We start from the raw sequence: 54102 nt of genomic DNA, 5'->3' as shown, positions 1-54102 counted from the left end.
GGCCCCGGCGATGCGTTTCTCGGTCATATAGGCCACGGCGCTGGCGAGGGTCGCGCCGGCACCGGGCAATACGCCCATGAAGAAACCCAGCACGCCGCAGCGCAGATTCACAGCGAACACCGAAGCCGCTTCCTTGAAGTTGAACATCATCCGCCCGGTGGCCTTCACCGCCTCCTGGCCGTGGTGAGTTTTTTCCAGGAGCAACAGGATCTCGCTGACCGAAAACAGGCCCAGCACCAGCACGACAAACTGGATGCCGTCGGCCAGATGGACGTTGTCGCCGGTGAAGCGATACACGCCGCTGTTGGCATCGATCCCCACGGCGGACAGAAACAGCCCGATCAGCGCCGCAATGAATGTCTTGAGCGGTCGATCACCGGCCATGCCGCCGAGGCAGACAATGGCGAAAACCATCAGCCCGAAATACTCTGCCGGTCCGAAGGCCACCGCCCATTTCGCCAGGATCGGAGCGAACAACACCATGCCGCAAGTGGCGATGAACGCACCGATGAAGGAACTCCATGCCGACAGCGAAAGGGCCACGCCGGCCAGGCCTTGACGGGCCATTGGGTAGCCATCGAGCGCGGTCATTACAGTAGAAGCTTCGCCAGGAATGTTGAGCAGGATCGAGCTGATGCGCCCGCCATACTCGCAACCCAGGTACACGGCAGCCAACAGGATCAGTGCCGATTCCGGTGGCAGGCCCAAGGCAAAGGCAATCGGGATCAGCAGTGCTACGCCGTTGATCGGGCCCAGGCCCGGCAACAGGCCGACCACAGTGCCGATCAGGGTGCCGCACAGCGCGGTGAACAAGTTGTAGGGGGTCAGTGCAACGCCAAATCCCTGGCTGAGATAACTGAGGGTATCCATATCAATTCTCCAGGATATCGAGCAGGCCAAGGGGCAGTGGCACGTCCATTACTTTGTCGAACAGCACGTAAAGCGCGATGGCCATCAGTGTGCTGATCAGAATGCTGGGTACCCAGCGCCCGCCATACAGGCGCGCCATCGGTACGCCGATCAAGGTGCTGGCCAGGATGAAGCCCAGGGGTTCGAAGGTCCCGGCAAATATCAGCAGAAGCCCCACGCACATGGCGATTTTTTGCAACGTCTCTCGGTCCAGTCGAGGTTCATCGTCGCTGTGCACGATAGGAGTGGGGCGAAACAGCATGTACAGCAGCGCCACGCCCATGAGCGCGAGGATCAGCAAGGGGAAGGCTCGCGGGCCGACCGGTTCGTAGGAAAAGGCGGCCTGATACGGCCAAGCCATCAGCGCCAGGCCGATACAGACCAGCAGCAGCACCGCGGCAAAAATACGTTGGATGGTGAGCATGACTAACTCCTGGGCGGCGCCGGCAGTGCCAACGCCGCCGCGAGAACAGAGACGGTTACTGGATCAGGCCGAACTCTTTGGCCAGCACCTTGTAATCAGCCACTTGCTTCTTCACGTAGGTGTCCAGTTCCGGCCCGGTCATGGCGAACGGGAACAGCTCGCGCTGGTCACGCAGCTTGGCGAACTCTTCGGAAGCCAGCAGTTTGTCGAAGGCATCTTTCCACCAGGCGTAGTCTTCATCGCTGACCTTCGGCCCGAGGTAGAAGCCGCGAACCACCGGCCAGACGATGTCGTAGCCTTGTTCCTTGGCGGTCGGAATGTCTTTCATTTCCGGCTCGTCGATGCGTTTCTCGGCAAACACGGCGAGCAGGCGCATGTCGCCGCTCTGGATGTGCGGCATGGAGTCGGAAATATCCGTACTGCCGACCTGGATGTGCCCACCGAGCAATGCGGTGGCGATTTCGCCGCCGCCTTCGAGGGCCACGTAGCGCAGGTCGCGGGGGTTGATACCGGCGGCCTTGGCGATGAGGGCGGTCTGCATCCAGTCCTGGCTACCCACGGTGCCGCCGGAGCCGATCACCACCGAGCCTGGATCTTTCTTCAGGGCCTGTACCAGGTCGTCGAGGTTCTTGTAGGGCGAGTCGCTCTTCACCGCAATGGCACCATAGCTGGTGCCAACGGCAGCCAGCCAGCGCACGGCGCTTTCATCGAAACGACCGAACTTGCCCTGGGCCAGGTTCAATAGCGAACCGCTGGACCAGGCCACCAGGGTGCCGGCGTCGGCCGGGCGCTGGGCGACCACTGCGTTGTAGGCCACCGCGCCGACACCGCCGGGCATGTAGGTGACGCGCATCGGCTTGGTCAGCAGCTTCTGGTTGACCAGCGCGCTTTGCGCCAGCTTGCACGTCAGGTCGAAACCGCCGCCCGGGGACGCCGGGGCGATGCATTCGGGGCGCTTGGGTTCTTTGGATGGATCAGCGGCGAGCAACTGCCCGGCGAACATCAGGCATCCGGCGGCCAAGGCTACTTTACGCAGTGATAGGTTCATTATTGTCTCCACAGGAGTTGTTGTTGTGTGTGGTGTAAATTCGGTATTGCTGGCCCCCGGCCCTCGCATCGCGGATGGTGGGCGCAGGTTGTTGTCGAACGTATCGGGATTGAAGGCGCGGGAGAACACCAGACCGAGGCGTGATGGCGCTGGCCAGGGTGGTCTGATTGAAGCGGGAAAGGCGGGCGGGCACTGGGGCCTGGAGCTGTAGAGACAGCATGTGGGTACTCCGCTTTTATTGTTTTTATTCGGCGAAAACGCTTCGAGGCGTTTTTCGTTCGCGATGTGCGTCGCGACGGGCAGCCGAAACCGTCCGTGGGAGGACTCTAACGGCCCAACCTTTCGCTCACCTTTCAAAAGCTTTCAACGTGTTTTTTGGCTTCACAGTGGCGGGTGCGGCTGTAAACTCCGCGCCAAAGAATGGCGTCGACCATCCCTGAATCGAGGAATAACCCATGCGTGTTCTGCTCGTCGAAGACCATCTGCAGCTCGCCGAAAGCGTTGCCCAAGCGCTCAAGAGCACCGGTTTGACCGTGGACGTGCTGCACGACGGCGTTGCGGCCGACCTGGCCTTGAGCAGCGAGGAATACGCTGTGGCGGTGCTCGATGTCGGGCTGCCGCGCATGGACGGTTTCGAGGTGCTGGCGCGTTTGCGGGCCCGGGGCAAGACGTTGCCAGTGCTGATGTTGACCGCCCGCAGCGACGTCAAGGACCGCGTCCATGGCCTCAACCTCGGTGCGGACGATTACCTGGCCAAGCCATTCGAACTCACTGAACTGGAGGCCCGGGTCAAGGCCCTGTTGCGCCGCAGCGTACTGGGCGGCGAACGCCAGCAGCGTTGTGGCGGGCTGGTCTATGACCTGGACACCCGTCGCTTTACCCTCGACGACGAATTGCTGACCCTGACCTCCCGCGAGCAAGCCGTGCTGGAAGCCTTGATTGCCCGGCCGGGGCGGGTGATGAGCAAGGAGCAACTGGCGGCCCAGGTGTTTGGCCTGGACGAAGAGGCCAGCCCCGACGCCATCGAAATCTACGTTCATCGTCTGCGCAAGAAGCTCGACGGCCATGCGGTCGCGATCGTGACGTTCCGCGGCTTGGGCTACCTGCTGGAAAACCGCAATGCATAAGCCCGACAGCCTGCGCTGGCGGCTGCTCTGGAACCTGGCGTTGCTGCTGGTGGTGCTGATGCTCGCCAGCGGCCTGAGCGCCTACTGGAATGGTCGCGAAGCCGCCGATACCGCCTATGACCGGACGCTGCTGGCCTCGGCCCGGACCATCGCCGCCGGTCTTTCGCAGCGAGACGGTACGCTCAGCGCGGACGTGCCTTACGTGGCCTTGGACACCTTCGCCTATGACAGCGCCGGACGTATCTACTACCAGGTCAACGACATCCACCAACAGCTGATTTCCGGTTACGAAAATCTCCCGGGTCCGCCGCCCGGCACGCCGCGCACTGACGATTATCCGGCATTGGCACGTTTCTACAACGCGCGTTACCAGGGCCAGGACGTGCGCGTGGTCAGCCTGCTGAAGGCCGTGAGCGAGCCGGAAATGAACGGCATGGCGGAGATCCGCGTGGCGGAAACCGAAGAAGCGCGGATCAGCATGGCCCGGGGCCTGATGGCCGACACGCTATTGCGGTTGGGCATGCTGGCCGTCGGTGCATTATTGCTGGTGTGGTTCGCGGTCAGCGCCGCTTTGCGTCCGCTGGAGCGCCTGCGTACGGCGGTGGAAGAGCGTCAGCCAGACGATTTGCGGCCGCTGCCATTGGTGGAGGTCCAGCATGAGTTGTGGCCCCTTGTCCGGGCGCTCAACCATTTCACCGAGCGCCTGCGTGGCCAATTCGAACGGCAGGCGCAATTCATCGCCGATGCCGCCCATGAACTGCGCACGCCACTGGCCGCCCTCAAGGCACGCCTGGAGCTGGGCTTGCGTGCCAGCGAACCGGCGACTTGGCGTGAAACCCTGGAAACCGCGGCCCAGGGCACCGACCGCTTGACCCATCTGGCGAACCAGTTGCTGTCACTGGCGCGAGTGGAAAACGGCGCCCGGGCGATTGCCGAGGGCGGTGCGCAATTGCTCGACCTGAGCCAATTGGCCCGTGAGCTGGGCATGGCCATGGCCCCGCTGGCACATGCCCGTGGTGTCGCGTTGGCCCTGGAGGCCGACGAGCCGGTCTGGTTGCGGGGCGAGCCGACCTTATTGAACGAGCTGTTGAGCAATCTGGTGGATAACGCGCTGGCCCATACACCGTCGGGTGGCAACGTCATCCTGCGGGTCGTCGCGCCGGCGGTGCTGGAAGTCGAGGATGACGGTCCCGGTATTCCTGAGACTGAACGGGAACGAGTGTTCCAGCGCTTCTACCGGCGAAACCAGCAAGTGGCCGGCTCGGGCCTCGGGCTGGCGATCGTCGGGGAAATCTGCCGTGCGCATCTGGCGCAGATCAGCCTTCACGACGGTCAGGACGGTGGGCTGAAGGTACGGGTGAGTTTCATCCCTGGCTCAGAATAAGCCCGCGCTGAATGCTGTCGTGGCGGGATACTGATTTGTGGCGAGGGGATTTAGCGAAACGTCGCACCGCCCCGCTGGGCGCGAAGCGCCCCTTACGAGGTTCAGGTTCGATGTCCGGGCTGTTCAGTAAAACATCGTCCGTGCTTCTTCAATGTCCGCGCACCGATCCTTATCGTCGAGGTCGATGCCCAGCTTCTTGATTGCCGGCACTCCAACCGCGTCGATCCGGCTCAGCGGGTGGTCGGTGTCCTTGTAGCAATACAGCGCGGCGACTTGCACCAGGTCGACATAATCGAGTTGTTTGGAGTCTCGGGTGAAATCCAGGTACAACCCCGGCAGCTTCACCAACCTTTCCGGAAATTCCCAGACACTGAGCAGCTTGTCGCCCAGCACCGGGTGAATCGTCTCGATGACGTGGTTGAGGCTGATGGGGTCCGACAGCAATTCATTATTGTCTTCGGCATACGTCAGGATCGGCAGGACGCCGATCTGATGGACCAATCCGCCCAAGGCCGCCTGATCAGGCTTGAGGTGCGTGTAGCTGCGGCAGAGGGCGTAGCTGACACCCGCTATTTCCAGGCTCTTGCGCCAGACTTCGCGCATTTTCTGTTCCACGACCTCGGAGCGGGCATGGAAAATCTGCTCCATGACCAGGCCAATCGCCAGGTTGCTGCTGTAGTTGACGCCCAGCCGAGTGATTGCCGTGTGCAGGTCCGTCACTTCCTGCGTGGCGCGCAGCAACGGGCTGTTGACGACTTTTATCAGGCGCGCCGAGAGGGCGGTGTCACGGCCAATCACTTTGCTCAGGTTGCTGACGCTGATTTCCGGGTCTTCGGCGGCCCGGCGAATCTGCATGGCCACTTCCGGTAATGTTGGCAAGACCAGGTCATCATTATCGATGGCCGCCACCAAATCCCGCTGGACCTTATCCGCCAAATCGCTCATTTCGGTTCTCTAGGGTGTTGCGACAAAATGTTGCGATCAACGCTGGATTTCGCGGTCGCGGTCCAGTTCGTAAGGCAAGTCCAGCAATTGTAGCGCGGGTCCTTCCAAAGCACCGAGGTGCAAATTGCCATCTTCTGCCGCTTCGGCCTGCAATACTGCCAGCAGTTCAATGTTTCGCTCGGCACAGGCGGCAATGACGACCTCGCCGATCGAGCTGCCATGCATAGGGGAAAACAGCGGGGTGCCAGGCTCCGGCAATTCAGCGGCGTCCAGTTCCAGGCGATACAGGCGACGCTTGAGTTTGCCGAGGTACTGCATGCGCGCGACGATTTCCTGGCCGGTGTAGCAACCTTTCTTGAAGCTCACGCCGCCAACGGCTTGCAGGTTGAGCATCTGCGGAATGAACAACTCGCGCGTGGCCGCCATGACCTGGCCGATTCCCGCGCGGACCTGACCCAGCAGCCAGCGGTTCAAGTCGCCTTCGGGCAGTTGCTCGCGCAGCTGCGTCAGCAGCGTATCGGCCTGTTCGGCGCGAACCCAGAGTTCAGCGCGGCCGGGGGAGACGCGAATAGCGATCAGCGATGGCTGGCGAACCACACTGTCGGTTTCGGCCGGCAGGTCGAGGCCCAGCCCGCTCAGCACGGTGTCCGCGTTTTCCAATCCGAAGCGAACCCATGCCGGGCTTTCATCGGTGAGTTTGGATTTGGAGAACACCGCGTATTTCTTCAGGTCCGCCAGTTGCGGCTCCAGAAGCTCCGTGGCCATGGCCATCAGTATGCCGTCGCCTTCGAGGACGATACGAAAGCTCGATTGCATCCGGCCTTTCTGGGTGCAACGGGCGCCCAGGCTGGCCTGGCTGTCGCTGAGGTAGTTGAGGTTGCAGGTCAATTGGCCTTGCAGGAATTTGCCGGCATCCACGCCGCGGACCGCGAGTACGCCTTCGTGGGACAGGGTGCAGAAAAATGCGGAATCAGCCATGGGTCATCGCAGGGTAAAAAGTCTGGTAGACATCATAAGGGGGCGCCCATGAAATGGGTAGTTCACAAAGGATTGACGGCGCCCGACCAAAGCCGTCTGTCACGCCACGGCGGGGCCTGTATACTTGCGCTCTATTTGAGGAGCGCTCCATGGTCGAAGATGTTGAACTGAATCGCCTCTACTGGCATAGCCGCCGCGGCATGCTTGAGCTTGACGTGCTGCTGGTGCCGTTCGTGAAAGAGGTCTACCCCCACCTTAACGAGGTCGATCGTGCCTGCTACGTCCGTCTGCTCGAGTGCGAGGATCAGGACATGTTCGGCTGGTTCATGGAGCGCAGTGAATCCGAAGACCCGGAACTGCAACGCATGGTCCGGATGATTCTGGATCGTGTCCAACCCAAGTAATCGCTTCGAATGCCGCTGGCAGGCCTCCGGGCAATTGCTGGCGGCGTACCTCGTGGCCCAGGCGTTCGCCCTGGGCTCGTTGCTGCTCCTGGCTGTCCCGTCCGGCTTCGCAGCCGTTGGCGTCATGCTGTGCCTGGGCCATGGCGCCTGGGTGTTGCCGCGACATTTGCTGCTGACCCATCGACAGGCCTTCCGTGGCTTGCGTCGCGATGCCGATGGTTGGCAGCTCTGGCGCGTCGATGGCGGCTGGCAGCCGGTGCAGTTGCGACCTGACAGCCTCGCATTACCGATGATCGTGGTGCTGCGCTTCCGCCTTAAGGGCGAGTGGCGGATCCGCTCGTTGTGCGTGCTCCGCGACGCGCTGGCGCCGGATGTCCACCGGCGCCTGCGGGTACGGCTGCGGTTCAGCCGGCGTAGGTGGGCGGCACCAGGATAGTATCCAGCGCCTCGGGCAGCAGGTTCGGATAATCAAGCGTGTAATGCAGGCCTCGGCTTTCCTTGCGCTCCATGGCCGAGCGAATCATCAGTTCGGCCACCTGCGCCAGGTTGCGCAGTTCAATCAGGTCGCGGCTGACTTTATAGTTGCTGTAGAACTCATCGATCTCGTCGAGCAGCAGGCGCACCCGGTGCTGCGCCCGTTGCAGGCGCTTGTTGGTGCGTACGATGCCGACGTAGTCCCACATGAAGCGCCGCAGTTCGTCCCAGTTGTGCGCGATGATCACGTCTTCGTCCGAGTCGGTGACCTGGCTGGCGTCCCACGAGGGCAGGGCGACCGGGATGGCGATCTGGGGTAATTGCTCGAGAATGTCAGCCGCCGCCGAGCGGGCATAGACGAAACATTCCAGTAGCGAGTTGCTGGCCATGCGGTTGGCGCCGTGCAGTCCGGTGAAGCTGGTTTCGCCGATGGCATACAGGCCAGGCACGTCCGTGCGGCCATGCTGGTCAACCATCACCCCGCCACAGGTATAGTGCGCTGCCGGTACCACCGGGATCGGCTGCTTGGTGATGTCGATGGAGAATTCCAGGCAGCGCTCGTAGACCGTCGGGAAATGGCTCTTGATGAACGCCTCGGGTTTATGGCTGATGTCCAGATAGACACAGTCGATGCCCAGGCGCTTCATTTCATGGTCGATGGCCCGCGCGACGATGTCCCGGGGTGCCAATTCGGCGCGAGGATCGAAGCGCTGCATGAAGCGCTCCCCGTTGGGGAGCTTCAGATGAGCACCTTCGCCACGCAGGGCTTCGGTCACCAGGAAGCTCTTGGCCTGCGGGTGATACAGGCAGGTAGGGTGGAATTGGTTGAATTCCAGGTTCGCCACCCGGCAGCCCGAGCGCCAGGCCATGGCAATGCCGTCACCACAGGCTCCGTCGGGGTTGCTGGTATAGAGATAGACTTTTGCCGCGCCACCGGAGGCCAGGATAACGAAGCGCGCACCGTAGGTGTCCACTTCTCCCGTGCCGCGGTTGAGCACATAGGCGCCCAGGCAGCGATCCCCCTCCAGGCCCAGGCGCTTCTCGGTAATCAGGTCGATCGCGACCCGTTGCTCCAGCAATTCGATGTTGGAGCGCTGCCGGGCCTGGGCCAACAGCGTCTTGAAAATGGCCGCGCCGGTTGCATCGGCGGCATGGATGATTCGCCGATGGCTGTGCCCGCCCTCGCGGGTCAGGTGGAACTCGAAGCCGCCATCTTCGGTGCCGGACTGTTCATCGCGAGTGAATGGCACGCCTTGGTCGATGAGCCACTGGATGGCTTCCTTGCTGTGCTCGACGGTGAAGCGCACCGCTTCCTGATTGCACAGCCCGCCGCCCGCGTTAAGTGTGTCATCGACGTGGGATTGGACGGTATCGGCGTCATCCAGCACGGCCGCCACGCCGCCCTGGGCCCAGAACGTCGAACCGTTGGCCAGGTCTCCCTTGCTCAGCACGGCGATGCGCAAATGTGCAGGCAGGGTCAAGGCCAGGCTCAACCCGGCGGCGCCGCTGCCGATTACCAGAACATCATGTTGGAACTGTTGGCTCATTCGAATGGTTTCCGCTTGAAGCGACCCGGGTCGGGGTTAGCGCCAGACACCGCTTCGACGGGTCAGGCAGCCACGCAGCCCACTAGTATATAGAGGGGGGGATCGGCACAATAGCCGGGCGTTCATGGCAATGTGAAACCAGGGTGACAGGAAAGCGATGCGCTTCGTCGGGTCAAGGTTTCGATGAATGTGCGACAACGCGGCCTTTTCGAGGACAGAACGCTGTTTATCTCGTCATGGTCGCCAAATCTTCGCGTTGAAGAGCGATAAATAGTGGGAACTTTTGCCAAGCGCATACGTTCAATAGACGGTTGTCTGCAGAAGGGAACAGCGTCGGGTTGGTGCAGGGATTCATCTGAATCCTCGTCCGACAGGCCCGGCGACAGATTATTCGCGCGGCCGGGGAATCTCGTGCTGCGTTTTTCGTGCGTGCCGGATCAGAGCGCGCCGGAAACTTGCTTTGAAGGGGGAGAACTTTTGCGAAAAGCCCGAGTCTATGTTTGCAAGCCCGGTCAATTGGTAATGCAAGCCTCCTTCGAGCTCATCGAGGAGTGTTCATGCTAACCCAGGAAGAGGATCAGCAGCTGGTCGAACGCGTTCAGCGCGGCGACAAGCGAGCTTTCGATCTGCTAGTGCTGAAATACCAGCACAAAATTCTCGGGTTGATCGTGCGTTTCGTGCACGACACCCATGAAGCCCAGGATGTTGCCCAGGAAGCCTTCATCAAGGCCTACCGCGCACTTGGAAATTTTCGCGGGGATAGCGCGTTTTACACGTGGCTTTACCGCATCGCCATTAACACGGCGAAAAACTATCTGGTTTCACGCGGCCGCCGGCCGCCGGATAGCGATGTGAGTTCCGAGGATGCCGAGTTCTACGATGGCGATCATGGCCTCAAGGACCTCGAGTCACCTGAACGTGCATTGCTGCGGGATGAGATTGAAGGCACCGTCCATCGAACCATCCAGCAACTGCCTGAAGATTTGCGTACGGCTTTAACTTTACGTGAATTCGACGGTCTGAGTTACGAGGACATTGCGAGCGTCATGCAGTGTCCGGTGGGTACCGTGCGCTCCCGGATCTTCCGCGCTCGGGAGGCCATCGATAAAGCCCTGCAACCGTTGTTGCAGGAAAACTGAGACAGCGGCGACAGCCAAGAGAGGAACGCCATGAGTCGTGAAGCCCTGCAGGAATCGCTGTCCGCAGTGATGGATAACGAAGCGGACGAATTGGAATTGCGTCGGGTATTGAATGCCTTTGACGATGTTGAAACCCGTGAGACCTGGGCTCGTTACCAGATCGCCCGGGCTGTCATGCACAAGGATCTGCTGCTTCCGCGTCTGGACATCGCTGCGGCGGTTTCTGCTGCACTGGCGGATGAAGCCGTACCGGCGAAAGCCTCCCGCGGACCATGGCGCAGCCTGGGCCGACTGGCTGTTGCCGCTTCGGTCACCGTTGCTGTGCTGGCGGGTGTGCGTCTGTACAACCAGGATGAGATCGCTGGCGTGCAAATGGCGCAGCAGTCCAACCAGCCAAGCCTGGCGACGCCACAGGTCAAAGGTCCTGCGGTTCTGGCCGGCTACAGCGAAAGTTCTGAAGCCGCAGGTCCCATGACTAACGGGGTTCTGCAAGGACAGCCAGGTTGGCACGATCAGCGTCTGCCCAACTATCTGCGCCAGCATGCTCAGCAAGCTGCGTTGAAAGGTACTGAAAGCGCTCTGCCATATGCTCGTGCGGCCAGTCTGGAAAACCGTTAAGGAGGACCATGCGCGCCATACCTCTCGTTTCGCTTCTGCTCGGTGGCTGGTGTGTGGCTCCAGCCTATGCCGGTGAAGCTCAGGACTGGCTCAATCGTCTGAGTCAGGCCGAGCAACAGCAGAGCTTCCAGGGCACTTTCGTTTACGAGCGTAACGGTAGTTTTTCTACCCATAACATCTGGCATCGCGTCCAGGATGGCAAAGTCCGCGAGCGGTTGCTCCAGCTCGACGGTTCGGCACAGGAGGTCATGCGCATTGATGGACATACTCAATGCGTCAGCGGCACCTTGATCGCCGGGCTGGGAAACACGCCTGATGGCACTGCACGTGCGCTCGATCCGCAAAAACTCAAGAATTGGTACGACCTTGCCGTCATTGGCAAGTCGCGCGTGGCCGGGCGTCAGGCTGTCATTGTCGCCCTGACCCCTAAAGACCAGCATCGCTATGGCTTCGAGCTGCATCTGGACAAAGAGACCGGTTTACCGCTCAAGTCCCTGTTGCTCAATGACAAGGGCCAATTGCTGGAGCGCTTTCAGTTCACTCGACTGAACACCTCCGAACCTTCGGAAGGTGACCTGCAGGCCAGTGCCGAGTGCAAGGCTGTCGTTCAGGATTCGAATAAAGCTACCGCCGTGAAGACTACCTGGCATTCAGACTGGCTTCCGCCTGGCTTTGAACTGACCAGCAGCGTGGCACGCAATGATCCGGACACCAAGATCCAGGTCAATAGTCTCATGTACGACGACGGGCTCGCTCGTTTCTCGGTATTCCTGGAACCGCTGAATGGCGCCACCGCAACCGACACTCGTACCCAGCTGGGTCCGACGGCTGCTGTTTCTCGTCGGCTCACCACGCCCCAAGGCGAGATGATGGTCACGGTGGTAGGTGAGATTCCCATTGGCACGGCGGAACGGATCGCGCTGTCCATGCGCTCCGATGTCGCGGCAGCCCAATAGCACAGTGCTCAGGTGGCTCGATTGCGCAAGAGGCCGATGACGCCAAGGCTTGATCGAAATGCCGAAACTTCCTGTCAGCATTTTCATTTGCAAAAAAACCAATTTTTTTCTATTAGGTCAGAGCCGCTCGGCTCTGGCCTTGTCTGTTTGCGGAACAATAATACCGGCGTATCGTTCTCCGGTAGTCCTTGCTCCATATCGCTTAACCATGCTCGTCGTAACGGGAGCCGTATGTCGATACCACGCTTGAAAACCTATCTTTCCATATTTGCCACCGTGCTGGTCCTCGGTCAGGCCGTTCCTGCCGTGGCAGTGGAATTACCGGACTTCACACAACTGGTCGAACAGGCTTCGCCCGCTGTCGTGAACATCAGTACCACACAGAAGTTGCCGGATCGCCGTGTCTCGGACCAGCAGATGCCAGACCTGGAAGGCCTGCCGCCGATGCTGCGCGAGTTCTTCGAGCGTGGGATGCCGCAGCAACCGCGTTCGCCGGGCGGCGGTCGCCAGCGTGAAGCCCAGTCCCTTGGATCGGGCTTCATCATTTCGCCTGACGGCTACATCCTGACCAACAACCATGTGATCGCCGATGCCGATGAGATCCTGGTGCGCCTGGCCGATCGCAGCGAGCTGAAGGCCAAGCTGATCGGCACCGACCCGCGCTCCGATGTGGCGCTTCTGAAAATCGACGGCAAGGACCTGCCGGTGCTCAAGCTGGGCAAATCCCAGGATCTGAAGGCTGGCCAGTGGGTCGTCGCCATCGGTTCGCCGTTCGGTTTCGACCACACTGTGACCCAAGGGATTGTCAGTGCTATCGGGCGTAGCCTGCCGAACGAAAACTATGTGCCTTTCATCCAGACCGACGTGCCGATCAACCCAGGCAATTCCGGTGGCCCGTTGTTCAACCTCAACGGTGAAGTGGTGGGCATCAACTCTCAGATCTATACCCGTTCGGGCGGTTTCATGGGCGTTTCGTTCGCCATTCCGATCGATGTCGCGATGGATGTATCCAACCAACTGAAAAGCGAGGGCAAGGTCAGCCGGGGTTGGTTGGGCGTGGTCATCCAGGAAGTGAACAAGGATCTGGCTGAGTCGTTCGGGCTGGAGAAACCCGCCGGTGCGTTGGTTGCGCAAATTCAAGAAGGTGGCCCGGCCGCCAAGGGTGGCTTGCAGGTGGGTGACGTGATCCTCAGCCTCAATGGCCAGCCAATCATCATGTCCGCCGACTTGCCACATCTGGTGGGCGCGCTCAAGGCTGGCGCCAAGGCCAACCTGGAAGTGATCCGCGAAGGCAAGCGCAAGAATGTCGAGCTGACTGTCGGCGCGATCCCGGAAGAGGGTAAAGAACTCGAATCGCAGCCCAAGTCCGGCGTCGAGCGCAGCAGCAATCGCCTCGGTGTTGCGGTGGTCGAGCTGACTGAAGAGCAGAAGCGCACCCTGGAGTTGCAAGGTGGTGTGGTGATCAAGGAAGTGCAGGACGGTCCTGCTGCCCTGATTGGCCTGCAACCAGGCGACATCATTACGCACCTGAACAACCAGGCCATCGGCTCCGCCAAGGAGTTCACCGACATCGCCAAGGCGCTGCCGAAGAACCGCTCGGTGTCGATGCGTGTCCTGCGTCAGGGGCGTGCAAGCTTCATCACCTTCAAGCTGGCCGAATAAGCCGAGCTGAAAAAAAACCGCCTCGAATCGAGGCGGTTTTTTTATGCCTGATGGATATTCAACCCATCATGTCCTTGACCATCCGCTCTTGTTCCATGAGCTCTCGCTGCCGGGCATCGATGCGCGATGACAACGGGAAATTGCTCCCCGCGCGTCGTTTGGCGAAGTCCAGTTGTTGGATGGCCTGACGATAGTCTCCGACCAGCGCGAAGTACTCGGCGCGGGCCTGGTGCAAACCGATGATATTGCCCGACAAGCCACGCGTCTCCGCCACCATGTACCAGACGTCCGGATCGTCCGGACGACTCTTGAGCAGGGTCTCCAGCGCTTTTTCCGCATCGGCGGGACGATTCTGCTTGAGCAGCAGGTCGACACGGACCTGGTTGAGCGGGTAATTGCCCGGGTACTGGGCCAGCAGCCGGTCGACGCGAGATTGAGCGTCTGGCAGCTTGTTGCTGGTGATGTCCAGATCGACCTGGGCCAGGTTATAGATGATCTCGTTGGGTGATTTGGCCAGCAGCGGCTTGAGGTTTTCACGGGCCTCATTCAACTGGCCGCCCTTGACCTGGGCAATTGCCAGGCCATAGCGAGCCACGTCGTTCTTCGGGTTTTCGTCGAGCAGCGCGCGGAAGCGCTTGGCGGCCAGTCCCGGGGTTTCTTCATACGTCAACTGGACCCGCGCGCGGATCAGTTGATAGCGCATGCTGTCCTCGATGCCCCCCGGCTTGGCCTGTTCGGCACGGTTGCGGGTGTCGGCGATACGCGACTCGGTAACCGGGTGAGTCAGCAGGAACTCCGGGGGACGGGCGTCAAACCGGTACTGGCGCATCAGCCGTTCGAACATGGTCGGCATCGACCGTGGATCATAGCCGGCCTTTTCCAGATTCTGGATGCCGATGCGGTCGGCCTCCTGCTCGTTCTGGCGCGAGAAGCGCCGTTGTTCCTGGATGGCGGCGGCCTGGGTCCCGGCGATGGCGGCAATCCCGGCATCGCCCCCGCCAGCGGCGGCGACCACGATGCCAGCCAGCAGCGCCGCCATCATTGGCACTTGCATACGCTGTTGGGCTTCCACGCCACGGGCGAAGTGGCGTTGCGACAAGTGCGCCAGTTCGTGGGCCATGACCGAGGCGTATTCGCCTTCGGTTTGCGCGTTGAGGAACAAGCCGCCGTTGACCCCGACGATCCCGCCGGGTGCGGCGAAGGCGTTGAGCTGTGGGCTGTTGATCAGAATGAATTCGAGGCGCCGGTCATTGACCTGGCTGGTTTCCACCAGCTTGTAGACGCTGGTTTCGACGTAATCCTTGAGCTGCGGGTCGTTGAGTTGCGAGACCTGGCTACGCAGCAGGGCCAGCCAGGCGCGACCCAATTGGTGTTCCTGTTCCGGCGAGACGATGGCAGAACTGGCATCGCCAAGTGACGGCAGGTCGTCGGCGAAGCCCGGTGAGGCGAGCAGGCAAGCGAGCGTCAGCAGGGTGGGGCGCAGAAATGTCATGCACGGGGCCTTAGTCGACAAAGACCTTACTGTAGCCGGACAGCGTGTCCGGGACCAGATATTCTAGGCGGCTCGACGACCTGTTGCGGAGTGAAGCAATGACCGATGATGTAGCCCACGATGCCGAACTGGACGCCAGCGGCCTGAATTGCCCGTTGCCGTTGCTCAAGGCCAAGTTGGAACTCAATCGCCTAGCCAGCGGCGCCGTGCTCAAGGTAACCGCCACGGACGCGGGCTCCCAACGTGATTTCCGCACCTTTGCCCGATTGGCCGGTCATACGCTGCTGCGCGAAGAGGACGAGAACGGCGTCTACCGTTACTGGTTGCAAAAGGCCTGAAAGCCGACAGCCCTCCCATAAGGATTTTTAATGTTCAAAGTGTTACGCGACTGGATCCAGCGCTACTTCTCGGATGAAGAAGCCGTGGTGTTGGCGGTGCTGCTGTTCCTCGGATTCACCGCGGTCCTGACACTGGGCGGCATGCTCGCACCCGTGTTGGCGGGGATGGTGCTGGCGTACCTGATGCAAGGCCTGGTCACCACGCTGGAGCGTATGCGGCTGCCGGGTTCCTTGGCGGTGGGGCTGGTGTTCGCCTTGTTCATGGGGCTGCTGGTGGTGTTCCTGGTGGTGATCGTGCCCTTGCTCTGGCATCAGTTGGTGACGCTGTTCAACGAACTCCCAGGAATGCTCGCCAAGTGGCAATCGCTGCTGCTGTTACTGCCTGAACGCTATCCCCACCTGGTTTCGGATGAACAGGTGCTGCAGACGATCGAAGTGGTGCGCGGTGAGATCGGCAAGTTCGGCCAGTGGGCGCTGACGTTTTCCCTGTCCAGCTTGCCGCTGCTGGTAAACATCATGATCTACCTCGTGCTGGTGCCGATCCTGGTGTTTTTCTTTCTCAAGGACCGGGAAATGATCGGGCGCTGGGTCCGCGGTTATCTGCCGCGCGAACGAGCGCTGATCACTCGGGTTGCCCAGGAAATGAACCGGCAGATCGCCAATTACATCCGCGGCAAGGTCATCGAGATTTTCATCTGTGGCGGCGTGACCTACATCGGCTTCGTTGCCCTGGGCCTCAACTACGCAGCGTTGCTGGCCTTGCTGGTGGGTATTTCCGTGGTGGTGCCTTACGTCGGCACCGTGGTCGTGACGGTGCCGGTGGCGCTGATTGCACTGTTCCAGTGGGGCTGGAGCGATCAGTTCATCTACCTGATGGCGGTCTACGGAATCATCCAGACGCTGGACGGCAACGTGCTGGTACCGCTGCTGTTTTCCGAGGCGGTGAACCTGCATCCGGTGGCGATCATCTGTGCGGTGCTGTTGTTTGGCGGCTTGTGGGGGTTCTGGGGGGTGTTCTTCGCGATTCCCCTGGCGACGCTGTTCAAGGCGGTGCTGGATGCGTGGCCGAGCAAGGAACCGGTGGTGGCGCCGTTGTTGTGACTTGAATATGAAGTAATGCTTAAGGCCTCATCGCGAGCAAGCTCGCTCCCACAGGGATTTGATTTAACGACACAAATCCAGTGTGGGAGCGAGCTTGCTCGCGATAGCGCCAGTACAGGCAACGAGATTTCAGGCCTTGTTAAGCACCTGAGCCGCCGCCAACACCGCATCCACATGCCCCGGTACCTTCACGCCGCGCCATTCCTGGCGCAGCACACCATCCTTGTCGATCAGGAATGTGCTGCGGTCAACGCCCAGGTATTCCTTGCCGTATAGCTTCTTCAACTTGATCACGTCGAACAACTGGCAAACCGCTTCGTCCTTGTCGCTGATCAGCTCGAAGGGGAATTCCTGCTTGCACTTGAAGTTTTCGTGGGACTTGAGGCTGTCCCGGGAGACGCCGAACACTTCGGTGTTGGCGGCCTGGAATTGCGCGTACTGATCGCGGAACCCTTGGCCTTCGGTGGTGCAACCCGGGGTGCTGTCTTTCGGGTAGAAGTAAATGACCACCTGCTTGCCTTTCAGGGCCGCGAGGCTGACGGTCTGCCCGCTGGTGGCGGGCGCTTGGAAATCGGTAACCGGCTGGTCGACGGCAACGGCCATGAACGCTTCCTTACATTGGGTTTTGTGGGCGCCACGGTTCGATCAGGGCATCCAGGTTCATCGCGTCGGCGAAATCCAGGAACTGATCGCGCAGCCAACTGATCTGGGTGCCGGCCGGCAGTGTCACGGTGAACGTAGCGTTGAGCATGGTGCCGCCGGTCTGCGGAGCCTGGTAGGTGTCGCAGGTCAGGTTCTCCAGCTCGACGTGATGGTCCATGAAGAACTGGCACAGCTCGTTGATGATGTCCGGGCGATAGGCCGAACTCACGTAGGCCACATAGGGCAGGGCCTGGGGACGATTCTCCAACGCTGCGCTGCGGACCACGTTGACGGTGAACGCATGCTTCTTGGCCAGCAAGGGCAGGCTGCCCTCCAGGCGGGCCAGGGCGTCCCAGCTGCCGGAGATTTCCAGCACGAGCGCGCTGCATTCGCCATGGCGAGTCAGGCGTGACGTCACGACGGCACAGCGATTCTCATGGCTGGCGCGGCACAGGACGTTAGTCAGCTCCATGGGGTTGGCGCCAAGGGCACTGATGACAAGGAATTGTTCGCGGACTGTGGGGGTGGACATGCAGCATTCCTAAAGCGATGAGCGGTCGATACGTTTCAGCTCGGCGCGGTGACAGCCCTGGGAAACCGAACGGTTCAAGCCCTGTGCCTGGAGGGGACAATGCGTTGCAGGGCAACACAAATACCCCCGGGACAAACGCAGGATCGGGGCTTGGAGCGACGGAAACGGAAGCTGGAAACCGGCGTATGAGCTTATCAGTACCGATCAAAGCCTGAAGGGTAGCGAAAACCATCGCCAAGGGGAATGGGAGTTCGCTTGTACAAGCATCTTGGCGCCAGTACCATTACCGCTCTCTTTTTCCGGCAGGAGCGGTTTCATGATTGCGGGCAGTATGGTGGCACTGGTCACTCCCATGGATGCACAAGGGCGTCTTGACTGGGACAGCCTCAGCAAACTCGTGGACTTCCACCTCAAGAACGGCACCCATGCCATCGTCGCAGTCGGTACTACCGGCGAGTCGGCAACCCTTGATGTTGAAGAACACATCGCCGTGATCAAAGCCGTGGTCAAACAGGTTGCCGGGCGCATTCCGGTCATCGCCGGCACGGGCGCCAACTCGACCCGCGAAGCCGTCGAGCTGACCCGCAACGCCAAGGAAGCCGGGGCCGATGCCTGCCTGCTGGTCGTTCCGTACTACAACAAGCCGACCCAGGAAGGCTTGTACCAGCACTTCAAGCACATTGCCGACGCCGTCGACATCCCGCAGATCCTCTATAACGTTCCCGGCCGCACCTCCTGCGACATGCAGGCCGAGACTGTGATCCGCCTGTCCACCGTGCCGAACATCATCGGCATCAAGGAAGCCACCGGCGACCTGAAGCGCGCCAAGGCCATCCTCGATGGCGTGGACAAGGATTTCCTCGTGCTGTCCGGTGATGATCCGACCGCCGTCGAGCTGATCCTGATGGGTGGCAAGGGCAACATTTCCGTCACCGCCAACGTTGCCCCGCGCGAAATGGCCGACCTCTGCGAGGCTGCGCTGAACGGCGACGCCGAGACCGCTCGGGCACTGAACGAAAAACTGATGCCGCTGCACAGGGACCTGTTCATCGAAGCCAACCCGATCCCGGTGAAGTTTGCCCTGGTCGAAATGGGCCTGATGCATGAAGGCATCCGCCTGCCACTGACCTGGCTGAGCACCCCTTGTCACGAAACGCTGCGGCAGGCCATGCGCCAGTCCGGCGTCCTGGTTTAATTGAGGAAGTACAACGCATGAAGCGAATGGCCGGACTTTCCGCACTTGCCTTGATTATCTCCAGCACCAGTGGCTGCGGATGGATCTGGGGGCCGGAAGGTTACTTCCGCGACCGTGGTAGCGATTACCTGCAAGCGCAACAGACTGCACCGATGCAACTGCCGCCGGACGTCAGCGTCGCCAAGCGCCTGGATCCGCTGCTGCCGATCCCGCGCAACGTCGCCGACGACAGCGTCAAGGGCGAATACGTTGTCCCGCGTCCACAGCCGCTGTCGGCCGTGGCCGATGCCAGCGACTACACCCTGCAGAAGAGCGGTGATTCCAGCTGGGTCATGGGCCAGCATCCACCGGCCGAAGTCTGGCCCGTGGCAATCCAGTTCTTCCAGGACAACGGTTTCCGCCTGGACGAACAGCGCCCACAGACAGGCGAATTCACCACCACCTGGCAGCGTTCCGATGAGCTGTCCGCCGCCATGGCCAAGCGCCTGAGTGCCGCCGGTGTTGCAGCCGACAGCGAAACCCGCGTGCGTGTGCGGATCGAGCCAGGCGTGCAGCGCAACACCAGTGAAATCTACGTGGTCAGCGCCGAGCGTCCCGCCGGCAGCACTGCCGACGTGGCCTTCACCAACCGTTCGGTCAACACCGGCCTCGACGCAGCGCTGGTGGACGACATGCTCGCGAGCATGAGCCGTACCGCTGAGCAGGGCGGCTCGGTGTCGATGCTCGCCACCCGCGACTACGACACGCCAAGTCGCGTCAGCCTGAGCGAAGACGGCAGCGGCAACCCGGTGCTCAATGTCGGCTCCGACCTCGACCGTGCCTGGTCGAGCGTGGGTCGTGCGCTGGAACAGGGTGAATGGCGCGTTGAAGACATCAACCGCAGCCTGGGCCTGTACTACATCAACCTCGCCGAAAAAGCCGAGAAGAAAGACGAGAAACCTGGCTTCTTCAGTGGCCTGTTCGGCAGCAAGCCGGACAAGGAAGAAATCGAAGCCCGTGCCGAGCGTTACCAGGTTCGCCTGAGCAAGGTCGGCGACAACGTCCAGGTCACCGTCGAAAAGAACATCAACACCGTGGCGCCGGCCGACGTGGCTCGCAAGGTGTTGGGCGTGATTCAGGACAACCTGGGCTGATCCGATGCGTTTTGCCGTTCTCGGCAGCGGTAGCCAGGGGAACGGCACGCTGATAGCCAGTGCTGGTACGTACGTGCTGGTCGATTGTGGTTTCTCCCTGCGGGAAACCGAGAAGCGCCTGTTGCGCCTGGGCGTGCACCCAGCGCAACTGAGCGCGATATTGGTGACCCACGAGCATGCCGACCACGTGCATGGCGTGGGTTTGCTGTCTCGGCGCTACAATCTGCCGGTGTACTTGAGTCGTGGCACGCTGGAAGGCCTGCGCAAGCCCATCGAGCCAGCCGGTTTCGTGGCTGGTGGCGAGCAACTGCGTATCGGCGGGCTGGATATCAATGTGGTCAGCGTGGCCCACGATGCCCGGGAGCCGACGCAGTATGTCTTCAGCGATGGCGAGCGACGCTTCGGATTGCTCACCGACCTGGGGTCGTATTGCGACAGGGTGATGGACAGTTACCGTGACCTCGATGCATTGATGATCGAGTCCAACCACTGCCGGGACATGCTGGCGCGTGGGTTCTACCCCTACTTTCTCAAGCAGCGGGTAGGCGGGGAACACGGACATTTGAACAACCACCAGGCGGCGTACCTGGTGGCCGAGTTGGGCTGGCAAGGCCTGCAACACCTGGTCCTGGCCCATCTGAGCAGCAAGAACAACCTGCCGCAGCTGGCCCGGCAATGTTTTGTCGACACCCTCGGGTGCGACCCGGACTGGCTGCAACTGGCCGATCAAGATTCAGGGCTCGACTGGCGACATATCGCCTAGCCCATCTACTTAGCAAGCGGAGCCCATCATGGAAAAACGTGAAGAACTCTACCGCGGCAAAGCCAAGTCGGTTTACAAGACCGACGACGCTGACCGCTTGATCCTGCTGTTTCGCAACGACACCTCGGCGTTCGACGGCAAGCGCATCGAACAGCTGGACCGCAAGGGCATGGTGAACAACAAGTTCAACGCCTTCATCATGCAAAAGCTCGAAGCCGCCGGCGTACCGACCCAGTTCGACAAGCTGCTGGGCGACAACGAATGCCTGGTCAAGAAGCTGGACATGATCCCGGTCGAGTGCGTCGTGCGTAACTACGCCGCCGGCAGCTTGGTCAAGCGCCTGGGCGTGGAAGAGGGCATGAAACTCAACCCCTACACCTTCGAGCTGTTCCTGAAGGACGACGCCAAGGGCGATCCGTTCATCAACGAGTCCCACGTCGTGGCGTTCGGTTGGGGCACCGCCGAGCAACTGGCGCGCATGAAGGAACTGTCCCTCAAGGTCAACGACGTGCTGACCAAGCTGTTCGACGACGCCGGCCTGCTGCTGGTGGACTTCAAGCTTGAGTTCGGTGTGTTCAGCGACGGCTCCATCGTCCTGGGCGACGAGTTCAGCCCGGACGGCTGCCGCCTCTGGGACAAGGCCACCAAGAAGAAGATGGACAAGGACCGCTTCCGCCAAGGCCTCGGTGACGTCATCGAAGCCTACGAAGAAGTCGCCCAACGCCTGGGTGTACCGCTGTAATCGACGCAAGCATCTGATAGCACGGAAAAAATTTCGCTCGGGGGTTCGCTTCCGGCGAATGTGCTGGTATGATGCGCGCCACTGGAGAGATGCCGGAGTGGCCGAACGGGACGGATTCGAAATCCGTTGTACTGGCGACAGTACCTAGGGTTCAAATCCCTATCTCTCCGCCATATTTAAAGGCCCCGAGCGCTTAATCGCCTCGGGGTTTTTTGTATTTGGGGGAATGAGGGTGGATGTCATTCCCAACCATGCTGGAATCTTCCTCGACTCCGCCCAGACACCGCCTTGGTCTTTTCTGTTGCACAGGTGGTATAGCCGCCCGTCAGAAAACAAGTGTATTCGATGGGCCACGGCTTGATCGTGCGAGACTTGTCTTGCGGCACAGAGGCACGCAAGTCGACGTCTGATATGACATTTTCGCCTTGTCTGGTCATTCGAACGGGCTTCGCCATCTGTTACATCATCAGGCTTCCTTTATTCGGCTTTGATGGTGTTAAATGCACTCCTCGTGAACCATAGTGATCTACAGTGATCCTACAGAGGGCACGGAAATGCCCCGTTAGGCCATGCTCGCCATGAAGCGTTCAGGCCATGTCCTGTTGAAAGTGCAGGAAAATTTGCAATGGAGAGAGGTCATGTCTAAAGGCAATGTCGTCTCGTTTACCGACAGAAAGGCGGAGATTCAAGCAGGTATCGAGTTCCTTGATCTGCTTGACAGGGATATCAAGGAAAATCCTGAAGGTATCCAGCCTATCCCTCGCGGCCTGCTGCAGCGAATTCAAGCAATTCGCAATCAGGCGGACGATAATCGTCGTCGCGAGCTTCAAGAAGGCTAAGCGTGACTGAAAGCACGATTCATATCGAAAACGGGTGGGCACTTTATGCTCACCCGTTATTTATTGCGCGCCTCGAAGAAATCACTGCCGCTGTTGAGAGGGCGATGGCTAAGGACCCGGAAGGCTTTCACCATCTTCCGGTCTACAAGCTTTTCGATGCGGTGAGCGCGAATATCCTAATCAATGTTCCGTCCGATCCGACCCACCCCTGCTATCGTCAGGGGAATACGCTAGGGCGTGACTTTAAGCATTGGTTTCGAGTGAAGAAGCAAGGGATACCTCCACGGTATCGCCTGTTTTTTCAGTTCAGATCCGAGGCGCCGATGACCATCATCTATGCGTGGCTCAATGATGAGAGAACGTTGAGGAAGGATGGTGATAAAAATGATGTGTATGCAGTTTTTACCGCAATGCTCCTAAACGGAAAAATGCCTAATTCCTACACCGACCTCATCGCGGCTTGCGACGTCTTGGAATATGGAAATTCTACGACAGGAACGGAGGAAAAATAAAATCATCCGTTCCCCATAAAAGCCCGGCGTATCCGCTGGGCTTTTTCGTTTCTGGGGTTTTGTGGCGTACGGGAGCGTAGCGTTATGGATTACGCGATAGTACCGCGAGCGTGAGTTTCGGGGCAGGGATTGTCTGACCTATGATGCGCCGTGGGGGATAGATCACGATTTTGTTGTCAAAGATGACCGGTATCTCGCCGTACACTTCGTAGTTATAAAGGTGTGCGGCAAAATTTACGGCTCTCGCTTCTTCAAAAGGGGCGCGAATTTAACGGTTGGCATCCAGAACTACTTTTTAGTAGCAAGCTTGCTAGTGATCACAAATTTATCGAACACGTTCTGACCATCACGCGCAGCTTGTCGAACGTCAAGAAAAGTCAGCTCTTCGTGAGTGACTTTCCTGCGCGTTTTCTTGACTTTTTTGGTAGCCATCGAAGCCTCCGGGGTGTGTGTATTCATGCTGATCAGCTCGTGTGATTAATCAAGTCCGGGCAAAGCGGAGGGTTCCGGTTCATCGAGCCATGCTCGTTTCGACGAGATGGGCCCCGTGAGAGTAATGCCAGTCAGTTAAGCGATATAAAGCCGGGTAATCATCCTGTGGCGAGGAGCTTGCTCCCGCTGGGCTGCGTAGCAGCGCCAAAAACAGGGCCGCTTCGCGCCCAGCGGGAGCAAGCTCCCTCGCCACGGTTTGTGTGTTTCCTCGTGGCATCCACTTTCTAATTGGTGTTACCCGTGAGAGCCCTTTGAACTAGCAGGCTCTGCATCCAAGCGTCGGGCAATGACATCGAGCACGTCGCAACCATCCCTCAAGGAGATGCAGCACAGCTGTGCAAAGTCCTGGAGGACCACTGAGTCGCTCGGAATGTCCCCTCGCATTGCGAGGTTCTCTAAAAGCTGGGTGACAGCGCGGATTCTATAGCCCGCCGTGTCGAGCAAGATGTGCAACGGTGCGGAGGTATCGACTAAAAGGGGTTGATCGTCGGCGTTACTAAGTAAGAGCCATGTATCTGCTCATTTCAAACTCCGTTTGATTGAAGGCCTTCTTACCATTTGTAATCGAGTCGCCAAACCCAAGCCGCTCTTACGAACGACGCCTCGGACTATAAAGGCTTACCGTTAAAATCATCAATCAGACGATGCGTAAGAACATTCCTAGAATTATGTGGGCGGAAAATGTCAGAAAATTTCCCCAAAACACTGATGTCCCTCCGATCATTTTCACCCGGTCCAATCCCTCCGCGACCTGCCTAACCACAGTCTTCCCCATACCCAAAGCTTTGTAACAATTGGACTAATGGTCTATAGCTCAAGACAAGGCTGCCGATAGGCAGGTAATCCCCCTGTGTAAGGAATGACACCATGCTGCGGTTCTTCGCCGACTTGGGCTTTCGCTGGAAAATCACCCTCCCGATGGTGTTCCTGGCTGTATTGCTGGTGCTGATGGGGGGCGCGGGCATGCGTGGGATCGGCCAGGTGACGGAGTCCAGCACGCAGTTGACCAAGCGTTATCTGCCGGCCATCAGCCTGTTGCTCAATGCGGATCGCGACCTGTACCAGGCGTTCGTTGCCGAACGGAGCTTGCTGGGCGACGGGGCGGGGACTCATGTCGAGGCGCTGCGGGCCAGCCACAGGGACAATCTGAAGCAAGCATACGACCGCGTGCAAAAATACGCGGCGATGCAGCCGGGTGCCGAGGCGCAGGAGCTGGTCGGTCAGTTCAATGACCGCTTTGCCCAGTGGTCGCAAATTTCGCGGCAGATCGTTGAGCAAGCCGCGAGCAATCCGCAGGCGGCCAGTGCGCTGAGTTTTGGTGATGGCGAGAGCAAGTTCAACACCATGCGCGATGCCATCGACAAACTCGGTGAGCTGGAAGATGAGGCATCGCAACGGGAAGGCCAGGCGGCGATCGATCACGGACAAGCCGTGGGCCTGCAGCAGGGAGGGATTCTGTTGGTCGGTCTGCTCGGTTGCGTCCTGCTGATCGTGACTTTGCCGATGGTGGTGTTGCGTCCGATGCGTCGCTTGCTGCACCGGGTCGAACAGATCGCCGAGGGCGGCGGCGATCTGAAAGGCCGTCTCGAAGTCCGTTCGGCTGATGAGTTGGGCCAGCTCGGCAGTGCGTTCAACCGTTTTCTCGACAAGCTGCAACCGCTGATTGCCGAAGTGGGCCGAGTGACCGGGGAGGTCGATGCCGCTGCGCGCGCCATGGCCGATATGGCTGCGACGAATGATCGGCTGATCAGCAGCGAACACGCGGCACTGGATCAAGTCAGTACCGCTGCCACCCAGATGAGCGCCGCCGTGCATGAGGTTGCGCATAATGCAGTAAGCGCCTCGGACGCCGCGCAACAGGCGAGCAGTCAGTCTCGCGACGGCACCGCAGTCGTCAGCAGCACCATCGATTCGATCCGCCAGTTGGCCCAGGAAGTCGAAAGCGCCTCGGGCACGATCGAGGCGTTGGCCCAGGAAACTTCCAGCATCGGTGCTGTGCTCGAAGTGATTCGTGGCATTGCCGAGCAGACCAACCTGTTGGCACTGAACGCTGCAATCGAAGCCGCACGGGCCGGTGAGCAGGGCCGTGGGTTTGCCGTTGTGGCCGATGAGGTGAGGGCGCTCGCGGCTCGTACCCAGGACTCGACCAAGGACATCCAGGTTCGCATCGAGCGGTTGCAGAGCGGTGTCGCCAAGGCTGTGCAAGCGATGCAGGTCGGCAGTAGCAAGGCTCGCGACAGTGTTGAGCGCGCCGCGGGTGTCGACCAGGTCCTCAGCGGCACAGGTGGTTCGATCCAGCGAATCAACGACATGGCCGCGCAAATCGCCAACGCCTGTGAAGAGCAAAGCAGCGTCACCGAGGAAATAGCCCGCAATATTTCCGACATCCGTGATCTGTCCAACGAAGCGGCGGCCAATTCCGCCCAGAGCATGCACGCCAGCCAGCAGCTTTCCAGCCTGTCGAGAAACCTCGCAGAGCTGACCGGCCGCTTCCGCACCTGAAGCAGGTGGTGTCGTGTCGACTGACGACCTCCTGCGAGCCCTGCATCAGGACGGTTTTGTCCTGATGCCCGGCGTGTTGGATGCCGCGCAAGTCGCTGACGTGCGTCGTACTATCGACCAGCTGAAACCCCAACATTGGGATTACAGCGGCGTCATCGATCATTACAAATGCGTGTTCAATCGGGATCCGTTCTGGTTGCCGTATTTGGAAGTGAGCGGGGTGATCGAACTCGCCGAAGCGGCTTTGGGCGACGATTGCCACATCATCGGCCAGACGGCCTGGCGCTGCCATCCCGGTTTTGTCGGCGCGCCATTGCATCTGGATTACCTGCCGATGGAGCTGCCGCCGGCCCTGTTGGCTGATCCCGGTTTTGAACTGCCGATGCAGGTGTTCACCGCGCAGTTTTACCTCGATGACATCGACGCTGACCTGAGCCCGACACAGGTGATTCCCGGCAGCCACAAGGCGGGCCGTGCACCAGCGGCGGGTGAGACGCAGTGGCATGGGCGTCCGGCGCAGCCAGTGTTGTGTCGGGCGGGCGATGTTCTGGTACTGCGCAGCGAGTTATGGCACGCCGGCAGCGACAACCGGACCGTCGACCGCACACGGTACATGCTCCAGGTGCATTACGGTCGACGGATGGTCGCGCAAAAGTTCTCGCCCTATCTGCACTGGCAGTTCAATCCCGTCGTGCTCGCCGCCGCGACGCCTCGCCAGCGGCGGCTGCTCGGTGATCATCAGGAGGCGGAGTACGACTGAGCCAGGCCCGGTCAGATCCAGACGTCATTGACCGCCGTTCGCTCGTTGGTTTCTTCACCGGTATTGATGACGCCGCGAGGCTCGATCAACAAGAGTTTCACTTCCCGCTCGGCACTCGGTTTGTGCTCGACGCCTTTCTTGACGACATACATCTCGCCCGGGCCAATCATGACGGCGCCGTCGCGAAAATCGATACGCAGCTCACCGTCCAGCACGATGAAGGTTTCATCGGTATCGGCGTGGGTGTGCCAGATGAAATCGCCTTCGAGCCGGGCGATCTTGAACTGGTAGTCGTTCATTTCGGCGATGACTTTGGGCGCCCATTGCTCGGCGAACAGCGCGTATTTCTGAGCGAAGTTAATGGGGGAGTACTGATTCATCGGGGCATGCTCCTCAACTGGAAAAGATGAGCACTACGTTACGGCCTGGGGCAGGGCGGGTATTGGATGATCGTGCAGCTTTTGCAGGGTGACCCAGGGGCTTCAGCGCAGCATTTTCAGCCAGCGCGCCGGTGAAATGCCAAAGGCCTGGGTGTGCAGCCGGGTCATGTGGCTTTGGTCGAAAAAACCGCAGGCAAGGGCTGCTTCGCTCAATGGCAGGCCCTGCAATACCAGGCGCCGGGCTTCGTTCAAGCGACGTTGGGTGATGTAGCGATAGGGGCTGGTGCCGTACAGGGCGCGGAAATCCCGTGACAGGCTCCACCGATCCCGACCGCTGGCCTCGACCAGATCGTCCAGGGTGATGGGTTGGCCAAGGGCGTCATGGATAAACAGGCGCGCACGCTCCGCGGCGGGGTAGTCCAGCAACCGGCGTCCGCGTCGACGACCCGCCGCGACAGCGAGCGCCTGGGCCACATCATAGATGGCGTCGTCTTCTTCCAGCGGATCGAGACGATGCTCCAGCGTATTCAGCAATCTGCGGGTCGCGATGTTGAGCCGGGGATCGTTCGACAGCCCGCCCTCGATAAAGGGCAATGGCCTGCCGCCGAGCACTTGTTGGATCAGGGACGGTTCGATGTAGGACATCCGGTAATGAAAGCCGTCGCTGGTGCCTGCTTCGCCGTCATGAACCTCATCGGGGTGCAGCACGATGGTTCCACCAGGCTGGCTATGACGTTTACTGTGCCGGTAGTTGAAGCTCTGGACGCCGGACAGGGTGAAGCCGATGGCGTAGGTGTCATGCCGGTGGGCGCTGTAGCCGTGACCACTGAAATAGGCCTCGATGCGCTCCAGTTTCCCCGATTCAGGCGCACGCACCAGCCAGTCGCTACGGTTATTCGATTGAGCCATGGGCGCGACCTCTCGCTGTTCGCTGCATACGATACTTCAGGATGGTCGGCCCGTGGACGGCTTCAGATTTCTTTTACAGGTGTCTCGCCGTGCGCGCTCTTGATCAACCCGATGACGTGCAGGCAGTCAGCCTTGTTCACGTAGGATTCACCGCTGGCGAGGGTTTCATGATTGCCGGCCCTCAAGCGCCAGCGCCACTGGCCTTGTCCGGTGCTTGGGGTTCCTCGGGTCTGTCGATAGATTTCAAAATACATCGGTTCGCTCCATGCGATTTATTCGTTCAGGACATGTTCTGTACATGTCGTCGCAAGCCTAGCCAAGCTGATAATTTTCGCTAATGGGAATACGTTTCCAATGATTGTGAGATATTTCAGAAAATTGCAGCGCCTGCCTCACCGACTGGAACCAGGAGCAATGGATGAACCGCAACGAATTGCGCAAGGCCGACATCAACCTAATGGTGGTTTTTGAAACGCTGATGCTCGAGCGTAACGTGACGCGGGCTGCGGAAAAACTGTTCCTTGGCCAACCGACCATCAGCTCGGCCCTCAATCGCCTCAGGGCGATGTTCAACGACCCGTTGTTCATCCGCGTCGGGCACCGCATGGAGCCGACGGCGCGGGCCGAGGAAATCATCCAGCACCTGTCGCCGGCTCTGGACTCACTGTCGGTGGCGCTGAGTCTGTCCCATGATTTCGACCCCGCCAACAGCACCATGACATTCCGCATCGGCCTGTCGGACGACGTGGAATTCGGCCTGCTACCGCCGCTGTTGCGCAGCCTGCGCCAGGAAGCACCCAACGTCGTGTTCGTGGTGCAGCACGTCGATTACTGGCGCATTCCCGACTTGCTTGCCTCAGGCGACATCACCGTCGGCATCAGCCAGACTCGGGGGCTGCCGGCCAATGCCAAACGCAAGCTGCTGCGGCACATCCGGGCCCGCGTGCTGCGGGCCGATGCCTCGGATACACCGCTGACCCTGGATGAATACTGCGCGCGGCCCCAGGTGCTGGTTTCCCATACGGCCAACATTGCCGGCCTGGCTGACGAATGGCTGGCCGAAATCGGCCGCAAGCGCCACGTGGTGCTGTCGGTGCCACAGTACAGCGCCTTGCCGGCGTTGCTGGCCGGCACTGATCTGATCGCCAGCCTGCCGGACTACACCGCCACGGCCATGGCCGCGTCCGGCCAATTGTTCTGTGAACCTTTTCCCTTCGAGACGCCGACGGTGGATTTGTCCATGGTTTGGTTGAGCCACGTCGACAATGACCCGGCCGAGCGGTGGCTGAGGTCGCGGTTGGAGGCGTTCATGAGCGAACGGATGCCGCTGGCAGGCGAAACAAAACCTGCCTGACCTGAGCCAGTCGAGGTATCGTTGCGACAGCTGTCACCCCACCCTCGCTTTTTCGAATCGGAGTCGAAACACATGCCTCACCTGCACATGGAATACACCGCCAACCTGACCGAGCTGAACGCCGATGTCGCACTGCTGCGCCTGAACAACGCGCTGGTGGCCTCCGGTCAGTTCGCGGCTGAGCACGACATCAAGAGCCGTGCGGTGAAGATCGATACATTTCGGGTCGGCACCGGCATCGGCGAGCGCGGGTTCGTGCATTTGAAACTGGCCTTGCTCAGTGGCCGCTCGGCGGAGATCAAGAAACAGTTGGCCGACAATCTGCTGGCGGTGCTCCAGGATCTGGGACCTTGGCCCGCCGGTGTCAGTGTGCAGTTGTGCGTGGAACTCCTCGACATTGATCGTGGCCCTTATGCCAAGGCTGCCATCGGTCTTTAAGCTTCAGTGCCCAAGGCAAGCCTCGATGACCTGCTCACGCAACCAGATGTTGGCGCTGTCCTGATCGGCGCCCAGGCTCCATTGCATGTCCAGGGTAAAACCAGGCAAGCCTTCAGGCGCGTCGTAGTGATGAAAACCCGCGTCAATGGCGAGCAGTTGCTGGATGCGGCGGGGCAGGGTGAGGATGAAATCGGTACCCGCGATCATCTTCAGCGCCGCGCCGTAACTGTTGGCGCGCGCCGCGATCTGGCGTTGCTGCGCCTGCATCGCCAGCCAGCCGTCGATCATGTTGCTGGACGAAGCCCAGGGTGTCGGAAAAACGTGCCGACGCTGTAGGAATGTCTCTAGATTCAGCGGCGGTGCGGCCCGTTTATCCACGACACAGACCAGATCGTCGTCCAGCAGTGGCCTGGATTTCAGATCGGCATGATTGCTGTGGAAATTCGGGCCGAAGCAGATCACCAGGTCCAGGCTGCCATTGCGCAGGGCTTCGACGGGAATGTCCGTTTCGAGCTTGCTCACGTTCACCGTCACCGGCAACTCGGCGTGATCGAAACCCCGCAGCAGTCGCGGCAGGATCAGCTGTTCGAAGTATTCGGGTGCGCAAATATCGAAGGTGATGGCCTGACGCCTTGGATCGAAGGTTGGCGACCCGGCATGACACTGGTTGATTCGCTGCAGGATGGCGCGCACATGCTCGTACATCCCCTCGGCTTTATAGGTCGGGCGCATGCCGGTACGGCTGTTGATAAACAGTTCATCTTCGAAACAGGCACGCAGTTTCTTCAGGCAATAACTGACGGTCGACTGACTGACACACAGTGCTTCGGACACGCCGGTGACGCTGCCCTGTTCATACACGGCGCTAAACACCATGAGGTCCTGCATGTCGAGTTTTCTGAGGGCGTTACTGTTCAGCATCCGTTCTGTCTCGCAGTGCTCTTGCGCGGTCTTGCGCAAACCAGGCGGATGATCCTAGCGGAACGAGAGGAAGAGGAGAATGTTGCCCACGGCGTCATTCGTTTGCTTATGTTTAGCTCGCCCTGATCCAAGCTCCATCAAATCCAGGTTTAATGGTCCGTGGGGGCCGTGGGACGCTTGCCGGATACTGTCCCTGTGATGCGCTCATGAACGGTTGGCCCTTGGTGCTCCGATACCTTTCATCCGCCGCGGTCAATCCGCTCGGCAGGTCCACGCCTGCCATGCCTCCGTCCCTCAGTGCACTGCCGTCCGAGCTGGCCTTCTGGGCCCTGTGGCATTGTCGTCACGCGCGTCCTCCGGATTCCCGTATTTCCTGTTGATCAAACACTGTGTTCGTCGCCGACGAGCGCAGACCGACGGCGCCTGGTCGTCCGTCCGACATGGAAATACGAGCCTTCTCATGAGCCTTGCCAAAAATGCATTCGCGCCCGTGCAACACGCCCGGGCGTTTCTCGATCAGAACCCTGATGTCGAGCTCTTCGAACTGTTCATCCTTGATAACAACGGCGTGCCACGGGGCAAGTTATTGCACCGGGACGAGCTGCTGGCGGTCTACGAAAACGGTCGACCGCTGCCCAGCACGATGCTCGGGCTGACCCTCAATGGCGACGACGTCGAAAACTCCGGGTTGGTGTGGGATGTCGGCGACATCGATTGTCGTGCCTATCCCCTAAGCGGCAGCTTGCAACGCATGCCGTGGCGGCTGATTCCCACCGCCGCCGTGCAGGTCGGCATGCATCCCGAGGAAGGAATGCCTGCGGCAGTCGCCGACCCGCGCCTTCTGCTCAGCCGGGTGATCGACGCCTTGCAGGCCGACGGTTATTACCCGGTGATGGCGGCGGAGCTGGAGTTTTACCTGTTGGATGCCCAGCGCGACAGCCAAGGCCGGCCGCAACCGGCGCGTGACGCTGACGGTGGCAGGCCACGGGCCACACAAGTCTATGGTTTGCGCGAGCTGGAGCAGATCGAGCCGTTCCTGGCCGACCTGTATGCCGCCTGCAAACAGCAAGGCATTCCGGCCCGAACCGCTATTTCGGAATACGCACCGGGGCAGGTCGAAATCACCCTCGAGCACCGTGCCGATGCCCTGCAAGCCATGGACGAGGCGGTGCGCTACAAGCGCCTGGTCAAGGGCGTGGCGCATAAACATGGCATGGCGGCGTGTTTCATGGCCAAGCCATTCGAGCATCTGGCGGGCTCCGGCATGCACATGCACGTCAGCCTGGCGGACCGGGACGGACGCAACCTGTTTGCCAGCGAAGCTGCCGACGGCACGCCGCTGCTGCGTCACGCGGTAGGGGGGATGCTCGATACCTTGCTGGATTCGCTCTTGATGTTCTGCCCGAACGCCAACTCCTACCGTCGATTCCAGAGCAACAGCTATGCGCCACTGGCACCGACCTGGGGCGTGGACAATCGCACCGTCAGCCTGAGGGTGCCTGGCGGCCCGGCGTTCTCGCGACACATCGAGCACCGCGTCTGCGGCGCCGATGCCAACCCTTATCTGGCCGCCGCCGCGATATTGGCTGGGATTCACCGCGGCATACGGCAACAGCGTGATCCCGGCGCGCCAGTCGAAGGCAATGGTTACGCCCAGGCGACCGAGTTGCTGCCCACCGACTGGCTTACAGCCTTGAATGCGCTTGAGGCCTCGCCATGGGCACGAGAAGCGTTTGGCAGCGAGTTTCTCGGTGTCTATCTGGCGGTCAAACGCGCCGAATATCGTCAATTCATGGGGGAAGTAGGTGAGCAGGACTGGCGCTGGTACCTGAACCAAGCCTGACGACGGTTTTGAAAAGGTTCTTTAAATAATTATTTACTGGCAACTTTTTCACGAAAAATTGATGGTGGGCTGCCTAAAGTTTGTGTTGCCGTAGGAAATGAATTTTTCACATTTGCCTGCGGCACTTTCTTTTAAAAGAGCAACTTCAGGAAGCCTCCAACCATCATGCTGACTATTAAAGCCGTGCGCCCCGAGTGGGTGACGCTGGTCGCCAGTGCCTTTTTGTTAGTGGGCTTCAACTTTATTCTCTGGCAACACCTGCTTGTGATTACTGCGGCGGATGGCCGCGGCCTGCTGCTGTGCCTGGCATTTGCCGTAATCGTGTTCTGCGCGTTCAACCTGGTGTTGACGTTGTTGGCGTTCCGCCCGGTGCTCAAGCCGTTGTTAATGTTGTTATTCATGATCAGCGCGGGCGTGGCGTATTTCATGGCCCAGTACGGGGTCTTGATGGATGCCGGCATGTTGCGAAATTTCGCCGAAACCAATGCCACGGAAGTTCGCGATCTATTGTCGTTGAAGTTGTTCGTCTACATTGGTTTGTTAGGTGTCTTGCCTTCCTGGTTATTGTTCAAGACGCCGATTAGTTATCGCCGCTGGCCGAGGGAGTTGTTGAGCAAGTTGCTGGTCGGCGTGGCCTCGGTTGCGGTGCTCGGCGCGGTGGCCATGATCAATTATCAAGGGCTGTCTTCGTTGTTTCGCAACCACCATGAACTGCATCTGATGGTGGTGCCGAGCAACTACATCGGGGCGTCGTTCGGTTATTTGCGCGAGCAAGTCGCGTCGGCCAAGCAGCCGTTCATCACGTTGGGCGAGGATGCTAGCCGCAACCCGGCCTGGCAAACCCATGCACGAAAATCACTCACTGTCCTGGTGGTCGGCGAAAGCGCGCGTGCCGAGAACTTCGGCATTCTTGGCTACAACCGTGATACCACCCCGCAACTGGACAAAGAGGCCGGCCTGATCGCTTTCACCGACGTGCATTCCTGCGGGACCGAGACGGCCGTGTCAGTGCCGTGCATGTTTTCCAACATGGGCCGCAAGAACTACGACGCCAGCAAGGCCAAGAATGAAGAGGGGCTGCTGGACGTGCTCAAGCGCGCCGGGCTGGAAGTGATCTGGCGGGACAATCAGTCCGGCTGCAAAGGCACCTGCGATCGGGTCACGTTGCAGGACGTCAGTAATCTCAAGGATCCGTCCCTGTGCGCCAATAGCGAGTGCCGCGACGAAATCCTGCTCCAGGGCTTGCAACATTTCATCGACACCCTCGATAAGGACACCGTGCTGGTGTTGCACCAGATGGGCAGTCATGGGCCGGAATATTTCAAGCGCTACCCGAAGGAATACGAGCATTTCACCCCGGTGTGCGAAAGCAATGCGCTGAACAATTGCAGCCGCGAGAGCATCGTCAACGGCTACGACAACACGCTGGTTTACACCGATCACGTGCTGTCGATGTTGATCGATTTGCTGCGAGCCAACCAGGACAAGGTCGACACCGCCATGCTGTACCTGTCGGACCACGGCGAGTCCCTGGGCGAATACAACCTGTTCCTCCATGGCACGCCCTACATGCTGGCCCCTGAGCAGCAGAAGCATGTGGCAATGCTGGCCTGGTTTTCCGACAGTTATCAGAAGTCCTTCTCGGTCGATACGCATTGCCTGCAAATGAGTCGGGACAAACCCTTGAGCCAGGACAACCTGTTTCATTCGATGCTCGGGCTGCTGGAAGTCAACAGCAAGGTCTACAACCAGGACTTGGACATGTTCGCCAGTTGCCGCAGCGCAGTGATCGATGGGGTGTTGGCCAGGGAATAATCTTCCTACACCTTTTTTTCACGTAGCCCTGTTTAACCTGTCGTCCAACCTTTTCCGTGAGCCGAGAGTATGCCCGGGCAATCCCCCTCCACCGTCGAGCTTGAGTTCGCCAGGCAGCATGACCAGGAGCATGCGCAAATCTGCTGTCAGCCGACGCCTCGGCGGCTGCGGCTGACTTTCTGGCGTGATGAGCAACTGGTACGCAACGCCTTGAAGGTGGCCGGTGAGCCTGGGTTGGTACTGGACGTCGCGTGTGGGGCGGGGCGGTTCTGGCCGGTGTTGGGCGAACATGCCAACCGGGTGATCCTGGCGGCGGACCCGTCGCCGGATACGCTCGATCATGCCCGCAGCCACCATGGCGGTGCGCTGCTCCAGCGGATCAAGACTTTTCCCAGCTCGGCGTTCACCCTTGGGCTGTCGGCGAACGCGGTGGATTGCATTTTCTGTCTGCAATTGTTTATGCACATCCAGGCCAGCGAACATCGCCTGGCTTTGCTGCGGGAATTCCACCGGGTCAGCCGGGACACGGTGATCGTGTCAGTGCAGGTCGAGGGACGCCTCAAGCTCGGCCACGCCTCACAACGAAACCTCACCGACAAGGCCTGCGTCGAAGCCGAGTTTCTCGCGGCCGGTTTCAGTGTGGTGTGGCATCAGGATTTCCTGCCCGGCCTGGCGTTTAAACGGGTGTATGTATTACGTAAGGCCGGATAACTGCAGATGTAGGACTATTCTTGCGTTTGCGCAGGCGATTTCTCTCAAGCTCTTGCTCCGTAGATGCTCGCAATCGCCGACGGCGATATATACTGCGCGCCATTCTTCAAGGGAGAGCCGTGTGGCCATCGATATTCATTGGATTCGCGACAACGATAGCCTCGGTCGGTTTTGCGCCGAATGGCAACAGTTGCCGTTCGTCGCCCTCGACACCGAATTCATGCGGGTCGACACCTTTTATCCCATTGCCGGCCTGCTGCAGATCGGTGATGGCAAAAGTGCGTACCTGATCGACCCCTTGACCATCGACGATTGGAAACCCTTGGCCGCGCTGCTGGAAAACCCGGCGGTGCTCAAGGTCTTGCACGCCTGCAGCGAAGACCTTGAAGTCTTGCTGCGCCTGACAGGCAGCTTGCCCGCGCCGCTGTTCGACACGCAATTGGCCGCCGCCTACCTGAACCTGGGTTTCTCCATGGGTTATTCGCGGTTGGTGCAGGAAGTGCTGGGCATCGAATTGCCCAAGGGCGAGACCCGTTCCGACTGGTTGCAGCGGCCCTTGTCCGAAACCCAGATCAGCTATGCCGCCGAGGATGCCGTGCATCTTGCGGAAGTTTTCGTACAACTGCGGCCGAAGCTGTCCGACGAAAAATACAGCTGGGTCCTGGAGGATGGCGCCGAACTGGTGGCCAACCTGCGCCGCGAGGTCGACCCGTACGAGGTGTACCGCGAGGCCAAGCTGGCTTGGAAGTTGTCCCGGGCGCAATTGGCCGTACTGCGCGAGCTGTGCGCCTGGCGTGAGCGCGAGGCGCGCGCCCGTGACCTGCCGCGCAACCGCATCATTCGCGAGCATTCGCTATGGCCCCTGGCCCGCACGCAGCCGGATAACCTCGGTGCGCTGGCGAAGATCGAAGACATGCACCCGCGTACCGTACGCCAGGACGGTGAGTTCCTGCTCGACCTGATCAAGCGCGCGGGCAGCGTGCCACCTGAACAATGGCCGGCCGCAGTGCCCGAACCGCTGCCGATCGAGGCCTCGGCGCTGGTCAAGCGGCTCAAGGCGCTGGGGCAGGCTGAAGCCGAGCGCCTGGGCATTGCCCCGGAACTGATGCTGCGCAAGAAAACCCTCGAGGCCCTGATCAAGAGCGGCTTTCCCGAGGGGCCTTACCAATTGCCCGATTCGCTGCGTGGCTGGCGCCGCGAGTTGATGGGCCAGGCATTGCTCGACAGCCTGGCCACCGCCGGAGAACAGCCTTGAAACGTATCTGCTCCATCTACCGCAGCTCGAAGAAAAACGAAATGTACCTCTACGTGCTCAAGAGCGAGGCATTGGCCCGCGTGCCCGAGCCGTTGATGGCCGCGTTCGGCAAGGCCATCCATGCCTTCGACCTGGTATTGAGCCCGGAGCGGCAACTGTCCCGGGAGGACATCAACAAGGTGCTGGAAAACCTCGACACCCAGGGCTATCACTTGCAGATGCCTCCGGCTGAAGACGAGTACATCGAGCATCTGCCCGAAGAGTTGCTGCGACGCAACGACCCGGTCTGATACTTCGGGGCGCCCGTCCTGGGGCCTCTTGAATATTGAAATGATTATTGGCGATGGGCCGCATGGATGGAGCAACACTCTGTCAGCGGCCGTCTGCACTGTTTGGAAAGGTTTGATTCATGCGCGTTCTGATTGCCGAACACGACCACGCGGTCTATGCCCAGCTCTTGCGTCAGGCTGCACCCGACATCGAGGTGCTGACCAGCGGCGATTCCGCCGAGCTGTCGCGGCTAGCCACTGACTGCCCGGTCTGGCTCGGCCAGCCTGACCTGTTGGCGACCCTGTTGCGTCAAGGTCACCGGCCCCGTTGGTTGCAATCGACCTGGGCGGGCATCACGCCGCTGCTGGCCGAGGGCCTGACGCGCGATTATCGCTTGACCCGCGCAGTCGGCATATTCGGCCAGGTGATGGCCGAATATGTGCTCACCTACATGTTGGGGCATGAACGCGAAGTCCTGGCGCGGTTGGTCAGCCAGGTGGAGCGCAAGTGGGACAACCGCCAAGGGCAAAGCCTGGCGGGGCGCAAGGTGTTGATCGTCGGCACTGGCGATATCGGCCAGCGGGTGGCGCAGTTCCTGGTGCCGTTTGGCGTGCAGTTGTACGGCATCGCCAGTGAAGCCCGTGAGTTGGCGCCGTTTATCGAGGTGGGGGCGCTGAAGGACTTGCCGCGCCTGGTGGGCGAAGCGGACTACGTGATCAACCTGCTGCCGAATACGCCGGATACCCATGACATCTACGACGCGGCGCTGTTCAAGCAATTCAAGCCCAGCGGGTTGTTCATCAACGTCGGCCGTGGCGTGGCGGTTGTGGACGCGGACCTGGTGCAAGCCTTGAAGGAAGGGCATCTGGCCGGCGCGGTGATCGACGTGTGTCGCCAGGAGCCGTTGCCGCAGCGTCATCCGTTCTGGACGGCCTGGGGCCTGCTGTTGACCGGCCACAGCTCGGCACCAACCTCGCCGCCGATGATGGTGCAGTTGTTCCTGGAAAACCTGCGCGCCTACCAGGCTGGTGAAGCGCTGCGTGGGGAAGTGGATTTCGCCCGAGGTTACTGAAGCCCAACTTTCCTAAAGGCTTATGAGCCATTGTGGCGAGGGAGCTTGCTCCCGCTGGGCTGCGCAGCAGCCCCAAAACCATTCAACAAGATGCATCAGGCAACGGCTGAATTTTTACGACTGCTGCGCAGCCGAGCGGGAGCAAGCTCCCTCGCCACGGGTTCGGTTTCACACTTAAGTAGGCACCGTAGCTCTGCTTTACAGGGTGAAATCACCCTCGGCCACCAACTCACTCAACGGCCGGCGCGGGCTTGGGACTTCGCGGGCCTGGAGATAGTCGGCCAGCGTCGATTTGTCTCCCAGCTTGCCGATCGCCACGGCCGCGTGCAGGGCGTAGCCGTCCGGGATCTTCAGTTCCTTGCGGGTCAGTTCCTGGTCGAAGCCGGCCATGCCATGGGTATGCCAGCCGCTGAGGCTCGCTTGCAACGCCAGGTGACCCCAGGCCGCGCCCGTGTCGAAGGTGTGGCACTGGGCCGGGGTTTCTTCCGTGGCGCCGGGCACCGCGAAGGTGGTTTTCGAGGCGATGATCACCAGCGCCGAGGCGTGTTGGGCCCAGCCACGGTTGAACTCGTTGAGCAGGCCCAGGTAACGCTCCCAGTTCGGCGTGTCGCGACGGGCGTACAGGAAGCGCCACGGTTGCGAGTTGTACGCCGAAGGAGCCCAGCGCGCGGCTTCGAAAAAGCTCAGCAAGGTTTCTTCGGCAATGCTCTCGCCAGTGAAGGCGCGCGGCGACCAGCGCTCGATGAATTGAGGATGGATGGTGTAATCGGCGATGCGGGAATTGGCGCTCATGGGCTCACCTTGGCTGGGTTCGGAAACGTGATCAAGCAACCTACGTCCCGGCGTCCGGCCTGACAAGTCCCTTCTACCGACAGTCGCCAATGCTTGGCCTCGGGAGGTCGCGGCACTAGACTGTCGGCCTTTTCACCACATGATGTTGATGCTTGAGCCATGGCCGCCAAAGTCGAACCGTTCTGGATACGCAAAACCCTCGATCAGCTCGATCCACAAGAGTGGGAATCGCTGTGCGACGGCTGCGGCCTGTGCTGCCTGCAAAAGCTCGAGGATGAAGACGACAACACCGTCTATTACACGCGTATCGCCTGCAAACTGCTGGACCTGAAAACCTGCCAGTGCACCGACTACGCCCATCGCCGCGACTTCGTCCCCGACTGCATCCAGCTCACGCCGGGCAAGGCCGATCAGTTCAAATGGCTGCCGCCGACCTGCGGCTATCGCCTGGTCAGCGAGGGCAAGGACCTGCCGCTGTGGCACCACCTGGTCTGTGGTGATCGCGACGCCGTGCACCACGAACGCATTTCCCAATCCGGGCGCATGCTGGCCGAAGGCAGCGTGGCCGAAGAAGACTGGGAAGATCACCTGATCTTTCGCGCGGGCTGAACACAAGGCATCGCATCACCAGGGAGCGCCCATGGCTGCAGGATTGAAACGGTTGCTGGCGGCGGGGCTGCTGGCGGTGTGCGGGCCGCTGTGGGCAGCACAGAAAGTCGATCTGGATTACCACGTTCACCTGTTGCCGCAGAGCGACCAGGCTGAAGTGCGCCTGACCCTCGCGCGGGGCTCGGCGGTGCGCAGTCTGGACTTTGACCTGGGCGATGAAGGCCGCTACAGCGATTTCAAGGCGGACGGCCAATGGCAGCTCACGCCTGGCAAGGCATCGCGGGGTGTTTGGCATCCCGCCGCCGACAAGGCGAGCCTGACTTATCGCGTGCGCATCAGCGAATCGCGCAAGAACGGCTCTTTCGAAACCCGCATGACGCCGAGCTGGGCGCTGCTGCGCGGCGATGACCTGGTGCCACCGGCGAAGCTGGACCAGCAGGACGGCATCGAGTTGGTCTCTCGCCTGGCGTTCGAACTGCCCAACGGCTGGAAAAGCATCGAGACGCCTTGGCCGCGTATCGGCAAGCAACGCTTTCGCATCGATAACCCCTCGCGCTTGTTCGATCGCCCCACGGGCTGGATGCTCGCCGGCAAACTCGGCAGTCGCCGCACGCGCCTGGGCGAGACCGAGGTGACAGTGGCTTCGCCCCTGGGCCAGGGGATGCGGCGGATGGATGTGCTGACGCTGCTGACTTTTGTCTGGCCGCAGGTGCAGGCAGTGGTGCCGCGTCATCCGGCCAAATTGCTGATTGTCGGTGCCGGGGATCCGATGTGGCGTGGCGTCCAGGCGGGCCACGAATCGATCTACCTGCACAGCCGCCCGCCGTTGGTCAGCGAACGGGGCAGCAGTCCGTTGTTGCGGGAGTTGATGCAGATGCTGGTGCGCATCAACGATCAAGATCGCAGTGACTGGATCAGCGAAGGATTGAATGAGTACTACGCCATCGAACTGTTGCGCCGCGCCGGCGGCATGAGCGACGAGCGCTATCAGGCCCTGAATGCTCGTCTCGGCCGGGACAGCAAGGGTGTCACGACCTTGCGCGGCGACCAGGTGAGCCCGGCGATGGTCGCCAAGGCGGTGCTGTTGCTGCAGGAACTGGACCGGGAGATTCGTCTGAAGACCCGCAACAAGCGCTCCCTCGATGACGTGCTGCAAGGGGCGATGCGCCTGGAGACGGTGGACACCCCTGAGTTTGTGCAGCTCAGCGAAAGTATCCTGGGTGAGGGCTCTACCGTGTTGGATACCCGGTTACTTCAGTAATACCGCTATCGTCGGAACGCCGCCCGGAGCAAACTCGCTCCCACAGGGCTCTTGTGAACACCACAAATCCAATGTGGGAGCGAGCTTGCTTGCGATGAGGGCATCAGCGGCACTGCAAAAATCAGAGCCCAGCCCTAGGTGAACTCAACGAATCATTCCCCGTCACCGTAGCCGTGCCAGTCGCCGCCTCGGCATTGGCCTTCATGCGGCTCAGTTCGTCGCCGGCCTGCTCGATGCGGGCGCGGGCGTCATGCAGATGTTGGCGATTTTTTTCCAGCAGGCTTTTCGCCGAACAATGCCCGGTGATGCCGCGTGCCAGGGCCATGCCACCGATTGCCAGTTGCGCCAGGCCGATCACACCGCCACGGCGCAAGCCCTTGCCCATCATCAGGACCCCACCGGCCAATGAACCGATGCGCTCCCAGCCGTGCACGTTCTGCGGGCTGCGGGATTGGAAAGGGGTGGTATCCACCGGCCCGAACGGATTGTTATCGCTCATGATCTGTCTCCAGTGTGGGGAATTGTATAAAGCTGACTGCCAGAGCGAATCCGTCGTTCCATGGAATTTCCCGCCGGTCAGCGGAATTGCGGACCCGAGCGCGTGTTGTTGCCTTTGGCCATGCGGTCGTACAACACGACATTGACCGTGGCCGCCAGGTTCATGCAGCCGTTGGTGGGGATGTAGATCACGTCTTCGCACCAGTCGCGGATGTCTTTGTCCAGCGAACCGTCCTCGGGGCCGAAGATATACAGCGCTCGGTCCGGGTGGGTGTATTCGGGCAGCGGGCGGGCGCCTTCCACGAGCTCGACGGCCACCGGCACGCAGCCCAGGGGCAGGATCTTCTTCAAGTCGTCGATGCCGATCAGCGGAATGTCGTAATGGACCTTCTTGGTGTCGGTGACGAAGTCGGCGGCGCGTTCATAGCGCTTGCCGGTGTAGAACACCGACGCCACGCCGTAACAGCCGGCGGCACGCATGACCGAACCGACGTTTTCCGGCGACTTGGGGTTGAACAGACCGATGCAGCTGTAGCGTTTGTTGGCCACGGACGGGGTGCCTTTGGGGAAAAGGCGCGATTATACGGTGAATGGAGGAGGGTGGTCAGGTTCGAGATGTGTGGTGTCTGGTTGATCGCCATCACGAGTGAGTTCGATCCCACATTGGATTCCTGGGTGGCTGATGGTCGGCAGCCTGTCACTAACCTGACCGATTGGTAACGTCCCCGCCAGCGTTGTGAAAGGCCCCGGTCGATAAGGTTGGCCTGACAAATAACTGCCGGAGTTCCTCATGAAAATCCTTGATGCCTTGCTCGCCGTTTCGATCCTGTCCGTTTCTTCCCTTGCCTTCGCCGAAGGAGGGGGCGACCGGGTTTATGGCCAGATGATTCGGAACAACGAAAACGCCATGGCGCGATACGCCGCCGAAAACGGAAAAGCCGCCGCCGAGATCGTTCATTACGAATACGGCATGAAGCTCGACGTAAAAAAAGTGGTGAGTATGACTCCGGCCAATAAAGGCTGCGGCGTCGGGCCGTCGCGCATGACTTACGAAGACTCGAACGGCAAGCTCAATACCGTGGAGTACAGGCTCCTGGGTGAAAACTGCCCGAATGGTGGCTGATTACCGTCTCGTTTGCTCTCCTTTGGTCTTGAGACGGTCAGGCGCCCTGGTGGCGCCTGTTTTTATTCTTCGAATTATTACGCCGGTGCGTTACGCAACCTCAGCGCATTGAACACCACCGATGCCGAACTGATGCTCATGGCGACGGCGGCGACCATCGGTGAGAGCAAATGACCGGTCAATGGATACAGCAGGCCGGCAGCCAAGGGAATGCCCATCGCGTTATAAACAAAGGCAAACCCGAGGTTCTGGCGCATGTTCCTGACGGTTGCCACCGACAGGGTGCGGGCCCGCAAAATGCCCATCAAGTCGCCTTTTACCAATGTCAGCTGAGCGCTGTTCATCGCGACGTCGGTGCCGGTGCCCATCGCAATCCCAACGTGTGCACGGGCCAGGGCGGGGGCGTCGTTGATGCCATCGCCAACCATCGCGACTTGACGGCCATATTGCTGAAGATCCGCCACCAAACGCTCCTTGTCTTCGGGCTTGACTTCCCCATGCACCTCTTCGATGTCCAGCTCCTTGGCCACGGCGCGTGCGGTGGTGAGGCCGTCGCCCGTGGCCATGATGATTTTAATGCCGTGGGCCTTGAGCTGGCGGATTGCCTCCCCGGCGGTTGGCTTGATCGGGTCCGATACGGCCAGCAATCCGGCCAGCGCACCGTCGACCGCGAGATAAACGATACTGATGCCTTGCGAGCGCAACTGTTCGGCTTGTTGCTGCAGCGACGTGACACCCACATGGGCCGTTCTCATCAGGACACTGTTGCCCAAATGCAGCCGTTTGCCATCCACCAGGCCACTGACACCAATGCCGCTGCCGGAGTCAAATGCGTCGGGCTTGATCAGGTCAAGGTTTTCTTTCCGGGCCTGTTCGACGATGGCCTGGGCCAGGGGATGTTCACTGCCCTGATCAAGGCTCGCTGCCCAGAGTAATACTTGGCGAGTGTCGAAGCCTTGAGTGGTCTGGACACTGTGAAACACCGGGCGCCCTTCTGTCAGGGTGCCGGTCTTGTCGACGATCAGCGTGTCGATCTTGCACAGATTCTCGATGGCGCCGGCGTCGCGGAATAACACCCCCATGCCGGCCGCCTTGCCGGTGGACACCATGATAGACATCGGGGTAGCGAGCCCCAACGCGCAAGGGCAAGCAATAATCAGCACGGCAACGGCATTGATCAGGCCAAAGATCCAACCGCGCTCCATGCCTGACAATCCCCAGCCGACAAATGTCAGTGCGGCGACGGCGATTACCGCCATCACGAAATAACCCGCGATTACATCCGCCAATCGCTGCAGAGGGGCCTTGGAGCGCTGGGCCTGGGCTACCATCTGGACTATCTGCGATAACACGGTTTCGGCGCCGACTTTCTGCGCGATCATTACCAGGCTGCCATGGGTATTGATCGTCGCACCGATCAGGCTGTCACCGACGTGCTTGCTCACCGGTACCGGTTCGCCCGTGAGCATGGATTCGTCTACGGCGCTTTCGCCTTCGAGCACTGAACCATCTACCGGCACTTTTTCACCCGGTCTGATTCTCAGCCGATCGCCCTGGTGCACGTGGGCGAGGGGGACGTCATGCTCTTGGCCATCGGCGCTGATCCGGCGGGCGGTCTTGGGTGAAAGGCCGAGCAGCGATTTGATGGCGGCGCTCGTTTGTGAGCGTGCCTTGAGTTCAAGCATTTGCCCGAGCAAAGTAAGGGAAATGATGACCGCGGCGGCTTCGAAGTAAACGCCGATACGTCCTTCCTTCATGAATGTGGAGGGAAACATGCCAGGCCAAAACGTTGCGCAAACGCTGTACAGATAGGCTGCTGAAGTGCCCAGGCTGATAAGCGTCCACATGTTCGGGTTGCGTTGGCGAACCGACGCCAATCCCCGGCTGAAGAACGGCCAACCCGCCCACAGCACCACTGGGGTGCCCAACAGGAATTCGACAAGATTCTGAGTGTTGGCATGAAACAGTGAAAAGGAATGGCCGGCCATGGCGAGCACGGTCACGATCACCGTCAGTGGCAGGCTCCACCAGAAGCGCCGGCTCAGTTGCTTGAGTTCGGCATTGTCCTCTTCCCCCTCTATCGGCAGCACAGGCTCCAGCGTCATGCCGCACTTGGGACAACTGCCTGGACCAGGCTGGCGTATTTCGGGGTGCATGGGACAGGTGTATTCGGTTGTGATGCCTTCGGCTACTGAGATGCGGTGGTGTGTATGATCGGTGGTGTGTGGCATGGCTAGCGCCCCTGCGGATCCCTTGGTTTATGCGGCGACTCGCTGTGTTGCCCATGCCTGCCATGATTGTGTCCAAACACGTGCATCAATGGGCATGCCAGAAGGATCAAGTAAGGCCAGTTGGCCGAAATGTGACCAAAGTGCTCCCGCACCAGATAGAACAGGCCGATCGCCAATAACATGATCAAGACAACGCCGGTCTTGTTCTTCCAGAAGGGCCTTGGACCGTCGCTTGGATGCTCGTGGTCGTTCATGGAATGCTCCTATCGGCCTGGCGAGTCGCCGCGACCTGTCATTGGAGAATGGATAAAGCGTGAGCCGGAGGATTGGCGTCCGTCAGGTTTGGTTTGCTTGGCCCGGAAAAAGACAAGTAGCGGCATGCTAAAGGCGTGAAGCTGTCAGCGACCTGACGCACGAATTGCAGTTTTGTCAGGTCGGGCGACAGAAAAGCGACATGGATGGGGCGGGAGCCGTGGCTGGAAAGGCGTTTTCCTGGCCGCGGACTGGACTGGGCGGCACTACTCGTCTTTTTTCATCAACCCCGCCAACGCGGCGAACGGGTTGTGGGTCGCCTTGGCGATCTTCGGCGTGCTCAGGGAACCGTCGCCAAAATATTGCTGGTCGGTATAGCGCGAGTGCTCATTGTCGTGGCAATACAAGCACAGCAGCTCCCAGTTGGAGCCGTCCTGTGGGTTGTTGTCGTGGTTGTGGTCGCGGTGGTGAACGGTCAGTTCGCTCAGGCGCTTGCCGGAAAACTCACGGGCGCAGCGGCCGCAGACGTGGGGGTACATTTTCAGGGCTTTGTCGCGGTAGCCCATCTCCCGGTCGCGCTGGGCGTCGGCGAGGATGCGGTCCAGCTTGGCGGTGTTGGACGGTGGGGTGGACGAACTCATGGGTTCACCTTTGTAGAAAAGACAGATGACGGTTGGACAGAGTTTAGCTCAGCCCTTGAGTTTCTCGGCAATCCAGATGGTGTGGCGGGTGCCTTTGTTGCCATGGGCGAACACTTGCACCTCTTCGGCCTTGAAGCCGGCCTTCTTCAACTTGTCGGAAAACTGCCGGTCGGCGCTGGCCGACCACACCGCCAGGACGCCTTTAGGCCGCAGGGCCTTGGCGCACGCCGCCAGGCCTCCTGCCGAATACAGCCAACTGTTGGCTTTCTGGGTCAGGCCTTCCGGGCCGTTATCGACGTCCAGCATGATCGCGTCGAACCCCTGGGGTTCGGCTTGCAGCACCTTGGCCACGTCTTCCATGCGGATCACCGTGCGCGGGTCCGACAGGGGGCGTCCGGCCTTTTCACCCAAGGGGCCGCGATTCCACTCCACCACGCCTGGCACGAGTTCGGCCACTACCACTTCGGCGCTCTTACCCAGGTGCTTGAGGGCGGAGGCGAGGGTGAAACCCATGCCGAGTCCGCCGATCAACACGCGCGAGCCGGGGCGACCGGCGACTTTGCGGCAGGGGATCTCGGCCAGGGCGTCTTCGGAACCGTGCATGCGGGTGTTCATCAGTTGCCCGCCGTCGCCGCCCTGGATCTTGATCACGAAATCTTCGCCGTACTCGAACAGGCACAGGGCGCCGCCGTTGTCAGGGATAGGCGTGGTGTCGAGCAGAACAAAACGTTTCATGGAAATCTCATGGGGAAGGAGCAGACCGGCCCGGCAGGGGCTAGCCTGAAAGCAGACAATAGCCACGGAGCCATTGATGAAGTGCATCATTCTAACGGCCATTGCCCTGGCGGCGCTCTCGATAAGTTGCGCCCAGGCCCAGCAGCCGACCATTCCGGTCAGCCCGCCCAGCATCCCGGGGTCGCCGGGCACCGCCACGCCCATGCCGTATCCGCCGGTGACGCCTAGCGGAGTGCCCAAGGTGGCACCCGGAAACGGCCCGCCCCTGTTACCGCCCATCGAAATGCCCAGGCCGCCGAAGGACCAGCCGATACCGGGTATGGAGCCGAAGCCGCCGAAGGTCAAGCCGCCGGGGGGGTAGGACGCCCACACAATGCAATAACCTGTGGGAGCGAGCTTGCTCGCGATAGCGGTGTATCAGTCAACATTGATACTGGCTGAACTGACGCTATCGCGAGCAAGCTCGCTCCCACAGAGGGCTCCGGCTAGGTTTAATGGTGGTCAGACCTGCTGCGACAACAGCTGCCCATCCGCCATGCGCAGGCGCTTGGACAGGGAGACGGCGAGGGCGCGGATGATCTTGGCGGCGATCTTGGGCGCGTCGTTGAGCATTTTCTCCAGGGAATCCTTGCCCAGGTTCAGCAGTTGGCAATCGGTGGCGGCGATGCAACTGGCCGAGCGTCGTTCGCCGTCGAGCACGGCCATTTCGCCGAAGGCCCGGCCGCTGCGCAGCGTGGCGATGGTCACTGGCTGGCCGTCGGGGCCGGTCTTCTGCACGGCCACTTGGCCGGTATGAAGGATGCACATGAAGCTGCCGGCATCACCTTCACGGAAAATCGCCTCGCCCTGGGCGATGGTGCTGATGCTGAAGTAACCCGACGCGGCGGCAAAGTCGACGGGCAGCAATTGGTCGAACAGACCGCAGTCCATCAGCCAGTCGCGGATTTCTTTGTTCAGTAAGGTCGGTTCTGACATGTCGTCACGGTCTTTTCTTGTGTTTGTTGCGGTTTCATAGTGCCTGGGTATAAGGCAATCCCCTGTGGGAGCAAGCTCGCTCCCACAGGGGATTGTGTTGCATCCGGGGCCGAGTGCATGCAGCTAAGACCCAGCCATCCCACAGAGTTCCTCAGGCCACACCCAAAACCTTCAATACAAACGCATATTCGAGTGCTACGTCACGCAATCCCTGGTAACGACCGCTCATGCCGCCATGGCCGGCGCCCAGTTCGGTCTTGAGCAGCAGGGGATTGTCGTCGGTCTTGGTGGCCCGTAGCTTCGCGACCCACTTGGCCGCCTCCCAGTACTGCACGCGGCTGTCGTTGTAGCCGGCGATCACCAGCATGGCCGGGTACGCCTGGGCGCGGACGTTTTCGTACGGGGCGTAGGCCCTGATCCGATCATAGACGTCCGGCTCTTCCGGATTGCCCCATTCGTCGTATTCGGTCACGGTCAATGGCAGCTCGGGATCGAGCATGGTGTTGAGCACATCGACGAACGGCACTTCTGCGATCGCGACCTTGAACAGTTCCGGGCGCTGGTTGAGCACCGCGCCAATCAACAACCCGCCGGCACTGCCGCCGCTGATCGCCAACTGGTCGGCGGTGGTCAAGCCTTTGGCGATCAAGTGCTCGGCGCAGGCAATGAAGTCGCTGAAAGTGTTGTGCTTGTGCTCTTGCTTACCGGCGCGATACCAGGCTTCACCCAGTTCACCGCCACCACGCACATGGGCGATGGCAAACGCCACGCCGCGGTCCAGCAGGCTCAGCCGCGAATGGGAAAACCACGGGTCGAGGCTTTCGCCATAGGCGCCGTAGCCGTACAGGTACAGCGGCACGGGTTTGCCGAGGGATTCTCGCTTGACCACCAGGCTGATGGGCACCTGCGTGCCGTCCGGCGCGGTGGCCCAGAGTCGTTGGCTGACATAGGCATCGGCATCGAACGGACCCAGCACCGGGGTTTGCTTGAGCACGACCTGATCGCCGCTGGCCAAGTCCAATTGGCGGATCTGCGCCGGGCGATTCAGTGCCTCGTAGCGCAGGCGGATGCGCTCACTGACAAACTCCAGGCTGTTCTGTACGTGTAGGCTGTAGGCCGCGTCTGGCAATTGCACCCGATATTTCGGCACACCTTGTGGGTGAACTTCGATGATCGGCAGGCCGCCTTCGCGCAGGCTCAAGGTCATGGCCGTGGCGTTCAGGCTCAGGCCGTCGATCATCACCGTGTCGCTGTGGGGGATCAGGTTTTGCCAGTCAGCCTCGATCGGCGCCTCACCTGTGTCGGCCGCCTGGTACAACGCGAAGTTGATGCCGTCGCGGTTGCTGCGGATGAACCAGGTCCATTCGCCGTCGAGCAAGCCGTGATCGACGTCGTATTCATGGTCCTCTACCCGTGGCGCCACGCAGGTAAACGGCTGCTGCGGTTGCGTCGCGTCGAGCACCCAGACTTCGCTGGTGGTCTTGCTGCCCAGGGACAGGATCAGTTGGCGCTCCGAGCTTGAACGGTAGCAATGCAGGAAAAAACGCCCGTCCGGCTCGTGGAACACCTCTTCGGCGGCGGTGCCGTCCAAGCGATAACGGAACAGCTTATGGGGGCGATGGGTCTCGTCCAGTTCGCCAAAGAACAGCGTCAGGCTGTCGTTGGCCCAGGTCATGCTGCCGTCGCAGTTTTCGAAGGACAGTTCGCTGACCTTGTCGTTGGACAATTCCTTGACGAACAGCGTGTAGATCTCATCGCCCGTGGTGTCCAGGCTGTAGGCCAGGCGCTGGTGATCGGGGCTGATGCTGAACGCGCCCAGGGCGAAGAATCCGCCGCCGGCCAGGGCGTTCGGGTCCAGCAGCAACTGTTCGCGGCTTTCATCGACGGTCAGGCTGTCATCGGCCGGACGCGGGCAGCGGTAGTGGCGCGGATATTCGTCGCCGGCCGTGGTGCGGGTGTAATACAGGTACGGGCCCCAGGGGGAGGGCAAGGACAGGTCAGTCTCGAGGATCCGTCCCTTGATTTCCTGGAACAGCGTTTCGCGCAGTTCGGCCTGGTCGGCGAGCGCTGCTTCCTGATAGCTGTTTTCAGCCTTGAGGTATTCGAGCACGGCATCGGTGTCGCGCTCCTGCAGCCAGGCATACGGGTCGACGCCGGGGTCCTTGCGGGCAATCGGGGCATCGCAAATTTGGGCAGATAGGGGCATGGAAAAACTCTCGAGCGTGATACGAAAAGGGACAAGTGGCCTGCTGGGTCGGTTCGGTCGCCGAGCTGGAAATTTGACCGCATCAGTCTGCTGCAGAAGCCGGGGCAGCCTGACGAGCGAAAAGCCGTTACTATAAGCGCCTCTTTGCCTGCCTTGCCATGGACACCATGACCGAGAACGACTATCTGATTGCCTGGGGCTTGTACGCCTTTGCCGCCCTGGGCTGCCTCCTGGTTTGGATGCGCATGACCCGCTTCATGTGGCGCTGGTTGCGCGAGCCGCTGCGGCTGCTGATGGCGGTGCTGCTGTTCAGCCCCACTATCGTGGACCCGGTGAAGGAAAAATTTGCCCCGGCGCTGGCCATCGCCGCCCTGGACGTGTTGTTCAAGGTTGGTAACAACGTCTGGCGCGCGGCGTCCGATCTGCTCATGTACGGCATGATCGCCTTCGGCCTTTATCTGATTTTCGTGCTGATCCGCTTCCCCATCGAGCGCGCTGCCAACGCTCGCAGAGAGCGGGCGGCCGCCGCGAAAGCCGCCGCCGCTGCGGAGCCTGATGACGAGCCACCGTTCGGTGTGGCCGGTGACGACCGTTACGGTCGGCCACCCGTGCCGAGCAATCCCCAGCGTTCGCGAATCGAACCACGCCTGTAGCCGGGCTGCCCAATCAATCGAGGGTTCGAGCATGTGTGAGTTATTGGGCATGAGCGCCAATGTGCCGACCGACATCGTGTTCAGCTTCACCGGGCTGATGCAGCGGGGCGGCAAGACCGGGCCGCACCGTGACGGCTGGGGCATCGCGTTCTATGAAGGCCGTGGCCTGCGCCTGTTCCAGGACCCGGCCGCGAGCAGCGAGTCGGAAGTGGCGAACCTGGTGCAGCGTTATCCGATCAAGAGCGAAGTGGTCATCGGGCACATCCGCCAGGCCAACGTCGGCAAGGTCTGCCTGTCCAATACACACCCGTTCGTGCGCGAATTGTGGGGCCGCAACTGGTGTTTCGCCCACAACGGCCAACTCGCCGATTTCCAGCCGGGCGTGAGCTTCTACCGCCCGGTGGGCGATACTGACAGCGAAGCGGCGTTCTGTGATTTGCTCAACCGCGTGCGCCAGGCCTTTCCCGAGCCAGTGGAAGTGGAGCAATTGTTGCCTTCGTTGATCGCCGCTTGCAGCGAATACCGTAGCAAGGGTGTTTTCAATTGCCTGCTCAGCGATGGCGACTGGCTGTTCTGCTATTGCTCGACCAAACTGGCCCAGATCACCCGGCGCGCGCCGTTTGGCCCGGCGCGGCTCAAGGACGTCGACGTCATCGTGGATTTCCAGGCTGAAACCACCCCCAACGATGTGGTCACGGTGATCGCCACCGAACCCTTGACCGAAAATGAAACCTGGACCCGCTACGAACCGGGTCAATGGAGCCTGTGGCGACGCGGTGAATGCGTCAGCCATGGCCGCACCGAATAAGGACGTCACGTTATGTTGCTCAGTTATCTACGGCTGGTGTTGTTCGCGGTGGGCCTGCTGGTCGGGGTCCAGGTGCCGGGCTTCATCAATGATTACGCCAAGCGGGTCGAGGCGCACCTGATCGAGGCGCAAACCGGCCTGCAAGGTTTCCAGGGCACCGCCAATCAATTCTTCAAGGGTGACATGCAGGCCTTGGTGGCCCATTACCGCGCCAGCGAAGACCCGATATTTCGCAGCGACGCCGACAGCCTGAACACCTTGCTCGTGCGCCAGCAGGCCTTGGACAAGCAGTTCCAGGCGATGCAAGGCCCGTGGTACATCCGCTTGTTGCAGGTGGCGCTGGCGGCCGATCCGGATATTCGCAAGGAAACCTGGAACGGCTACAGCTACCAGATCCTGCTGACTCCCGAAGCGATGATCTGGGGCATCAGCGGCGCGATGTTGCTGTCGTTCGGCCTGGAATGCCTGTTCCGCCTGATCGACTGGGTGGTGCTGGGCGGCAAGCGCTTGCGCCAGAGCCGGCCGATCGAAGAGCGTGACCTGCGCGGGCTATAGCGCCGCCGCGGGCTTTTTGTGGCGAGGGGATTTATCCCCGCTGGGTCGCGAAGCGGCCCCAACAAGGCCACCTCCTGTATCAAGCAGGACTACCAAATGGGGCCGCTTCGCAGCCCAGCGGGGATAAATCCCCTCGCCACAACTGTGTTTATTCAGTTCTGGCAGTGTCATTTCCTGCGCTCTCTGCCCACCCAATCAAATTTTTCTTATGACCCGGCCAAGGTTTTATTCGTTGGACGCGATCAGCTGCGCGCTCAAGAATCGGGGCAACGGTCTCCACGTCTGCGTCGTCGAGACTCACAACAATAAAACCGTGGAGAACCACCATGAGTGCACCCGACACGCTCGGCGTCCCCCAACCCCAGGCCCGTTCCGGTCCGTTCGATTGGTACCGCAACATCAACCAGCAGGAACGTCGCACCTTCTGGAGCTGCAAGATCGGTTACGCCCTGGACGGCATGGACACGCAAATGCTCAGCTTCGTGGTGCCGACCCTGATTGCGATGTGGGGTATCACCACCGGACAGGCCGGGTTGATCCACACCAGCACCCTGATCGCCTCGGCCCTGGGCGGCTGGGTCGCCGGCATTCTTTCGGACCGCATCGGTCGGGTGCGCACGTTGCAACTGACGGTGCTGTGGTTCGCCTTCTTTACCTTCCTGTGCGGCTTTGCCCAGAACTATGAACAGCTGCTGATCGCCCGCACCTTGATGGGCTTCGGTTTCGGCGGCGAATGGACCGCTGGCGCGGTGTTGATGGGCGAGGTGATCCGTGCCAAGGACCGCGGCAAGGCGGTGGGCATGGTGCAGTCGGGTTGGGCGCTGGGCTGGGGCATGACGGCGATTCTGTATGCGCTGCTGTTCTCGGTGTTGCCACCGGAAGACGCCTGGCGTGCCTTGTTCATCCTGGGCATCGTGCCGGCCGTGTTCGTGATTTTCGTTCGCCGGTTGGTCAAGGATCCGGAAGTCTACAACCAGACCAAGGCCCGCCTGACGCCAGAAAATCCGGCGAAGTTCTACGAGATCTTTGCCCCCGGCATCCTCTTCACCACCCTTCGTGCTTCGCTGCTGACCACCGGTGCCCTGGGCGGCTACTATGCCATCACGTCCTGGTTGCCGACCTTCCTCAAGAACGAGCGTGGCCTGAGCGTCCTGAGTACCGGTGGCTACCTGGCGATGGTCATCGTCGGTTCTTACGTGGGTTACGTGATCAGCGCGTACTTGAGCGACATCCTCGGTCGCAAGAAAAACTTCGTCCTGTTCGCCGTGGGTTCGTTCACCATCGTATTGCTGTACACCCAAGTGCCGGTGAGCAACAACGTGATGCTTTGGCTGGGCTTTCCCCTGGGCTTCTTCGCCTCGGGGATGTTCAGCGGCATGGGCTCGTTCCTCACCGAACTGTTTCCGACCCGCATCCGGGGTTCAGGGCAGGGGTTCTGCTACAACATCGGCCGGGCAGTGGCGGCGTTGTTCCCGTTGTTGATCGGTATCCTGAGCCAGAAGGTGCCGTTGAGTGTCGGCATCGGGGCGTTCGCGGCGGTGTCCTACGGCGTGGTGATCCTGGCGGCCCTGAGCCTGCCGGAAACCCAAGGCAAGCAGTTGGAAGCCGAGTAACTGATAACCTGTGGGATGCAAATCCCACGGTCAAAGAAGAAAGAGCCTACAGGAGCGTTCACCGTGAACCGCCTGCTATTGAATTGCGATATCGGCGAAAGCTTCGGCAGCTGGACCATGGGTCTGGACGCCGAGGTGATGCCCTTCATCGATTGCGCCAACATCGCCTGCGGCTTCCATGCCGGCGACCCGAGCATCATGCGCAAGACCGTCAGCCTGGCCCTGAGCCACGGCGTGCGGATCGGCGCGCACCCGGCCTATCAGGACCTGGCGGGCTTCGGCCGACGTTCCATGGCCTATGGCGCCCAGGAACTGCAGGATCTGCTGCATTATCAGATCGGCGCCCTCGACGGCATCTGCCGTGCCCAGGGTGGGCGCGTCAGCTACGTCAAGCCCCACGGCGCAATGTACAACGACATGATGGCCAACCCGGCGCAACTGCGCGCCGTGATCCAGGCCGTCGCCGCCTATGACCGCCAATTGCCGCTGATGCTGATGGCGACCCGTGACAACGGCGCCGCCCAGGCCCTGGGCGACGAGTACGGCGTGACCCTGTGGTTCGAAGCGTTTGCCGACCGGGCCTACGATAACGCCGGCCGCCTGGTCTCGCGGCAAGCGCCGGGCGCGGTGCATCACGATCCCGAAACCATCATTGGGCAGGCCCTGACGATCGCTCGCGGCGATGCGTTGACTGCCAACGACGGCAGCGCCTTGCACCTGAAGGCCAACACCTTGTGCGTGCACGGCGACAACGCCAGTTCGGTGGCCGCCGTGCAACGCATCCGCGAAGCCCTGGTCCGGCAGAGCGCGCCATGAAACCACGCGTGGAAGTGGTGGCGGTGGATTGCCTGATGGTGCGCCTGTTCGACGAAATCGCCGAGGCCAACATGCCGTGGATGCTCGCTGCCAGCGAGCGCCTGCGCCAGGTTTTCGCCGACGATCTGATCGATCTGGTGCCGTCCTATACGACCTTGATGGTGCATTACGATTTGCTTGGCCTGACACCGGCCCAGGCGCGCGATTTGATCGGGGAAGCGCTGAACAACCTTTCCCCGGATGCCCGGTCTGCTGGCCGATGCCATGTGCTGCCGGTGTGGTACGACCCCAGCGTCGGACCCGAGTTGGGCTTGCTGGCGAGTCGCAGCGGGCTGACGGTGGAGCAGGTGATCCGTCGCCACAGCGAGCGCGAATACCAGGTGTTTGCCCTGGGCTTTGCGCCAGGTTTTGCATTCATGGGATTGGTGGACGAAGCACTGGCCGCACCGCGCCTCGACACCCCGCGCAAGCGCGTGGCGGCGGGCAGCGTTGGCATTGCCGAGCGCCAGACTGCGGCGTATCCGGTGGTGTCACCTGGCGGCTGGAATCTGATCGGTCGAACCCCGGCCAAGTTATTCGACCGCGAGCGCGACGGCTACAGCCTGATGCAGCCCGGTGACACGGTGCGTTTCGCCGCCGTCGATCACGCTGAATTCATCGCCCTGGGCGGTGACGACACACCGCTGGAGGCCCAGGCATGAGCCGTTT

Annotated in this window: 60 protein-coding genes, 1 tRNA gene and 2 pseudogenes (2 of these 63 only partly in view); 39 read left to right on the top strand and 24 right to left on the bottom strand. The window is 60.6% G+C overall.

The genetic code is table 11. The features are described 5' to 3' along the window. The 3 genes in view from Q7C33_RS18510 to Q7C33_RS18500 are tightly spaced (at most 55 nt apart) and all read right to left on the bottom strand, a layout consistent with a single transcriptional unit that may run on beyond the window. Positions 1 to 870 carry the 5' portion of a tripartite tricarboxylate transporter permease gene (locus tag Q7C33_RS18510; RefSeq protein WP_053178420.1) on the bottom strand. 645 nt of this gene lie to the left of the window's left edge, so 870 of the gene's 1515 nt are visible here — the first part of the coding sequence; its start codon is at positions 868 to 870; its stop codon lies beyond the left edge, outside the window. Between the two features lies 1 nt (position 871). Next, positions 872 to 1333, bottom strand: a complete 462-nt coding sequence (locus Q7C33_RS18505; RefSeq protein ID WP_407683909.1) for a tripartite tricarboxylate transporter TctB family protein — start codon at positions 1331 to 1333, stop codon at positions 872 to 874. A 55-nt stretch (positions 1334 to 1388) separates the two neighbouring features. Further along, complete coding sequence (locus Q7C33_RS18500; RefSeq protein WP_014337021.1) at positions 1389 to 2381, bottom strand: Bug family tripartite tricarboxylate transporter substrate binding protein; 993 nt, start codon at positions 2379 to 2381, stop codon at positions 1389 to 1391. A 455-nt stretch (positions 2382 to 2836) separates the two neighbouring features. Between Q7C33_RS18500 and Q7C33_RS18495 the strand changes: the two genes are divergently transcribed. Next, positions 2837 to 3508 (top strand): response regulator, encoded by a 672-nt coding sequence (locus tag Q7C33_RS18495; RefSeq protein ID WP_003198779.1) that lies wholly within the window; start codon positions 2837 to 2839, stop codon positions 3506 to 3508. Beyond that, positions 3501 to 4892, top strand: a complete 1392-nt coding sequence (locus Q7C33_RS18490) for a sensor histidine kinase (RefSeq protein WP_407683908.1) — start codon at positions 3501 to 3503, stop codon at positions 4890 to 4892. Before Q7C33_RS18495 ends, Q7C33_RS18490 begins: the two co-directional genes overlap by 8 nt. A gap of 123 nt (positions 4893 to 5015) precedes the next feature. On the opposite strand, the gene Q7C33_RS18485 is transcribed toward Q7C33_RS18490, so the two are convergent. Both Q7C33_RS18485 and ygfZ read right to left on the bottom strand, forming a co-directional pair. Further along, complete coding sequence (locus Q7C33_RS18485) at positions 5016 to 5837, bottom strand: HDOD domain-containing protein (protein ID WP_198797134.1); 822 nt, start codon at positions 5835 to 5837, stop codon at positions 5016 to 5018. Between the two features lie 36 nt (positions 5838 to 5873). Further along, entirely contained in the window at positions 5874 to 6815 is a 942-nt protein-coding gene (ygfZ, locus tag Q7C33_RS18480) for a CAF17-like 4Fe-4S cluster assembly/insertion protein YgfZ (protein WP_407683907.1), read from the bottom strand. A 149-nt stretch (positions 6816 to 6964) separates the two neighbouring features. On the opposite strand from ygfZ, the gene Q7C33_RS18475 reads away from it, so the two are divergent. Both Q7C33_RS18475 and Q7C33_RS18470 read left to right on the top strand, forming a co-directional pair. Beyond that, entirely contained in the window at positions 6965 to 7219 is a 255-nt protein-coding gene (locus tag Q7C33_RS18475) for an FAD assembly factor SdhE (protein ID WP_003184348.1), read from the top strand. Further along, complete coding sequence (locus tag Q7C33_RS18470) at positions 7203 to 7655, top strand: protein YgfX (protein ID WP_217860136.1); 453 nt, start codon at positions 7203 to 7205, stop codon at positions 7653 to 7655. The genes Q7C33_RS18475 and Q7C33_RS18470 overlap by 17 nt, the downstream gene beginning before the upstream one ends. Here Q7C33_RS18470 and nadB read toward each other — a convergent pair. Then, complete coding sequence (gene nadB / locus Q7C33_RS18465; RefSeq protein WP_030138293.1) at positions 7624 to 9240, bottom strand: L-aspartate oxidase; 1617 nt, start codon at positions 9238 to 9240, stop codon at positions 7624 to 7626. The two genes, Q7C33_RS18470 and nadB, sit on opposite strands and share 32 nt — an antisense overlap. Positions 9241 to 9797: 557 nt before the next feature. Here nadB and rpoE point away from each other — a divergent pair. The 4 genes from rpoE (at position 9798) to Q7C33_RS18445 (ending at position 13615) form a co-directional block, all read left to right on the top strand. Next, positions 9798 to 10379, top strand: a complete 582-nt coding sequence (rpoE, locus tag Q7C33_RS18460; RefSeq protein WP_003172477.1) for an RNA polymerase sigma factor RpoE — start codon at positions 9798 to 9800, stop codon at positions 10377 to 10379. A 30-nt stretch (positions 10380 to 10409) separates the two neighbouring features. Next, complete coding sequence (locus Q7C33_RS18455; RefSeq protein WP_030138292.1) at positions 10410 to 10997, top strand: sigma-E factor negative regulatory protein; 588 nt, start codon at positions 10410 to 10412, stop codon at positions 10995 to 10997. A gap of 8 nt (positions 10998 to 11005) precedes the next feature. Further along, positions 11006 to 11953 (top strand): MucB/RseB C-terminal domain-containing protein, encoded by a 948-nt coding sequence (locus tag Q7C33_RS18450; protein WP_258648122.1) that lies wholly within the window; start codon positions 11006 to 11008, stop codon positions 11951 to 11953. 231 nt (positions 11954 to 12184) lie between these two features. Further along, positions 12185 to 13615: a DegQ family serine endoprotease gene (locus Q7C33_RS18445; RefSeq protein WP_030141216.1), complete on the top strand. Its 1431-nt coding sequence runs from the start codon at positions 12185 to 12187 to the stop codon at positions 13613 to 13615. 58 nt (positions 13616 to 13673) lie between these two features. Here Q7C33_RS18445 and Q7C33_RS18440 read toward each other — a convergent pair whose 3' ends face one another. After that, entirely contained in the window at positions 13674 to 15107 is a 1434-nt protein-coding gene (locus Q7C33_RS18440; protein ID WP_198797139.1) for a M48 family metalloprotease, read from the bottom strand. Positions 15108 to 15205: 98 nt separating this feature from the next. Between Q7C33_RS18440 and Q7C33_RS18435 the strand changes: the two genes are divergently transcribed. Both Q7C33_RS18435 and Q7C33_RS18430 read left to right on the top strand, forming a co-directional pair. Next, positions 15206 to 15445: a sulfurtransferase TusA family protein gene (locus tag Q7C33_RS18435; RefSeq protein WP_030141215.1), complete on the top strand. Its 240-nt coding sequence runs from the start codon at positions 15206 to 15208 to the stop codon at positions 15443 to 15445. A 30-nt stretch (positions 15446 to 15475) separates the two neighbouring features. Further along, entirely contained in the window at positions 15476 to 16546 is a 1071-nt protein-coding gene (locus Q7C33_RS18430; RefSeq protein WP_181286681.1) for an AI-2E family transporter, read from the top strand. Positions 16547 to 16675: 129 nt separating this feature from the next. Here the strand turns inward: Q7C33_RS18430 and Q7C33_RS18425 are convergent, their stop codons facing one another. Continuing rightward, a complete protein-coding gene (locus tag Q7C33_RS18425; protein ID WP_030141213.1) occupies positions 16676 to 17149 on the bottom strand; it encodes a peroxiredoxin in 474 nt (157 codons plus the stop codon). Between the two features lie 10 nt (positions 17150 to 17159). Then, positions 17160 to 17720 (bottom strand): glycine cleavage system protein R, encoded by a 561-nt coding sequence (locus Q7C33_RS18420; RefSeq protein ID WP_030141212.1) that lies wholly within the window; start codon positions 17718 to 17720, stop codon positions 17160 to 17162. Between the two features lie 316 nt (positions 17721 to 18036). Between Q7C33_RS18420 and dapA the strand changes: the two genes are divergently transcribed. The 7 genes from dapA to Q7C33_RS18385 all read left to right on the top strand — a co-directional run bounded on the left by dapA (position 18037) and on the right by Q7C33_RS18385 (position 22904). Beyond that, positions 18037 to 18915: a 4-hydroxy-tetrahydrodipicolinate synthase gene (gene dapA, locus Q7C33_RS18415; protein WP_407683906.1), complete on the top strand. Its 879-nt coding sequence runs from the start codon at positions 18037 to 18039 to the stop codon at positions 18913 to 18915. Between the two features lie 17 nt (positions 18916 to 18932). Further along, positions 18933 to 20048 carry an outer membrane protein assembly factor BamC gene (gene bamC, locus Q7C33_RS18410; protein WP_407683905.1) on the top strand — a complete coding sequence of 372 codons (1116 nt, stop codon included), beginning with the start codon at positions 18933 to 18935 and terminating at the stop codon, positions 20046 to 20048. A 4-nt stretch (positions 20049 to 20052) separates the two neighbouring features. Next, positions 20053 to 20811: an MBL fold metallo-hydrolase gene (locus Q7C33_RS18405; RefSeq protein ID WP_030141209.1), complete on the top strand. Its 759-nt coding sequence runs from the start codon at positions 20053 to 20055 to the stop codon at positions 20809 to 20811. Between the two features lie 28 nt (positions 20812 to 20839). Continuing rightward, positions 20840 to 21553 carry a phosphoribosylaminoimidazolesuccinocarboxamide synthase gene (purC, locus tag Q7C33_RS18400; protein WP_198797143.1) on the top strand — a complete coding sequence of 238 codons (714 nt, stop codon included), beginning with the start codon at positions 20840 to 20842 and terminating at the stop codon, positions 21551 to 21553. Between the two features lie 83 nt (positions 21554 to 21636). Next, positions 21637 to 21726, top strand: a tRNA-Ser gene (locus Q7C33_RS18395). 465 nt (positions 21727 to 22191) lie between these two features. Beyond that, positions 22192 to 22392, top strand: a complete 201-nt coding sequence (locus Q7C33_RS18390) for a hypothetical protein (RefSeq protein WP_053182737.1) — start codon at positions 22192 to 22194, stop codon at positions 22390 to 22392. A 2-nt stretch (positions 22393 to 22394) separates the two neighbouring features. Continuing rightward, positions 22395 to 22904 (top strand): type II toxin-antitoxin system YhaV family toxin, encoded by a 510-nt coding sequence (locus tag Q7C33_RS18385; RefSeq protein ID WP_198797144.1) that lies wholly within the window; start codon positions 22395 to 22397, stop codon positions 22902 to 22904. A 288-nt stretch (positions 22905 to 23192) separates the two neighbouring features. On the opposite strand, the gene Q7C33_RS18380 is transcribed toward Q7C33_RS18385, so the two are convergent. Together Q7C33_RS18380 and Q7C33_RS18375 are read right to left on the bottom strand one after the other, a co-directional pair. Then, entirely contained in the window at positions 23193 to 23363 is a 171-nt protein-coding gene (locus Q7C33_RS18380; RefSeq protein WP_407683904.1) for a hypothetical protein, read from the bottom strand. A gap of 267 nt (positions 23364 to 23630) precedes the next feature. Then, positions 23631 to 23919, bottom strand: a pseudogene (locus Q7C33_RS18375) (short-chain dehydrogenase). 344 nt (positions 23920 to 24263) lie between these two features. On the opposite strand from Q7C33_RS18375, the pseudogene Q7C33_RS18370 reads away from it, so the two are divergent. From Q7C33_RS18370 to Q7C33_RS18360, 3 genes and pseudogenes are all read left to right on the top strand, one after another. After that, positions 24264 to 25040, top strand: a pseudogene (locus Q7C33_RS18370) (MCP four helix bundle domain-containing protein); the annotation flags it as partial. A gap of 69 nt (positions 25041 to 25109) precedes the next feature. Further along, positions 25110 to 25898 (top strand): methyl-accepting chemotaxis protein, encoded by a 789-nt coding sequence (locus Q7C33_RS18365; protein ID WP_407683930.1) that lies wholly within the window; start codon positions 25110 to 25112, stop codon positions 25896 to 25898. A 13-nt stretch (positions 25899 to 25911) separates the two neighbouring features. Then, positions 25912 to 26658, top strand: coding sequence for a phytanoyl-CoA dioxygenase family protein (locus tag Q7C33_RS18360; protein ID WP_030141204.1), 747 nt, complete (start codon positions 25912 to 25914; stop codon positions 26656 to 26658). A gap of 11 nt (positions 26659 to 26669) precedes the next feature. On the opposite strand, the gene Q7C33_RS18355 is transcribed toward Q7C33_RS18360, so the two are convergent. The 3 genes from Q7C33_RS18355 to Q7C33_RS18345 form a co-directional block, all read right to left on the bottom strand. Next, positions 26670 to 27038, bottom strand: a complete 369-nt coding sequence (locus tag Q7C33_RS18355) for a cupin domain-containing protein (RefSeq protein ID WP_030141203.1) — start codon at positions 27036 to 27038, stop codon at positions 26670 to 26672. A 102-nt stretch (positions 27039 to 27140) separates the two neighbouring features. After that, positions 27141 to 27947 (bottom strand): AraC family transcriptional regulator, encoded by an 807-nt coding sequence (locus tag Q7C33_RS18350; RefSeq protein ID WP_407683903.1) that lies wholly within the window; start codon positions 27945 to 27947, stop codon positions 27141 to 27143. Between the two features lie 62 nt (positions 27948 to 28009). Continuing rightward, positions 28010 to 28201: a YegP family protein gene (locus Q7C33_RS18345; RefSeq protein ID WP_030141201.1), complete on the bottom strand. Its 192-nt coding sequence runs from the start codon at positions 28199 to 28201 to the stop codon at positions 28010 to 28012. 164 nt (positions 28202 to 28365) lie between these two features. Here Q7C33_RS18345 and Q7C33_RS18340 point away from each other — a divergent pair, with 164 nt between their 5' ends. Together Q7C33_RS18340 and Q7C33_RS18335 are read left to right on the top strand one after the other, a co-directional pair. After that, on the top strand, positions 28366 to 29301 hold the full coding sequence (locus Q7C33_RS18340; protein ID WP_407683902.1) for a LysR substrate-binding domain-containing protein: 936 nt from the start codon (positions 28366 to 28368) through the stop codon (positions 29299 to 29301). Positions 29302 to 29373: 72 nt separating this feature from the next. After that, on the top strand, positions 29374 to 29739 hold the full coding sequence (locus Q7C33_RS18335) for a 5-carboxymethyl-2-hydroxymuconate Delta-isomerase (protein ID WP_181286693.1): 366 nt from the start codon (positions 29374 to 29376) through the stop codon (positions 29737 to 29739). Between the two features lie 3 nt (positions 29740 to 29742). Here the strand turns inward: Q7C33_RS18335 and Q7C33_RS18330 are convergent, their stop codons facing one another. Further along, positions 29743 to 30660 carry a LysR family transcriptional regulator gene (locus Q7C33_RS18330; protein WP_323154340.1) on the bottom strand — a complete coding sequence of 306 codons (918 nt, stop codon included), beginning with the start codon at positions 30658 to 30660 and terminating at the stop codon, positions 29743 to 29745. Between the two features lie 460 nt (positions 30661 to 31120). Between Q7C33_RS18330 and Q7C33_RS18325 the strand changes: the two genes are divergently transcribed. The 6 genes from Q7C33_RS18325 to Q7C33_RS18300 all read left to right on the top strand — a co-directional run bounded on the left by Q7C33_RS18325 (position 31121) and on the right by Q7C33_RS18300 (position 37626). After that, complete coding sequence (locus Q7C33_RS18325; protein WP_407683901.1) at positions 31121 to 32503, top strand: glutamine synthetase family protein; 1383 nt, start codon at positions 31121 to 31123, stop codon at positions 32501 to 32503. Positions 32504 to 32668: 165 nt separating this feature from the next. Then, on the top strand, positions 32669 to 34318 hold the full coding sequence (locus tag Q7C33_RS18320; protein ID WP_030141196.1) for a phosphoethanolamine transferase: 1650 nt from the start codon (positions 32669 to 32671) through the stop codon (positions 34316 to 34318). Positions 34319 to 34387: 69 nt separating this feature from the next. After that, positions 34388 to 35029 carry a class I SAM-dependent methyltransferase gene (locus tag Q7C33_RS18315; RefSeq protein WP_198797152.1) on the top strand — a complete coding sequence of 214 codons (642 nt, stop codon included), beginning with the start codon at positions 34388 to 34390 and terminating at the stop codon, positions 35027 to 35029. 121 nt (positions 35030 to 35150) lie between these two features. Continuing rightward, positions 35151 to 36284, top strand: coding sequence for a ribonuclease D (gene rnd / locus Q7C33_RS18310; RefSeq protein WP_030141194.1), 1134 nt, complete (start codon positions 35151 to 35153; stop codon positions 36282 to 36284). Further along, a complete protein-coding gene (locus Q7C33_RS18305) occupies positions 36281 to 36574 on the top strand; it encodes a YcgL domain-containing protein (protein WP_030141193.1) in 294 nt (97 codons plus the stop codon). The genes rnd and Q7C33_RS18305 overlap by 4 nt, the downstream gene beginning before the upstream one ends. Positions 36575 to 36693: 119 nt before the next feature. Next, positions 36694 to 37626: a D-2-hydroxyacid dehydrogenase gene (locus Q7C33_RS18300; protein WP_030141192.1), complete on the top strand. Its 933-nt coding sequence runs from the start codon at positions 36694 to 36696 to the stop codon at positions 37624 to 37626. A 198-nt stretch (positions 37627 to 37824) separates the two neighbouring features. Here Q7C33_RS18300 and Q7C33_RS18295 read toward each other — a convergent pair whose 3' ends face one another. Next, on the bottom strand, positions 37825 to 38418 hold the full coding sequence (locus Q7C33_RS18295; protein ID WP_030141191.1) for a nitroreductase family protein: 594 nt from the start codon (positions 38416 to 38418) through the stop codon (positions 37825 to 37827). Positions 38419 to 38577: 159 nt separating this feature from the next. Here Q7C33_RS18295 and Q7C33_RS18290 point away from each other — a divergent pair, with 159 nt between their 5' ends. Both Q7C33_RS18290 and Q7C33_RS18285 read left to right on the top strand, forming a co-directional pair. Further along, positions 38578 to 39027 (top strand): YcgN family cysteine cluster protein, encoded by a 450-nt coding sequence (locus tag Q7C33_RS18290; RefSeq protein ID WP_030141190.1) that lies wholly within the window; start codon positions 38578 to 38580, stop codon positions 39025 to 39027. 31 nt (positions 39028 to 39058) lie between these two features. Next, a complete protein-coding gene (locus tag Q7C33_RS18285) occupies positions 39059 to 40288 on the top strand; it encodes a hypothetical protein (protein ID WP_407683900.1) in 1230 nt (409 codons plus the stop codon). Positions 40289 to 40409: 121 nt separating this feature from the next. Here Q7C33_RS18285 and Q7C33_RS18280 read toward each other — a convergent pair whose 3' ends face one another. Together Q7C33_RS18280 and Q7C33_RS18275 are read right to left on the bottom strand one after the other, a co-directional pair. After that, positions 40410 to 40787 carry a YgaP family membrane protein gene (locus Q7C33_RS18280; RefSeq protein ID WP_249873722.1) on the bottom strand — a complete coding sequence of 126 codons (378 nt, stop codon included), beginning with the start codon at positions 40785 to 40787 and terminating at the stop codon, positions 40410 to 40412. A gap of 77 nt (positions 40788 to 40864) precedes the next feature. Next, the gene (locus Q7C33_RS18275; protein ID WP_030141187.1) at positions 40865 to 41335 is read right to left on the bottom strand and encodes an RNA methyltransferase; all 471 of its coding nucleotides are present in this window, start codon (positions 41333 to 41335) and stop codon (positions 40865 to 40867) included. A gap of 241 nt (positions 41336 to 41576) precedes the next feature. Here Q7C33_RS18275 and Q7C33_RS18270 point away from each other — a divergent pair, with 241 nt between their 5' ends. After that, complete coding sequence (locus Q7C33_RS18270; RefSeq protein WP_198797155.1) at positions 41577 to 41909, top strand: DUF2790 domain-containing protein; 333 nt, start codon at positions 41577 to 41579, stop codon at positions 41907 to 41909. A 77-nt stretch (positions 41910 to 41986) separates the two neighbouring features. Here Q7C33_RS18270 and Q7C33_RS18265 read toward each other — a convergent pair whose 3' ends face one another. The 4 genes from Q7C33_RS18265 to Q7C33_RS18250 form a co-directional block, all read right to left on the bottom strand. Next, positions 41987 to 44140, bottom strand: coding sequence for a copper-transporting P-type ATPase (locus Q7C33_RS18265; RefSeq protein ID WP_407683899.1), 2154 nt, complete (start codon positions 44138 to 44140; stop codon positions 41987 to 41989). Between the two features lie 2 nt (positions 44141 to 44142). Further along, the gene (locus tag Q7C33_RS18260) at positions 44143 to 44394 is read right to left on the bottom strand and encodes a DUF2933 domain-containing protein (protein ID WP_198797157.1); all 252 of its coding nucleotides are present in this window, start codon (positions 44392 to 44394) and stop codon (positions 44143 to 44145) included. A 264-nt stretch (positions 44395 to 44658) separates the two neighbouring features. Next, positions 44659 to 45033: a YajD family HNH nuclease gene (locus Q7C33_RS18255; protein ID WP_003184246.1), complete on the bottom strand. Its 375-nt coding sequence runs from the start codon at positions 45031 to 45033 to the stop codon at positions 44659 to 44661. Positions 45034 to 45081: 48 nt separating this feature from the next. After that, positions 45082 to 45768: a spermidine synthase gene (locus Q7C33_RS18250; protein ID WP_030141186.1), complete on the bottom strand. Its 687-nt coding sequence runs from the start codon at positions 45766 to 45768 to the stop codon at positions 45082 to 45084. 76 nt (positions 45769 to 45844) lie between these two features. Between Q7C33_RS18250 and Q7C33_RS18245 the strand changes: the two genes are divergently transcribed. Further along, positions 45845 to 46129 (top strand): hypothetical protein, encoded by a 285-nt coding sequence (locus Q7C33_RS18245; RefSeq protein WP_323154346.1) that lies wholly within the window; start codon positions 45845 to 45847, stop codon positions 46127 to 46129. A 140-nt stretch (positions 46130 to 46269) separates the two neighbouring features. Here Q7C33_RS18245 and Q7C33_RS18240 read toward each other — a convergent pair whose 3' ends face one another. Both Q7C33_RS18240 and Q7C33_RS18235 read right to left on the bottom strand, forming a co-directional pair. After that, on the bottom strand, positions 46270 to 46743 hold the full coding sequence (locus Q7C33_RS18240) for a cyclic nucleotide-binding domain-containing protein (protein WP_030141184.1): 474 nt from the start codon (positions 46741 to 46743) through the stop codon (positions 46270 to 46272). A gap of 151 nt (positions 46744 to 46894) precedes the next feature. Continuing rightward, positions 46895 to 48949, bottom strand: coding sequence for a S9 family peptidase (locus Q7C33_RS18235; RefSeq protein ID WP_407683898.1), 2055 nt, complete (start codon positions 48947 to 48949; stop codon positions 46895 to 46897). A gap of 158 nt (positions 48950 to 49107) precedes the next feature. On the opposite strand from Q7C33_RS18235, the gene Q7C33_RS18230 reads away from it, so the two are divergent. The 7 genes from Q7C33_RS18230 to Q7C33_RS18200 form a co-directional block, all read left to right on the top strand. Further along, positions 49108 to 49602 (top strand): hypothetical protein, encoded by a 495-nt coding sequence (locus tag Q7C33_RS18230; protein WP_030141182.1) that lies wholly within the window; start codon positions 49108 to 49110, stop codon positions 49600 to 49602. Positions 49603 to 49633: 31 nt separating this feature from the next. Continuing rightward, the gene (locus Q7C33_RS18225) at positions 49634 to 50410 is read left to right on the top strand and encodes a class II glutamine amidotransferase (protein ID WP_030141181.1); all 777 of its coding nucleotides are present in this window, start codon (positions 49634 to 49636) and stop codon (positions 50408 to 50410) included. A gap of 12 nt (positions 50411 to 50422) precedes the next feature. Continuing rightward, on the top strand, positions 50423 to 50965 hold the full coding sequence (locus tag Q7C33_RS18220) for a DUF2937 family protein (protein WP_003184238.1): 543 nt from the start codon (positions 50423 to 50425) through the stop codon (positions 50963 to 50965). A 326-nt stretch (positions 50966 to 51291) separates the two neighbouring features. Next, the gene (locus Q7C33_RS18215; protein ID WP_198797160.1) at positions 51292 to 52578 is read left to right on the top strand and encodes an MFS transporter; all 1287 of its coding nucleotides are present in this window, start codon (positions 51292 to 51294) and stop codon (positions 52576 to 52578) included. A gap of 63 nt (positions 52579 to 52641) precedes the next feature. Beyond that, positions 52642 to 53394: a 5-oxoprolinase subunit PxpA gene (locus Q7C33_RS18210; RefSeq protein WP_407683897.1), complete on the top strand. Its 753-nt coding sequence runs from the start codon at positions 52642 to 52644 to the stop codon at positions 53392 to 53394. Then, complete coding sequence (pxpB, locus tag Q7C33_RS18205) at positions 53391 to 54095, top strand: 5-oxoprolinase subunit PxpB (protein ID WP_030141178.1); 705 nt, start codon at positions 53391 to 53393, stop codon at positions 54093 to 54095. The genes Q7C33_RS18210 and pxpB overlap by 4 nt, the downstream gene beginning before the upstream one ends. Continuing rightward, positions 54092 to 54102, top strand: the beginning of a protein-coding gene (locus Q7C33_RS18200) for a biotin-dependent carboxyltransferase family protein (protein ID WP_407683896.1). Its footprint extends 910 nt past the window's final position; the window shows 11 of its 921 coding nt (coding positions 1-11); it begins with the start codon at positions 54092 to 54094; its stop codon lies beyond the right edge, outside the window. Before pxpB ends, Q7C33_RS18200 begins: the two co-directional genes overlap by 4 nt.

The sequence above is a fragment of the Pseudomonas sp. BP11-1-1 genome (assembly GCF_052112105.1).
In the GTDB taxonomy this organism is placed as follows: Bacteria; Pseudomonadota; Gammaproteobacteria; order Pseudomonadales; family Pseudomonadaceae; genus Aquipseudomonas; species Aquipseudomonas alvandae.
This window is presented reverse-complemented; position numbering and strand designations above follow the sequence as displayed.

Excerpts from the sequence above, each read along its gene's own strand:
- Q7C33_RS18335 (WP_181286693.1), top strand. The coding sequence starts at position 29,374 with ATGCCTCACCTGCACATGGAATACACCGCCAACCTGACCGAGCTGAAC.
- Q7C33_RS18435 (WP_030141215.1), top strand. The coding sequence starts at position 15,206 with ATGACCGATGATGTAGCCCACGATGCCGAACTGGACGCCAGCGGCCTG.
- Q7C33_RS18355 (WP_030141203.1), bottom strand. The coding sequence starts at position 27,038 with ATGAATCAGTACTCCCCCATTAACTTCGCTCAGAAATACGCGCTGTTC.
- Q7C33_RS18405 (WP_030141209.1), top strand. The coding sequence starts at position 20,053 with ATGCGTTTTGCCGTTCTCGGCAGCGGTAGCCAGGGGAACGGCACGCTG.
- rpoE (WP_003172477.1), top strand. The coding sequence starts at position 9,798 with ATGCTAACCCAGGAAGAGGATCAGCAGCTGGTCGAACGCGTTCAGCGC.
- Q7C33_RS18260 (WP_198797157.1), bottom strand. The coding sequence starts at position 44,394 with ATGAACGACCACGAGCATCCAAGCGACGGTCCAAGGCCCTTCTGGAAG.
- ygfZ (WP_407683907.1), bottom strand. The coding sequence starts at position 6,815 with ATGGCTGATTCCGCATTTTTCTGCACCCTGTCCCACGAAGGCGTACTC.
- Q7C33_RS18450 (WP_258648122.1), top strand. The coding sequence starts at position 11,006 with ATGCGCGCCATACCTCTCGTTTCGCTTCTGCTCGGTGGCTGGTGTGTG.
- Q7C33_RS18495 (WP_003198779.1), top strand. The coding sequence starts at position 2,837 with ATGCGTGTTCTGCTCGTCGAAGACCATCTGCAGCTCGCCGAAAGCGTT.
- Q7C33_RS18350 (WP_407683903.1), bottom strand. The coding sequence starts at position 27,947 with ATGGCTCAATCGAATAACCGTAGCGACTGGCTGGTGCGTGCGCCTGAA.
- Q7C33_RS18215 (WP_198797160.1), top strand. The coding sequence starts at position 51,292 with ATGAGTGCACCCGACACGCTCGGCGTCCCCCAACCCCAGGCCCGTTCC.
- Q7C33_RS18255 (WP_003184246.1), bottom strand. The coding sequence starts at position 45,033 with ATGAGTTCGTCCACCCCACCGTCCAACACCGCCAAGCTGGACCGCATC.
- Q7C33_RS18445 (WP_030141216.1), top strand. The coding sequence starts at position 12,185 with ATGTCGATACCACGCTTGAAAACCTATCTTTCCATATTTGCCACCGTG.
- purC (WP_198797143.1), top strand. The coding sequence starts at position 20,840 with ATGGAAAAACGTGAAGAACTCTACCGCGGCAAAGCCAAGTCGGTTTAC.
- Q7C33_RS18475 (WP_003184348.1), top strand. The coding sequence starts at position 6,965 with ATGGTCGAAGATGTTGAACTGAATCGCCTCTACTGGCATAGCCGCCGC.
- Q7C33_RS18295 (WP_030141191.1), bottom strand. The coding sequence starts at position 38,418 with ATGAGCGCCAATTCCCGCATCGCCGATTACACCATCCATCCTCAATTC.
- Q7C33_RS18265 (WP_407683899.1), bottom strand. The coding sequence starts at position 44,140 with ATGCCACACACCACCGATCATACACACCACCGCATCTCAGTAGCCGAA.
- Q7C33_RS18500 (WP_014337021.1), bottom strand. The coding sequence starts at position 2,381 with ATGAACCTATCACTGCGTAAAGTAGCCTTGGCCGCCGGATGCCTGATG.
- Q7C33_RS18430 (WP_181286681.1), top strand. The coding sequence starts at position 15,476 with ATGTTCAAAGTGTTACGCGACTGGATCCAGCGCTACTTCTCGGATGAA.
- Q7C33_RS18425 (WP_030141213.1), bottom strand. The coding sequence starts at position 17,149 with ATGGCCGTTGCCGTCGACCAGCCGGTTACCGATTTCCAAGCGCCCGCC.
- pxpB (WP_030141178.1), top strand. The coding sequence starts at position 53,391 with ATGAAACCACGCGTGGAAGTGGTGGCGGTGGATTGCCTGATGGTGCGC.
- Q7C33_RS18225 (WP_030141181.1), top strand. The coding sequence starts at position 49,634 with ATGTGTGAGTTATTGGGCATGAGCGCCAATGTGCCGACCGACATCGTG.
- Q7C33_RS18280 (WP_249873722.1), bottom strand. The coding sequence starts at position 40,787 with ATGAGCGATAACAATCCGTTCGGGCCGGTGGATACCACCCCTTTCCAA.
- Q7C33_RS18245 (WP_323154346.1), top strand. The coding sequence starts at position 45,845 with ATGAAGTGCATCATTCTAACGGCCATTGCCCTGGCGGCGCTCTCGATA.
- Q7C33_RS18285 (WP_407683900.1), top strand. The coding sequence starts at position 39,059 with ATGGCTGCAGGATTGAAACGGTTGCTGGCGGCGGGGCTGCTGGCGGTG.
- Q7C33_RS18390 (WP_053182737.1), top strand. The coding sequence starts at position 22,192 with ATGTCTAAAGGCAATGTCGTCTCGTTTACCGACAGAAAGGCGGAGATT.
- Q7C33_RS18340 (WP_407683902.1), top strand. The coding sequence starts at position 28,366 with ATGAACCGCAACGAATTGCGCAAGGCCGACATCAACCTAATGGTGGTT.
- Q7C33_RS18270 (WP_198797155.1), top strand. The coding sequence starts at position 41,577 with ATGAAAATCCTTGATGCCTTGCTCGCCGTTTCGATCCTGTCCGTTTCT.
- Q7C33_RS18505 (WP_407683909.1), bottom strand. The coding sequence starts at position 1,333 with ATGCTCACCATCCAACGTATTTTTGCCGCGGTGCTGCTGCTGGTCTGT.
- Q7C33_RS18365 (WP_407683930.1), top strand. The coding sequence starts at position 25,110 with ATGGCCGATATGGCTGCGACGAATGATCGGCTGATCAGCAGCGAACAC.
- Q7C33_RS18440 (WP_198797139.1), bottom strand. The coding sequence starts at position 15,107 with ATGACATTTCTGCGCCCCACCCTGCTGACGCTCGCTTGCCTGCTCGCC.
- dapA (WP_407683906.1), top strand. The coding sequence starts at position 18,037 with ATGATTGCGGGCAGTATGGTGGCACTGGTCACTCCCATGGATGCACAA.
- Q7C33_RS18420 (WP_030141212.1), bottom strand. The coding sequence starts at position 17,720 with ATGTCCACCCCCACAGTCCGCGAACAATTCCTTGTCATCAGTGCCCTT.
- Q7C33_RS18380 (WP_407683904.1), bottom strand. The coding sequence starts at position 23,363 with ATGAATACACACACCCCGGAGGCTTCGATGGCTACCAAAAAAGTCAAG.
- Q7C33_RS18455 (WP_030138292.1), top strand. The coding sequence starts at position 10,410 with ATGAGTCGTGAAGCCCTGCAGGAATCGCTGTCCGCAGTGATGGATAAC.
- nadB (WP_030138293.1), bottom strand. The coding sequence starts at position 9,240 with ATGAGCCAACAGTTCCAACATGATGTTCTGGTAATCGGCAGCGGCGCC.
- Q7C33_RS18250 (WP_030141186.1), bottom strand. The coding sequence starts at position 45,768 with ATGAAACGTTTTGTTCTGCTCGACACCACGCCTATCCCTGACAACGGC.
- Q7C33_RS18230 (WP_030141182.1), top strand. The coding sequence starts at position 49,108 with ATGGACACCATGACCGAGAACGACTATCTGATTGCCTGGGGCTTGTAC.
- Q7C33_RS18490 (WP_407683908.1), top strand. The coding sequence starts at position 3,501 with ATGCATAAGCCCGACAGCCTGCGCTGGCGGCTGCTCTGGAACCTGGCG.
- Q7C33_RS18345 (WP_030141201.1), bottom strand. The coding sequence starts at position 28,201 with ATGTATTTTGAAATCTATCGACAGACCCGAGGAACCCCAAGCACCGGA.
- Q7C33_RS18240 (WP_030141184.1), bottom strand. The coding sequence starts at position 46,743 with ATGTCAGAACCGACCTTACTGAACAAAGAAATCCGCGACTGGCTGATG.
- Q7C33_RS18315 (WP_198797152.1), top strand. The coding sequence starts at position 34,388 with ATGCCCGGGCAATCCCCCTCCACCGTCGAGCTTGAGTTCGCCAGGCAG.
- Q7C33_RS18220 (WP_003184238.1), top strand. The coding sequence starts at position 50,423 with ATGTTGCTCAGTTATCTACGGCTGGTGTTGTTCGCGGTGGGCCTGCTG.
- Q7C33_RS18300 (WP_030141192.1), top strand. The coding sequence starts at position 36,694 with ATGCGCGTTCTGATTGCCGAACACGACCACGCGGTCTATGCCCAGCTC.
- Q7C33_RS18290 (WP_030141190.1), top strand. The coding sequence starts at position 38,578 with ATGGCCGCCAAAGTCGAACCGTTCTGGATACGCAAAACCCTCGATCAG.
- bamC (WP_407683905.1), top strand. The coding sequence starts at position 18,933 with ATGAAGCGAATGGCCGGACTTTCCGCACTTGCCTTGATTATCTCCAGC.
- Q7C33_RS18325 (WP_407683901.1), top strand. The coding sequence starts at position 31,121 with ATGAGCCTTGCCAAAAATGCATTCGCGCCCGTGCAACACGCCCGGGCG.
- Q7C33_RS18330 (WP_323154340.1), bottom strand. The coding sequence starts at position 30,660 with ATGCTGAACAGTAACGCCCTCAGAAAACTCGACATGCAGGACCTCATG.
- Q7C33_RS18320 (WP_030141196.1), top strand. The coding sequence starts at position 32,669 with ATGCTGACTATTAAAGCCGTGCGCCCCGAGTGGGTGACGCTGGTCGCC.
- Q7C33_RS18235 (WP_407683898.1), bottom strand. The coding sequence starts at position 48,949 with ATGCCCCTATCTGCCCAAATTTGCGATGCCCCGATTGCCCGCAAGGAC.
- Q7C33_RS18485 (WP_198797134.1), bottom strand. The coding sequence starts at position 5,837 with ATGAGCGATTTGGCGGATAAGGTCCAGCGGGATTTGGTGGCGGCCATC.